The sequence below is a fragment of the Streptomyces sp. NPDC006643 genome, from assembly GCF_042870175.1.
Classification (GTDB): Bacteria; Actinomycetota; Actinomycetes; order Streptomycetales; family Streptomycetaceae; genus Streptomyces.
In genome coordinates this window covers 172,353-227,117 of record NZ_JBIAHA010000019.1, presented here as the reverse complement: position 1 = coordinate 227,117, position 54,765 = coordinate 172,353, and the positions used below count along the sequence as shown (strand labels likewise).

At 71.4% G+C, this 54,765-nt stretch carries 51 protein-coding genes and 1 pseudogene (1 of these 52 cut by a window edge); 18 read left to right on the top strand and 34 right to left on the bottom strand.

Going from position 1 to position 54,765, the window contains the following annotated elements; translation table 11 throughout:
• Positions 1 to 557: 557 nt before the first annotated feature.
• Complete coding sequence (gene trpS / locus ACFYNU_RS25700; protein WP_356588922.1) at positions 558 to 1,556, top strand: tryptophan--tRNA ligase; 999 nt, start codon at positions 558 to 560, stop codon at positions 1,554 to 1,556.
• Here trpS and ACFYNU_RS25695 read toward each other — a convergent pair.
• Complete coding sequence (locus ACFYNU_RS25695) at positions 1,523 to 2,524, bottom strand: helix-turn-helix domain-containing protein (RefSeq protein WP_356588595.1); 1,002 nt, start codon at positions 2,522 to 2,524, stop codon at positions 1,523 to 1,525. The two genes, trpS and ACFYNU_RS25695, sit on opposite strands and share 34 nt — an antisense overlap.
• 75 nt (positions 2,525 to 2,599) lie before the next feature.
• Between ACFYNU_RS25695 and ACFYNU_RS25690 the strand changes: the two genes are divergently transcribed.
• Positions 2,600 to 3,190 carry a cysteine hydrolase family protein gene (locus ACFYNU_RS25690; protein ID WP_356588598.1) on the top strand — a complete coding sequence of 197 codons (591 nt, stop codon included), beginning with the start codon at positions 2,600 to 2,602 and terminating at the stop codon, positions 3,188 to 3,190.
• Positions 3,191 to 3,212: 22 nt separating this feature from the next.
• Here ACFYNU_RS25690 and proC read toward each other — a convergent pair whose 3' ends face one another.
• The 8 genes from proC to ACFYNU_RS25650 all read right to left on the bottom strand — a co-directional run bounded on the left by proC (position 3,213) and on the right by ACFYNU_RS25650 (position 9,826).
• Complete coding sequence (proC, locus tag ACFYNU_RS25685; RefSeq protein ID WP_031230141.1) at positions 3,213 to 4,022, bottom strand: pyrroline-5-carboxylate reductase; 810 nt, start codon at positions 4,020 to 4,022, stop codon at positions 3,213 to 3,215.
• Positions 4,023 to 4,136: 114 nt separating this feature from the next.
• The gene (locus tag ACFYNU_RS25680) at positions 4,137 to 4,898 is read right to left on the bottom strand and encodes an ABC transporter permease (protein WP_356588600.1); all 762 of its coding nucleotides are present in this window, start codon (positions 4,896 to 4,898) and stop codon (positions 4,137 to 4,139) included.
• Positions 4,895 to 5,668: an ABC transporter ATP-binding protein gene (locus ACFYNU_RS25675; protein ID WP_356588602.1), complete on the bottom strand. Its 774-nt coding sequence runs from the start codon at positions 5,666 to 5,668 to the stop codon at positions 4,895 to 4,897. Before ACFYNU_RS25675 ends, ACFYNU_RS25680 begins: the two co-directional genes overlap by 4 nt.
• Before the next feature lie 47 nt (positions 5,669 to 5,715).
• Positions 5,716 to 6,801: an FAD-dependent oxidoreductase gene (locus ACFYNU_RS25670; protein WP_356588604.1), complete on the bottom strand. Its 1,086-nt coding sequence runs from the start codon at positions 6,799 to 6,801 to the stop codon at positions 5,716 to 5,718.
• 144 nt (positions 6,802 to 6,945) lie between these two features.
• Entirely contained in the window at positions 6,946 to 7,818 is an 873-nt protein-coding gene (sigJ, locus tag ACFYNU_RS25665) for an RNA polymerase sigma factor SigJ (RefSeq protein WP_356588605.1), read from the bottom strand.
• A gap of 61 nt (positions 7,819 to 7,879) precedes the next feature.
• Positions 7,880 to 8,638: a class I SAM-dependent methyltransferase gene (locus ACFYNU_RS25660; RefSeq protein WP_356588607.1), complete on the bottom strand. Its 759-nt coding sequence runs from the start codon at positions 8,636 to 8,638 to the stop codon at positions 7,880 to 7,882.
• A gap of 68 nt (positions 8,639 to 8,706) precedes the next feature.
• Positions 8,707 to 9,168, bottom strand: a complete 462-nt coding sequence (locus ACFYNU_RS25655; RefSeq protein WP_356588924.1) for a hypothetical protein — start codon at positions 9,166 to 9,168, stop codon at positions 8,707 to 8,709.
• Between the two features lie 259 nt (positions 9,169 to 9,427).
• Positions 9,428 to 9,826: an SH3 domain-containing protein gene (locus tag ACFYNU_RS25650; protein ID WP_356588609.1), complete on the bottom strand. Its 399-nt coding sequence runs from the start codon at positions 9,824 to 9,826 to the stop codon at positions 9,428 to 9,430.
• A gap of 139 nt (positions 9,827 to 9,965) precedes the next feature.
• On the opposite strand from ACFYNU_RS25650, the gene ACFYNU_RS25645 reads away from it, so the two are divergent.
• A complete protein-coding gene (locus ACFYNU_RS25645) occupies positions 9,966 to 12,248 on the top strand; it encodes a serine/threonine-protein kinase (protein ID WP_356588611.1) in 2,283 nt (760 codons plus the stop codon).
• Between the two features lie 134 nt (positions 12,249 to 12,382).
• On the opposite strand, the gene ilvD is transcribed toward ACFYNU_RS25645, so the two are convergent.
• The 4 genes from ilvD to ACFYNU_RS25625 all read right to left on the bottom strand — a co-directional run bounded on the left by ilvD (position 12,383) and on the right by ACFYNU_RS25625 (position 17,061).
• Positions 12,383 to 14,233 carry a dihydroxy-acid dehydratase gene (ilvD, locus tag ACFYNU_RS25640; protein WP_356588613.1) on the bottom strand — a complete coding sequence of 617 codons (1,851 nt, stop codon included), beginning with the start codon at positions 14,231 to 14,233 and terminating at the stop codon, positions 12,383 to 12,385.
• Between the two features lie 173 nt (positions 14,234 to 14,406).
• Positions 14,407 to 15,018: a TetR family transcriptional regulator gene (locus ACFYNU_RS25635; RefSeq protein ID WP_356588615.1), complete on the bottom strand. Its 612-nt coding sequence runs from the start codon at positions 15,016 to 15,018 to the stop codon at positions 14,407 to 14,409.
• Entirely contained in the window at positions 15,015 to 15,929 is a 915-nt protein-coding gene (locus tag ACFYNU_RS25630) for a sugar phosphate isomerase/epimerase (protein ID WP_356588617.1), read from the bottom strand. The genes ACFYNU_RS25635 and ACFYNU_RS25630 overlap by 4 nt, the downstream gene beginning before the upstream one ends.
• Before the next feature lie 193 nt (positions 15,930 to 16,122).
• Positions 16,123 to 17,061, bottom strand: coding sequence for a Ppx/GppA phosphatase family protein (locus ACFYNU_RS25625; protein WP_356588619.1), 939 nt, complete (start codon positions 17,059 to 17,061; stop codon positions 16,123 to 16,125).
• Between the two features lie 39 nt (positions 17,062 to 17,100).
• On the opposite strand from ACFYNU_RS25625, the gene ACFYNU_RS25620 reads away from it, so the two are divergent.
• Positions 17,101 to 17,928, top strand: coding sequence for a hypothetical protein (locus ACFYNU_RS25620; RefSeq protein WP_356588621.1), 828 nt, complete (start codon positions 17,101 to 17,103; stop codon positions 17,926 to 17,928).
• Positions 17,929 to 18,109: 181 nt separating this feature from the next.
• Here ACFYNU_RS25620 and ACFYNU_RS25615 read toward each other — a convergent pair whose 3' ends face one another.
• On the bottom strand, positions 18,110 to 19,909 hold the full coding sequence (locus ACFYNU_RS25615) for a hypothetical protein (RefSeq protein ID WP_356588623.1): 1,800 nt from the start codon (positions 19,907 to 19,909) through the stop codon (positions 18,110 to 18,112).
• A 168-nt stretch (positions 19,910 to 20,077) separates the two neighbouring features.
• Between ACFYNU_RS25615 and radA the strand changes: the two genes are divergently transcribed.
• Complete coding sequence (gene radA / locus ACFYNU_RS25610; RefSeq protein ID WP_356588625.1) at positions 20,078 to 21,490, top strand: DNA repair protein RadA; 1,413 nt, start codon at positions 20,078 to 20,080, stop codon at positions 21,488 to 21,490.
• 44 nt (positions 21,491 to 21,534) lie between these two features.
• Positions 21,535 to 22,668, top strand: a complete 1,134-nt coding sequence (gene disA, locus ACFYNU_RS25605) for a DNA integrity scanning diadenylate cyclase DisA (RefSeq protein WP_356588627.1) — start codon at positions 21,535 to 21,537, stop codon at positions 22,666 to 22,668.
• Between the two features lie 100 nt (positions 22,669 to 22,768).
• Here disA and ACFYNU_RS25600 read toward each other — a convergent pair whose 3' ends face one another.
• The gene (locus tag ACFYNU_RS25600; protein WP_356588926.1) at positions 22,769 to 23,623 is read right to left on the bottom strand and encodes a hypothetical protein; all 855 of its coding nucleotides are present in this window, start codon (positions 23,621 to 23,623) and stop codon (positions 22,769 to 22,771) included.
• 189 nt (positions 23,624 to 23,812) lie between these two features.
• On the opposite strand from ACFYNU_RS25600, the pseudogene ACFYNU_RS25595 reads away from it, so the two are divergent.
• The 6 genes and pseudogenes from ACFYNU_RS25595 to cseC all read left to right on the top strand — a co-directional run.
• Positions 23,813 to 24,442, top strand: a pseudogene (locus tag ACFYNU_RS25595) (phosphatase PAP2 family protein); the annotation flags it as partial.
• Between the two features lie 750 nt (positions 24,443 to 25,192).
• Positions 25,193 to 26,104, top strand: coding sequence for an A/G-specific adenine glycosylase (locus tag ACFYNU_RS25590; protein WP_356588629.1), 912 nt, complete (start codon positions 25,193 to 25,195; stop codon positions 26,102 to 26,104).
• 379 nt (positions 26,105 to 26,483) lie between these two features.
• Entirely contained in the window at positions 26,484 to 27,104 is a 621-nt protein-coding gene (locus ACFYNU_RS25585; RefSeq protein WP_356588631.1) for a SigE family RNA polymerase sigma factor, read from the top strand.
• Positions 27,105 to 27,334: 230 nt separating this feature from the next.
• Positions 27,335 to 27,991, top strand: a complete 657-nt coding sequence (locus tag ACFYNU_RS25580; RefSeq protein ID WP_356588633.1) for a hypothetical protein — start codon at positions 27,335 to 27,337, stop codon at positions 27,989 to 27,991.
• A gap of 19 nt (positions 27,992 to 28,010) precedes the next feature.
• Positions 28,011 to 28,715 (top strand): two-component system response regulator CseB, encoded by a 705-nt coding sequence (cseB, locus tag ACFYNU_RS25575; RefSeq protein WP_356588635.1) that lies wholly within the window; start codon positions 28,011 to 28,013, stop codon positions 28,713 to 28,715.
• Positions 28,712 to 30,025 carry a two-component system sensor histidine kinase CseC gene (gene cseC / locus ACFYNU_RS25570; protein ID WP_356588637.1) on the top strand — a complete coding sequence of 438 codons (1,314 nt, stop codon included), beginning with the start codon at positions 28,712 to 28,714 and terminating at the stop codon, positions 30,023 to 30,025. The genes cseB and cseC overlap by 4 nt, the downstream gene beginning before the upstream one ends.
• Positions 30,026 to 30,081: 56 nt before the next feature.
• Here cseC and ACFYNU_RS25565 read toward each other — a convergent pair whose 3' ends face one another.
• The 3 genes from ACFYNU_RS25565 to ACFYNU_RS25555 form a co-directional block, all read right to left on the bottom strand.
• On the bottom strand, positions 30,082 to 30,528 hold the full coding sequence (locus ACFYNU_RS25565) for a VOC family protein (protein ID WP_356588928.1): 447 nt from the start codon (positions 30,526 to 30,528) through the stop codon (positions 30,082 to 30,084).
• A gap of 122 nt (positions 30,529 to 30,650) precedes the next feature.
• Positions 30,651 to 31,064, bottom strand: coding sequence for a helix-turn-helix transcriptional regulator (locus ACFYNU_RS25560; protein ID WP_356588930.1), 414 nt, complete (start codon positions 31,062 to 31,064; stop codon positions 30,651 to 30,653).
• Between the two features lie 145 nt (positions 31,065 to 31,209).
• Positions 31,210 to 32,802 (bottom strand): MDR family MFS transporter, encoded by a 1,593-nt coding sequence (locus ACFYNU_RS25555; protein ID WP_356588639.1) that lies wholly within the window; start codon positions 32,800 to 32,802, stop codon positions 31,210 to 31,212.
• Between the two features lie 138 nt (positions 32,803 to 32,940).
• Here ACFYNU_RS25555 and ACFYNU_RS25550 point away from each other — a divergent pair, with 138 nt between their 5' ends.
• On the top strand, positions 32,941 to 33,519 hold the full coding sequence (locus ACFYNU_RS25550) for a TetR/AcrR family transcriptional regulator (RefSeq protein WP_356588641.1): 579 nt from the start codon (positions 32,941 to 32,943) through the stop codon (positions 33,517 to 33,519).
• On the opposite strand, the gene ACFYNU_RS25545 is transcribed toward ACFYNU_RS25550, so the two are convergent.
• A complete protein-coding gene (locus ACFYNU_RS25545; protein ID WP_356588643.1) occupies positions 33,509 to 34,180 on the bottom strand; it encodes a M23 family metallopeptidase in 672 nt (223 codons plus the stop codon). The genes ACFYNU_RS25550 and ACFYNU_RS25545 overlap by 11 nt on opposite strands.
• A gap of 551 nt (positions 34,181 to 34,731) precedes the next feature.
• Positions 34,732 to 37,263 (bottom strand): ATP-dependent Clp protease ATP-binding subunit, encoded by a 2,532-nt coding sequence (locus tag ACFYNU_RS25540; protein WP_356588645.1) that lies wholly within the window; start codon positions 37,261 to 37,263, stop codon positions 34,732 to 34,734.
• A gap of 452 nt (positions 37,264 to 37,715) precedes the next feature.
• On the opposite strand from ACFYNU_RS25540, the gene ACFYNU_RS25535 reads away from it, so the two are divergent.
• Entirely contained in the window at positions 37,716 to 38,378 is a 663-nt protein-coding gene (locus tag ACFYNU_RS25535) for an SCO3374 family protein (RefSeq protein ID WP_356588647.1), read from the top strand.
• Here the strand turns inward: ACFYNU_RS25535 and ACFYNU_RS25530 are convergent.
• The 10 genes from ACFYNU_RS25530 to ACFYNU_RS25485 all read right to left on the bottom strand — a co-directional run bounded on the left by ACFYNU_RS25530 (position 38,357) and on the right by ACFYNU_RS25485 (position 46,587).
• Positions 38,357 to 38,692, bottom strand: coding sequence for an Lsr2 family protein (locus tag ACFYNU_RS25530; protein ID WP_023539576.1), 336 nt, complete (start codon positions 38,690 to 38,692; stop codon positions 38,357 to 38,359). The two genes, ACFYNU_RS25535 and ACFYNU_RS25530, sit on opposite strands and share 22 nt — an antisense overlap.
• 144 nt (positions 38,693 to 38,836) lie before the next feature.
• Positions 38,837 to 39,370: an amino-acid N-acetyltransferase gene (locus ACFYNU_RS25525; RefSeq protein WP_356588649.1), complete on the bottom strand. Its 534-nt coding sequence runs from the start codon at positions 39,368 to 39,370 to the stop codon at positions 38,837 to 38,839.
• Between the two features lie 9 nt (positions 39,371 to 39,379).
• Positions 39,380 to 39,865, bottom strand: coding sequence for a BlaI/MecI/CopY family transcriptional regulator (locus tag ACFYNU_RS25520; RefSeq protein ID WP_388767320.1), 486 nt, complete (start codon positions 39,863 to 39,865; stop codon positions 39,380 to 39,382).
• Positions 39,866 to 40,021: 156 nt separating this feature from the next.
• Positions 40,022 to 40,204: a hypothetical protein gene (locus tag ACFYNU_RS25515; RefSeq protein ID WP_356588653.1), complete on the bottom strand. Its 183-nt coding sequence runs from the start codon at positions 40,202 to 40,204 to the stop codon at positions 40,022 to 40,024.
• 13 nt (positions 40,205 to 40,217) lie between these two features.
• The gene (locus ACFYNU_RS25510) at positions 40,218 to 40,829 is read right to left on the bottom strand and encodes a hypothetical protein (RefSeq protein ID WP_356588932.1); all 612 of its coding nucleotides are present in this window, start codon (positions 40,827 to 40,829) and stop codon (positions 40,218 to 40,220) included.
• Positions 40,830 to 41,002: 173 nt separating this feature from the next.
• Positions 41,003 to 41,800, bottom strand: coding sequence for a type III pantothenate kinase (locus ACFYNU_RS25505; RefSeq protein ID WP_356588655.1), 798 nt, complete (start codon positions 41,798 to 41,800; stop codon positions 41,003 to 41,005).
• Positions 41,800 to 42,822, bottom strand: a complete 1,023-nt coding sequence (gene nadC / locus ACFYNU_RS25500; protein WP_356588657.1) for a carboxylating nicotinate-nucleotide diphosphorylase — start codon at positions 42,820 to 42,822, stop codon at positions 41,800 to 41,802. The genes ACFYNU_RS25505 and nadC overlap by 1 nt, the downstream gene beginning before the upstream one ends.
• Positions 42,819 to 44,597 carry an L-aspartate oxidase gene (locus ACFYNU_RS25495; RefSeq protein ID WP_356588659.1) on the bottom strand — a complete coding sequence of 593 codons (1,779 nt, stop codon included), beginning with the start codon at positions 44,595 to 44,597 and terminating at the stop codon, positions 42,819 to 42,821. Before ACFYNU_RS25495 ends, nadC begins: the two co-directional genes overlap by 4 nt.
• Positions 44,594 to 45,649, bottom strand: a complete 1,056-nt coding sequence (gene panC, locus ACFYNU_RS25490; protein WP_356588661.1) for a pantoate--beta-alanine ligase — start codon at positions 45,647 to 45,649, stop codon at positions 44,594 to 44,596. The genes ACFYNU_RS25495 and panC overlap by 4 nt, the downstream gene beginning before the upstream one ends.
• Positions 45,646 to 46,587, bottom strand: coding sequence for a DUF2520 domain-containing protein (locus tag ACFYNU_RS25485; protein WP_356588663.1), 942 nt, complete (start codon positions 46,585 to 46,587; stop codon positions 45,646 to 45,648). The genes panC and ACFYNU_RS25485 overlap by 4 nt, the downstream gene beginning before the upstream one ends.
• 156 nt (positions 46,588 to 46,743) lie before the next feature.
• On the opposite strand from ACFYNU_RS25485, the gene ACFYNU_RS25480 reads away from it, so the two are divergent.
• Both ACFYNU_RS25480 and ACFYNU_RS25475 read left to right on the top strand, forming a co-directional pair.
• Positions 46,744 to 48,000, top strand: coding sequence for a beta-eliminating lyase-related protein (locus ACFYNU_RS25480; RefSeq protein ID WP_356588665.1), 1,257 nt, complete (start codon positions 46,744 to 46,746; stop codon positions 47,998 to 48,000).
• Between the two features lie 54 nt (positions 48,001 to 48,054).
• Complete coding sequence (locus tag ACFYNU_RS25475) at positions 48,055 to 49,146, top strand: DUF5937 family protein (protein ID WP_356588667.1); 1,092 nt, start codon at positions 48,055 to 48,057, stop codon at positions 49,144 to 49,146.
• A gap of 109 nt (positions 49,147 to 49,255) precedes the next feature.
• Here ACFYNU_RS25475 and ACFYNU_RS25470 read toward each other — a convergent pair whose 3' ends face one another.
• The 3 genes from ACFYNU_RS25470 to ACFYNU_RS25460 all read right to left on the bottom strand — a co-directional run bounded on the left by ACFYNU_RS25470 (position 49,256) and on the right by ACFYNU_RS25460 (position 51,921).
• Complete coding sequence (locus ACFYNU_RS25470; RefSeq protein ID WP_356588669.1) at positions 49,256 to 49,858, bottom strand: AAA family ATPase; 603 nt, start codon at positions 49,856 to 49,858, stop codon at positions 49,256 to 49,258.
• Positions 49,858 to 50,535, bottom strand: coding sequence for a response regulator transcription factor (locus ACFYNU_RS25465; RefSeq protein ID WP_356588671.1), 678 nt, complete (start codon positions 50,533 to 50,535; stop codon positions 49,858 to 49,860). Before ACFYNU_RS25465 ends, ACFYNU_RS25470 begins: the two co-directional genes overlap by 1 nt.
• A 183-nt stretch (positions 50,536 to 50,718) precedes the next feature.
• Entirely contained in the window at positions 50,719 to 51,921 is a 1,203-nt protein-coding gene (locus ACFYNU_RS25460; RefSeq protein ID WP_356588673.1) for a sensor histidine kinase, read from the bottom strand.
• Positions 51,922 to 52,095: 174 nt separating this feature from the next.
• Between ACFYNU_RS25460 and ACFYNU_RS25455 the strand changes: the two genes are divergently transcribed.
• Both ACFYNU_RS25455 and ACFYNU_RS25450 read left to right on the top strand, forming a co-directional pair.
• A complete protein-coding gene (locus tag ACFYNU_RS25455) occupies positions 52,096 to 53,085 on the top strand; it encodes an SAM-dependent methyltransferase (protein WP_356588934.1) in 990 nt (329 codons plus the stop codon).
• Positions 53,082 to 54,233, top strand: coding sequence for an NADH-quinone oxidoreductase subunit D (locus tag ACFYNU_RS25450; protein WP_356588675.1), 1,152 nt, complete (start codon positions 53,082 to 53,084; stop codon positions 54,231 to 54,233). Before ACFYNU_RS25455 ends, ACFYNU_RS25450 begins: the two co-directional genes overlap by 4 nt.
• Positions 54,234 to 54,236: 3 nt before the next feature.
• On the opposite strand, the gene ACFYNU_RS25445 is transcribed toward ACFYNU_RS25450, so the two are convergent.
• Positions 54,237 to 54,765: the final stretch of a hypothetical protein gene (locus ACFYNU_RS25445; protein WP_356588677.1), read on the bottom strand. 659 nt of this gene lie beyond the right edge of the window; 529 of the gene's 1,188 nt are visible here — the last part of the coding sequence; its start codon lies beyond the right edge, outside the window; it ends in the stop codon at positions 54,237 to 54,239.

Below are 54,765 nucleotides of genomic sequence, written 5' to 3'. Positions count from 1 at the left end.
GGTCCCTCCGGGCTTCCCTTCGGTTCTTGCTGTGTTGCTGTCTTGCGTTTCCGACTCTATCAGAACCTTTCGGCGCCTGATTCCCAGTCAGCGGGTTTGTCTTTCCGGCCCTTCGGCCGTTCCGACGAGTGAGACTTTAGCGGAACCGATCCCCCGACGCTAATCGGGGTTCGCGTCCTGCGTTCGAACGCGGATTCCTCATTTCGCAAATGCGCACGCAAATGAGAGCGACCGGATGTCGCACGTTTGCAGTGGTCTTGCGGAATGACCGTCCGGGGATCGACCGGGGTCGATGCTCACGTCGGACAGCCCGGAGAACATTACGTTCACGTCCAGGACGTGTCAACTTCGGGTCGTGGGGGTAGGGGCCGCGTACTCTGTCGCCCATGACCACGCATGCGTGCAACTTCAGCTGGCGGGCCGTCTGACGGCGGCCAGCTGACACGGATGTGACCAACGGCCGCCGCTCTGGCGGCCGTTCGCGTTTCTCCCCCCTGGTGGAGGTCCGGGAGCCCGGCCCCTCGGCGGTGGCTCCGACCAGGAGTGGGATGACAGAGATGACGCGGATCTTCAGTGGGGTCAAGCCGACGGGACATCTGACGTTGGGCAACTACCTCGGGGCCGTACGCAGGTGGGCCGAGGTGGATCAGTACCGGGCGGATGCCCTGTTCAGCATCGTGGATCTGCACGCGCTGACCGTCGAGCACGATCCGGCCCGTGTGCGCAGACTCAGCCGGCAGGCGGCGACGCTGCTGCTGGCGGCCGGGCTGGACCCGGTTCGGTGCACCGTCTTCGTGCAGAGTCATGTCGACGCGCACACCCGGCTCTCCTATCTATTGGAGTGCACGGCCACGGACGGCGAGCTGCGGCGCATGATCCAGTACAAGGAGAAGTCCGTGCGGGCCAAGGCCGCCGGGCAGAGTGTTCGGGCGTCGCTGCTGACGTATCCGGCGCTGATGGCGGCGGACATCCTCGCGTACCGGACCGACGAGGTGCCGGTCGGGGACGACCAGACGCAGCACGTGGAGCTGACGCGGGATCTGGCCGAGCGTTTCAACCTTCGCTACGGGCCGACGTTCACCGTCCCGCGGGCGACGAATCCGGCGGTGGCGGCGCGGGTCATGGATCTACAGGATCCGGGCTCGAAGATGGGGAAGTCGCACGAGTCGGGGGCCGGGATCATCTATCTGCTCGACGAGACGGACGTGCTGCGCAAGAAGGTGATGCGGGCCGTCACGGACAGCGGGCGTGAGGTCGAGTACGACCCGCTCGGCAAGCCGGGCGTGGCGAATCTGCTGGAGATTCTCGCGGCCTGCGGGGGCGGGAACCCAATCGACTTGGCCGGTGTATATGACTCGTACGGCTCACTGAAGCGAGACACCGCCGAGGCCGTCGTCGAGTTGTTGCGGCCGGTCCGGGCGCGGCATGCGGAGCTGGCGGCGGATCCCGGTCAGGTGGATCAGGTTCTGAAGGAGGGGGCGGAGCGGGCCAGGGGGATGGCCCGGCCGGTGGTTGATGCGGCCTATGAGGCGATCGGCTTGTTGCCCGCCGGGTGACGGAAGGCCGCGCGGTAGTCGCGCGGGCTGGTGCCGAGGTGGCCGGCGAAGTGCTGGCGCATGGTCACCTCGCTGCCGAAGCCCGTGCGGCCCGCGACCTCGGCCATCGGGAGGTCGGTGCGTTCGAGGAGCTTCTGGGCCGCCGCGAGGCGCTGGGTGATGAGCCAGCGGAGAGGGGTGGTGCCGGTGGTGGCCTGGAAGTGGCGGGCGAGGGATCGGGGGGACATACCCGCGTGGGCGGCGAGGTCGGTGATGGTCAGCGGCCGGTCGAGGTGGTGCAGGGCGTATTCGCGTACGGAGGCGAGGGCGTCCTCGTCACGGTCGGCGCGCGGGGTGGGTCGCTCGATGAACTGGGCCTGGGTGCCGGTGCGGTAGGGCGCCGTGACCATCGAGCGGGCGATGGTCGCCGCTGTCTCGGCTCCGTGGGTCGTGCGGACGAGATGGAGGCAGAGGTCGATTCCGGCTGCCGTGCCGGCGGAGGTCCAGATGTTGTCGTCATGGAGGAAGAGCGCGTCGGGCACGACGGTGACGCGGGGATGGTGTTCACGGAGGAGGTGGGTGAGGTTCCAGTGGGTGATGGCGCGGCGGCCGTCGAGGAGGCCGGCCTGGGCGAGGGTGAACGCGCCGCCGCAGAGCGCGGCGATGGTCGTGCCTCGGGCGTGGGCGCGGCGGAGGGCGTCGAGTACGGGGGCCGGGGCCGGGGTGAGGTGGTCGTCCAGGCCGGGGACGACGATCAGGTCGGCTCGGTCGAGCCAGGCGAGGGTGCGGTCGGGGGTGAGGGTGAGTCCGCCGCGCAGGGGGATGGGCGCGGGGTCGGCGGCCGGGCGGTGAAGGTCGAAGGCGGGCACGCCTCGGTCGGTGCGATCGACACCCCAGACCTCGGTGATGACCGAGATGTCGAAGGCCCGGATGCCGGGGAAGGCGAGGAGGGCGATGCGTTGGGGGGTGGGTGCGGGGGTGTCGGCCATAGGTGGCAGTAAACCATCGACCGCTGACTTTCGGACCCCTGGAGACGGCCGGTACCGGGCGGCAGCATGGTCGCCATGGAGATAGCTGAGAACGCGGCGCTGGTGGTCATCGATGTGCAGCAGGGATTCGAGGAGGTGGAGTACTGGGGTGTGCGGAACAACCCGGAGGCGGACGGGAACATCGCCGCGCTGATCGACGCGTGGCAGACGAGTGGGCGGCCGGTGGTGTTCACGCGGCACGACTCGACGACGCCGGATTCGCCGCTGCGGCCGGGATATGCGGGGAACGGGTTCAAGGACTATGTCGAGAGGCGGCGGGGGAAGGGCGCGGCCGGGTCGGAGCTGACGGTGGTGAAGAGCGTGAACTCCGCGTTCTACGGCGCGCCGGATCTGGGTGCGTGGCTGACGGCCGCGGGGATCGGGCAGCTGGTGATGGCGGGGATCCAGACCAACATGTGTGTGGAGACGACGACGCGCATGGCCGGGAATCTCGGCTACGAGGTGTTCTTCGCGCTCGACGCGACGTACACCTTCGGCCAGGAGGGGCCGTGGGGCTGGGAGTTGACGGCGCGGGAGTTGGCGCGGGCGACGGCGGTGTCGCTGCACGGGGGTGGTTTCGCGAAGGTGGTGACGACGGAGGAGGTGGTGAAGGCGGCGTCCGTGTGACGGGCCGCCGGGGGCGGGCGGGTCAGCCGTTGCCGGAGGCCAGTTCGCGACTGCGGTCGCGGGCGGCTTCGATCGCGGCGATCAGTGCGGCTCGTACGCCGTGGTTCTCCAGCTCGCGGATGGCGCTGATGGTGGTGCCCGCCGGGGAGGTGACGGCCTCGCGGAGTTTCACGGGGTGTTCGCCACTGTCGCGCAGCATGACCGCGGCGCCGATGGCGGCCTGGACGATGAGGTCGTGGGCCTGGGCGCGGGGCAGGCCGAGGAGGATGCCGGCGTCGGTCATCGCCTCGACCAGGAAGTAGAAGTAGGCCGGGCCCGAGCCGGAGAGGGCGGTCGCGGCGTCCTGCTGGGACTCGGGCACGCGGGCGGTCTTGCCGACGCCGCCGAAGATCTCCTCGGTGTGGTTGAGGTCGGCGGGGGTGGCGTGGCTGCCGCCGGAGATGACGGACATTCCTTCATCGACAAGGACGGGGGTGTTGGGCATGACGCGTACGACGGAGGTGCCGGTGGTGAGGCGTTCCTCGATGAAGGCCGTGGGGATACCCGCGGCGGCGCTGATGACCAGGCGGTCGGCGGGGACGTGGGGGGCGAGTTCGTCGAGGAGCTTGCCCATGTCCTGCGGCTTCACGGCGAGGATGAGCGTGTCGGCGCGTTTGGCGGCCTCGGCGTTGGTGACGGGCTCGACGCCGTAGCGGTCCCGGAGCTGCGCCGCTCGTTCGGCGCGGCGGGTGGTGACCAGGAGGTCGGCGGGGCGCCAGCCGGCGCGGATCATGCCGCTGAGGAGGGCTTCGCCGATCTTGCCGGTACCGAGCACTGCGATGGTCTTGGTCATGCGGTCACCTCGCCGGTGGGGTGGGTCGAGCGGTCGTACGGAACATCCGGGGCCATCCTCGCACCGGCGGCGGGGACGGGCCCGGCATGTCCGAGTGGCGGACCGGCGCGGCGCTTACGCGGTGCGGCGGCGGAGGGTGGCGGCGCCCAGGGCGAGGACCAGGACGGCGCAGCCGGCGACGATCAGGATGTCGCGGACGAAGTCGCCGGTGACGTCGGAGTGGTGCAGGACCTCGTTCATGCCGTCGACGGCGTAGGACATGGGCAGGACGTTGGAGATCCCTTCGAGTACCGGCTGCATGTTGTCGCGTGCGGTGAACAGTCCGCAGAGCAGCAGTTGGGGGAAGATCACCGCCGGCATGAACTGGACGGCCTGGAATTCGGAGGAGGCGAAGGCCGAGACGAAGAGTCCGAGTGCCGTGCCGAGCAGGGCGTCGAGGAGTGCGACCAGCAGGAGCAGCCAGGGGGAGCCGACGACGTCCAGGCCGAGGAACCAGACGGCGAGTCCGGTGGCGAGCAGGGACTGGACGACGGCGAGGGCGCCGAAGGCGAGGGCGTAGCCGGCGATGAGGTCGGCCTTGCCCAGCGGCATGGCGAGGAGGCGTTCGAGGGTGCCGGAGGTGCGTTCGCGGAGGGTGGCGATGGAGGTGACCAGGAACATCGTGATCAGCGGGAAGATGCCGAGCAGTGAGGCGCCGATGGCGTCGAAGGTGCGGGGGTCGGCGTCGAAGACGTAGCGCAGGAGGAAGAGCATCACGCACGGCACGAGGATCATCAGCGCGATGGACCGGGGGTCGTGGCTGAGTTGGCGCAGGACGCGGGCGGCGGTGGCCAGGGTGCGGGCGCCGGAGAAGGCGCGCGGGGGCGGGGTGGTCATCGGCGGGTCTCCTGCGGTGCGTGGGCGTTGGCCTCGTCGACCAGGTGGAGGAAGGCTTCTTCGACGGTTTCGGTGCCGGTGCGGGTGCGCAGTGCGTCGGGGGTGTCGTCGGCGAGGACGTCGCCCTCGCGCATGAGGAGGAGGCGGTGGCAGCGTTCGGCCTCGTCCATCACATGGGAGGAGACGAGGAGGGTGGCCGCGCGGGAGGCGGCGATGCGGTGGAAGAGTTCCCAGAGGTCGCGGCGGAGTACGGGGTCGAGGCCGACGGTCGGCTCGTCGAGTACGAGCAGTTCGGGTGTGCCGAGCAGGGCGACGGCGAGTGAGACGCGGTTGCGCTGGCCGCCGGAGAGCCGGCCCGCGAGGGCGTCGGCGTGGGACGCGAGGTCGACGTCGGTGATGGCGCGCTGGACGGTCTCGTCGCGGGCGTCGCGGTGTGAGCGGCCGGGGTTGAGGATCGCCGCGAAGTAGTCCAGGTTCTGACGGACCGTCAAGTCGTCGTATACGGAGGGCGCTTGGGTGACATAGCCGATTCGGGCGCGGAGCGTGGCGTCGCCGGCCGGGCGGCCGAGGACGTCCAGGGTGCCGGTGACCTTGGCCTGGGTGCCGACGACGGCGCGCATGAGGGTCGACTTGCCGCAGCCCGAGGGGCCGAGGAGGCCGGTGATCCGGCCGGGCGGTACGGCGAAGTCGAGGTCGCGCAGCACGGTGCGTTCGCCTCGTACGACGCGCAGACCGCGGGCGCGGACGGCAGCCGCTGACTTATTCATCATGTGATGAATAATGCTCCCGTCCGCGCCGCAGCGTCAAGGCGGGGGGCTCAGTGGAAGCCGGGGATGTGCGGAATCAGGTCGGGCCTGCGGGACGCCTGCTTCAGGGAGCCGACCGTGGAGCGGACGATCCCCTCCTTCACGTACGCCGCCGGGCGGCCGGTGAGGACGCGTTCGCGCGGTGAGTCGTCGGCGCGTACGGACTGGACCAGCCCGTCACGGCGGCCCAGGCTCAGACACTGGATGACGTACGAGAAACGCATCGGTTTCGGCTCCTCGCCCCGCAGTTCCGCGATGATCGCGGTCGCGGCCTGCGAGCCCCCGGGAAGCGCGGCGGCGCAGCCCATGCGCAGCGAACCGGCGGTCGCGGTGTGTCCGCCGGCCGAGTCACCCACCGCGTACACCTCCGGGTGGGAGACCGATCGCAGCACCGGGTCGACCTCGACGCGTCCACCGGCGTCGGTGGCGATCCCGGCGGCGCGCGCCAGTTCGGTGTTGGGGGTCATCGAGGCGGCCCAGACGACGACGTCCGTGTCGATGTCGTCGGGGCCGGCGGCCGGGCGGCCTTCCTCGACGCGTACGCCATGGGTGGCGAGGACCGTACGGACATGGGCACGGCCCTTCTCCGAGAGCCCCGGTCCCACCGCGTCCTTCGTGCGGAGGCCGACGCGCCAGTGGGGGTGGGTCTCGGCGAGTTCGGTGGCCAGTTCGATGCCGGTGAGACCGCCGCCCACGACCGTCAGGGTGCCGGGGGCGTCCTGGAGGCGCTTGTGCAGTTCGGTGGCGGACTCGACCGTGTACGCCCGGTCCCGGTCGCCGGGGTCGGCGGAGTGGCCGGTGGACCGGGTGCGGCTGCCGAGGGCGTGGACGAGGCGGTCGTACGGAAGGACGCGGCCGTCGTCCGTACGGACCTCGCGTGCCTCGGTGTCGATCGCGGTGGCGCGGGCGGCGACATGGGTGATGCCGGTCGGCCCGAGGAACGAGCCGAGGGCGTGGGTGACGTCGGGGCGTCCGGCCGCGCGTTCGTGCAGCCGGACGCGTTCGGTGAACCGGTCGGCGGGGTCGACGAGGGTGACGTGGGCGTACGGGGCGAGACGCAGGGCGCACATCAGTCCCGCGTAGCCCGCGCCGACCACGACGACCCGGCGCCGTCCGGAGCCGGAGTCCGACCGGGAGTCGGAGGAAGAGGAATCGGAAGGAGAGGAAGAGGAGGAAGGAGTGTGGGTGGGTGTCATACAAGGGGGACGACGTGGCCCGCCCAGGTGTGACGGTGAGCGCGGTCACAGACTCCCGGGGTCGATGTGGCGCAGCTTCTCCGGGTTGACCACGGCGTCGACCTCGGTGATCAGCCCGCCCCGCACGCTGAAGCCGAAGACGACGCACCGTTCGCCGGCGCGATCGACCAGCACCACTCCGGGGGCGCCGTTCACCTCCCGTACGAGGGCGTGCATCGTCTCGGGGTCGAATTCGCGCATGAGGCGCTGCGAGAAGCGCACGACCTTCTCGTCGCCGATGACGGGCAGCCTCGCCGCCGTGACCACTCCGCCGCCGTCCGAGCGCCACACCACCTCGGGATCGAGGATCTCCAGCAGCCCGTCGAAGTCCCCGCCCAGCACCGCCGACAGGAAGGCGTCGACGGCCCGCCGGTGCTCGCCCCGGTCGACGGTGCGGCGGGGCGCCTCGGCCCGTACCCGGCGGCGGGCGCGGGAGGCCAACTGCCGTACGGAGTCGGGCGTACGGCCCACCACGTCCGCGATCTCCTTGAACGGCACGGCGAAGACGTCGTGCAGGATGAACGCGGTGCGCTCCGCCGGGGTCAGCCGCTCCAGCACGGTGAGCATGGCGAGCCCGACGGACTCGTCCAGCGTGACGCGGTCCTCGGGCCCGCTCTCGGTCACCACCGGCTCGGGCAGCCACGGCCCGACATAGGACTCGCGCCGGGCGCGCGCGGAGCCGAGCTGGTCGTAGCAGAGCCGGCTGATGACCGTCGTCAGATAGGACCTGGGGTCGTCGACCTCGCCTTCGGCCAGCCGTTCCCAGCGCAGCCAGGTCTCCTGGACCGCGTCCTCGGCGTCGGCGACGGAGCCGGTGATGCGGTACGCGATGCCCCAGAGCCTCTTTCGTTCCCGCTCGAAATCCGCCAGATCCGCCATGTCTCGGCGCTCCTCTCCCCTGCCGGTGCCACGCCCGACGCCAGGCTTCGGACGACGGGCCTCAGTTACCAGACGACGTGGCGGGGCGAAGTGTGACGACCAGGTCGACCCGGTACGCCTCCTCGACGAAGCCGGCCGGAAAGACCTTGAGCAGTTCGGTGCGTTCCTCGGCGAGGCAGGCGGCCGTGGCGTCCTCGCCGACCAGCCGGAAGAGGGAGTGACTGCCGAGATTGGTGAGGTGGAGATCGAGCGGGACGGTACGTGTCCAGCGCAGCTCGCGGCGTACGCGCGGCAGGTCGTGCGGCAGGCCCTCGACGCGATGGCCGCCGGCGCCGTGCGCTCCCCCGCCGCCGAGCCGGCGCAGCCGTTCGTCCTGGGCGGCGACCCAGGGCACGGAGGCGTCGGAGACGTTCCACCACAGGGCGAGCGCGCCGCCGGGGCGCAGCACGCGCAGGGCTTCGGGGACGGAGCGGGCCGGGTCGGTCCAGTGCCAGGACTGGGCGTATGTCATCAGGTCGACGGACGCGTCCGCGAACGGCAGGGCGTCGCCGAAGCCCCTGACCAGCGGGGTGTCGGGCAGCGTACTGCGCAGTCGCGCAGCCATGCAGGGGCCCGGTTCGACGGCGGTGACGTCGGCGCCGCGCGCCCGCAGCAGCCGGGTGGAGATCCCGGTCCCGGCCCCGACATCCAGGACGCGGGCGCCTCGCAGGGGGCGGCCGGACAGTTCCTCGACGGTGTCGAACAGCGCAGGCGGGTAGCCGGGCCTGCCGGTGTCGTACTGCTCGGCGACGGCGTCGAAGGAGAGTGCGCGATCGGTCATGGGTCCCATCCTGTCGCGCGCCGGTTCACGCGCGGCGGACGGGTCCCGGTCGGCGGACGGGTGCCGGCTCAGCGCTTGGGGCGCTTGGGCCGGTTCGACTTGCGGGCGGCCGGGTTGCCCGTGCGGGTGGTGCGCCGGCGCTCGTACTGCGCGACGGCCGTCTCGTACTCCGTACGCCGCAGCCGCTCCCCCGGCGCCTCGGTGAGCGAGCGCAGGAAGTACGCGACGAGTGAGCCGATGAAGCCGATGCCCTTCAGGCTGCGCAGCTGCTCCTCACGGGCGCGGTCGACGGGGCGCTTGGAGAAGCCCTCCCAGGTCTTGCGGAAGGCGATGGCGCTGCACACAGAGAACATCACGATGACCAGGATGCCGATGAAGGGGCTGGCGTCCGCGATCGTCAAGCCCTGGTAGGCGAAGCGCAGCAGGAGGCACGCGCCGACGGCCGCGGCCAGTGAGCCGACGGCGACGCCGGCGCGGCGCGCCGCGTAACCACCGTCGTGGGCGACCCAGGTCGTGCCGAAGAAGCGCAGCGGCTCGGGGCGGGGGCCGGCGGGGCCGCCGGGGCCGCCACCGTCGTTACCGGCGGACCCGGCGGCGGCCTTGGCGGCTTCGCCGCTTCCGGTCCCGCCCTCCGTCCCGCTCTCCGTCCCGCTCGTGTTCTGGCTGTCGCTCTGGCTCTGGCTCACAGGGCGATTATCCCTGGCGGCGGAAGCCGACGGGAGCCGAGGTCGAGCGCCGGGAACCGGCCGGAGCCCGGCCGCACCTGACGGGCCGGGCTCCGGCCGACGCTCAGGCGCAGCGCGGGGCGACGTACCCGTCACTGCCCGTCTTGACGTACGCGTCCGAGACGAACTCGCCGTTGGCGATGTTGTCCCAGATCTTCGACGTGCCGTACGGCCCCGACACCGACTGACCCGCCTTCTGGCAGTTGATCGGCACGGTGGCGTTGTACTGCAAGGTGCGTACGACGTTGTAGTTCGTGCCCGGACCCGAGCGCACGTTGACGCGGTAGCCCGGCGCGACCGGATATCTGATGCCCGTCGCCGCCAGTGCTCCCGCCTCGGCGTCCAGGTCGGTGCCGGTGCCCAGGTCCGCGCCGGTGCCCGTGTCCGTGTCCGTGCCCGCACCCAGCACCGCGACCTCTTCCGCCTGCGCCTCCGCCACCGCTCCTACCTCTTCAACAGCCATCGCCGTACTCCCCCTTGTTGATCTTGTTGAATGTTCACGCTCTGCGACGCGCAGGCTAGCAACACCCTTCAGCCACAGCCCGCACCATCGACTAGGCTCCGTGAGTCGCGCTCGCAGAAGCGACACGGGGGACTCACACATGGAATACGCCGGGAGTTACCGCCTTGAGGTCTGCCTCGGCTCCGGTGGCATGGGCGTCGTGCATCTCGCGCGCTCCGCGTCGGGGCTGCGCCTCGCCGTGAAGGTGGTGCATCAGCAGTACGCGGCGGACCCGGAGTTCCGGGCCCGCTTCCGTCAGGAGGTCGCCGCCGCGCGACGCGTCAGCGGTGCGTTCACCGCGCCCGTCGTGGACGCCGACCCGGATGCCGAGCGGCCCTGGATGGCCACCTCGTACATCCCGGGCCCGACCCTGGCCGAACAGGTGAAGAGCAACGGGCCCATGTCGCCCGCCCAGTTGCGCCGGCTGACGGCGGGGCTCGCGGAGGCGCTGCGGGACATCCACCGGGCCGGTGTCGTCCACCGCGACCTCAAGCCGGGCAACGTACTGCTCACCGACGACGGCCCCAAGGTCATCGACTTCGGTATCTCGCGGCCGGTCGACAGCGATCTGCGCACCGAGACGGGGAAGCTGATCGGCTCGCCGCCGTACATGGCGCCCGAGCAGTTCCAGCGTCCGCGTGAAGTGGGGCCCGCGGCCGACGTGTTCGCGCTCGGTTCGCTGCTGGTCCACGCGGCGACGGGGCGTGGGCCCTTCGACTCGGACAGTCCGTACATCGTCGCCTACCAGGTGGTTCACGACGAGGCGGACCTGGTCGGCCTGCCCGCCGATCTGGCGCCGCTGGTGGGGCGTTGTCTCGCCAAGGACCCGGCGAAGCGGCCGACGCCGGACGAGATCATGTCGGAGCTGCGCCCGCCGTCGTACGAGGCGGACGCGTTCATACCGGCGCAACGGCGTTCCCTGGAACGGCCGTTGGGGGCGCCGGGCGGGGAGCAGCGCACGCATGTGGGGGCGCACTCGCCGTCCGGGCGTACGCCGGAGCCCGGTTCCGGCGTGCCCACGGGGACGGCGGCAGGCGCGAAGACGGGGACGAGGACAGGGACAAAAGCGGGGACGAGGGCGGGGACAAAGGCGGACGCGAAGACGGGGGCAAAGGCGGGCGCGGCCGAGCCGAGGACCGCCGCCGACCGGCGTCGGCGGGCCAAATGGCCGGCGCTCGCCGTCGGCGCCGCGGTGCTCGTGTACGGCGGCCTCTGGGCCGCGCAGGGATTCGGCGACACCCGGAGCCCTTCGTCGGACCAGCGGGGCTCCGGTGCGGCGAGGACGACCGGCGCGGCCTTCTCACCGTGGCTGGCCCCGGACATCGGTGACACCGCGGAGCGGGGCACCGCGCCGGCGTGTTCGTACACGTCGGGCGCCTCGGGCGTCCCGGCGACGCTGCTCTGCTCCACGCGCGGCGTCGCCGCCGCCCGGCTCGACCCGGCCGACGGGCGGGTGATCTGGTCGCACGGGGCCAAGGCCGGGACCACATCCGTCCCCGTCGTCTCCGGTGGCCTCGTCCACGCCGTACTCACCTCGGCGAAGACCGTCCGGCTCCAGGCGTACGCGAAGGACGACGGCACCCCGGTCTGGAGCACGGACGTCTCCGGCAGCCAGGGCGGCGTCCACCACGCCGGTGACACCGTGCTGGTCGTCAAGCCCGACGGCCGGGTGGAGGCGCTGAACGGCGCGAGTGGCAAACGGCGTTGGGAGCGCCGGCTGCCGGGACACGCCAACCCCGTCCTCGGCGTATACAGCCCCCGGACCGGTCTCTTCTACGCCGCCGAGTCCTCGGACGACAGCGCCACCACGCTGGTCAGCGCGGTGGACCCGGAGACCGGCGAACCGGCCTGGCAGCGGCGGCTCGACGGCAATCTGAAGCCGGTGACCACCGAGGGAGACGCGCTGTTCCTCGCGTCGCTCGACGCGCACTCGATGATGGACGCGGTCGTGCGCTACGCCCCCGGGAGCCGGGACGTACGCCGTGCCCCGCTGCCCTATCTGGTGTCGGGGGCGCAGGTGACCGTGCGCGACGACACCGCGTACCTGCTGGTGTCCGGCGGGACGCTGCTGGCCGTCGACACCACCCGTACGGGCGGGAAGCCCAAGGCGCGCTGGCAGTTGGAGACCGACGTCGCCCGCTCGTCGGGGCCCGTCGTGACGGACGACGACCGGCTCTACTTCTCCGCCGCCGACGGACAGCTGATCACGGTCGACACGACGGACGGCACCCTGATCGGCCGGACGAAACCGCGTCTGGCGTCGGGCAGGCTCGCCGTCATGGCGGATCTGCCCGTCCCCGCGATCGCACCCGGCCGGATCTACGCGGGCGCGCCCGACGGGTCCGTCTTCGCCGTGGACAGCGAGGACCCCGACACCTGGTGACTCGCGCCGGGTGCCGGGGTCGGGGCCGGGGTTGCGGCCCGGGTCGGGGTCGGGGCTCGCATGCCGAGGTGGTCAGCCCGTTCAGCTGCTCGGCTGTTCAGCGGTTCAGCGGTTCAGCGGTTCAGCGGTCCAGCTCAGCCCAGCAGGGAGACGTCCCTGACCGCGCCCTTGTCCGCGCTCGTCGCCATCGCCGCGTACGCGCGCAGCGCCACGGAGACCTTGCGCTCGCGCGAGACCGGCTCGTACACACCGTTGAGCGCGTCCCGCCGGACGGCCAACTCGTCGTCGCCGACGAGCAGTTCGATCGAGCGCCCCGGGATGTCGATCCGGATGCGGTCGCCGTCGCGCACCAGCGCGATCGTCCCGCCTGACGCCGCCTCGGGCGACGCGTGGCCGATCGACAGACCCGACGTACCGCCGGAGAAGCGGCCGTCGGTGACGAGGGCGCACGCCTTGCCGAGGCCGCGGCCCTTCAGATACGAGGTGGGGTAGAGCATCTCCTGCATGCCGGGGCCGCCGCGGGGACCCTCGTAACGGATGACGATCACGTCGCCCTCCGCGATCTCCTTACGGAGGATCTTCTCGACGGCGTCCTCCTGCGACTCGCAGACGACGGCCGGGCCCTCGAAGGTCCAGATCGACTCGTCCACACCTGCGGTCTTCACGACGCAGCCGTCGACGGCCAGATTGCCCTTCAGCACGGCGAGTCCGCCGTCCTTCGAGTACGCGTGCTCCAGCGAGCGGATGCAGCCGCCCTCGGCGTCGAGGTCGAGCGTGTCCCACCGCTCGGACTGGGAGAACGCGGTGGCCGAGCGCTTGCAGCCGGGCGCCGCGTGCCACAGCTCCACGGCCTCCTCGGAGGGTGAACCGCCGCGCACGTCCCAGGTCTTGAGCCACTCGTCCAGCGAGTCGGAGTGCACCGAGTGCACGTCCTCGTTAAGGAGGCCGCCGCGGTACAGCTCGCCGAGGATGGCGGGGATACCGCCGGCCCGGTGGATGTCCTCCATGTAGTACGTGCCGCCGGGGGCCACGTTCGGCGCGACCTTCGACAGGCACGGGACGCGCCGCGAGACCGCGTCGATCTCGTCCAGACCGTAGTCGAGTCCGGCCTCCTGGGCGGCGGCGAGGAGGTGCAGGATCGTGTTCGTGGACCCGCCCATGGCGATGTCGAGCGCCATGGCGTTGTCGAAGGCCGCGCGGGTGGCGATGTTGCGCGGCAGGACGGTCTCGTCACCGCCTTCGTAGTAGCGCTTGGTGATGTCGACGACCGTGGTGCCCGCGTTCTCGTACAGCGCCTTGCGCGCGGTGTGCGTGGCGAGGACCGAGCCGTTGCCGGGCAGGGCGAGACCGATGGCCTCCGCGAGGCAGTTCATCGAGTTGGCGGTGAACATGCCCGAACAGGAGCCGCAGGTCGGGCAGGCGTTCTCCTCGATACGGAGGATGTCCTCGTCCGAGACGGACTCGTTGACGGCGTCCGAGATCGCGTTGATCAGGTCCAGCTTGCGGACCGTGCCGTCGACCAGGGTGGCCTTGCCGGCCTCCATCGGGCCGCCGGAGACGAAGACCGTGGGGATGTTGAGGCGCATCGCGGCCATCAGCATGCCCGGGGTGATCTTGTCGCAGTTGGAGATGCAGATCAGCGCGTCCGCGCAGTGCGCCTCGACCATGTACTCGACGGAGTCGGCGATCAGGTCGCGCGACGGCAGGCTGTAGAGCATGCCTCCGTGGCCCATGGCGATGCCGTCGTCCACGGCGATGGTGTTGAACTCACGCGGGACGGCTCCGGCGGCCTTGATCGCCTCGGAGACGATCCGGCCGACGGGGGCGAGGTGGGTGTGGCCGGGGACGAACTCCGTGAAGGAGTTGGCAACGGCGACGATCGGCTTGCCGATGTCCTCGCTCGCTACGCCCGACGCCCGCATAAGGGCGCGTGCGCCCGCCATGTTCCGGCCGTGGGTGACAGTGCGGGACCTCAGCTCGGGCATCGTCGCTCGCTCCTTCGGCAATCCTTCGGTGGGAATGACTTTTTCGAGCCTACGCCCACCGCTCCAAGATCTGGACGGTCTGTCCGAAATGCGGGACGGCGGCTCACTCCTCGGGCGGTCGGTCTTCGGGCCGTCGGCCTTGGGGCGGTCGGCTCTCGGGCGTCCTCAGGCGGTCAGCCCTCGGTCAGATAGCGCTGGAGCGTGGGCGCCACGAGTCTGACGATCTCCTCGGTCTCCACGGAGGCCAGCGGCTCCGCCTTGATCACATAGCGCAGGAGGGCGATCCCGATCATGTGGGAGGCGGCCAGCTCGGCGCGGAGGGTGGGGTCGGGCACATCGAGTTCGAGCGCGATCCGCTCCAGGAGACGCCGCAGTACGAACTTGCGCAGCATGGCCGCCGCGGTGTCGTTCGTCAGGGCGGACCGGACGATCGCGAGGAGCGGGGCCCGGGACACCGGGTTCTCCCACACGCCGATGAAGTACCGCGCCAGGCGCTCGCCGATGCCGTCCCTGCCGCCGGTGAGCAGCGCGGGGATGACCAGCGCCGGCTCGAAGGAGACCTCGATGGCGGCGCCGAAGACCTCTTCCTTCGTACCGAAGTAGTGATGCACGAGAGCCGCGTCGACCCCGGCCACCTTGGCGATGCCTCGTACGGAGGTCTTGTCGTACCCGCGCTCGGCGAATTCCGTACGGGCCGCTTCCAGGATCCGCTCACGGGCGCCGGGTCCGGTGTCCGCGTCCGAGCGGGCGGGGCGGCCACGGCGGCGCGGGGCCGCGTCGGTCATGGGCGGCGGATCCGGGGACGGCCGTGGGACAGACGGGGCTGCGGGGGCGACGAGGCGGCGGCGGACGCGGAGGCCGAGGCCGGTGCGGAGGTGGAGGCGGACGTGGAGGCGGACGCCAGATGGAGCCGGGTGAAGGCCAGCGCCTCCGCCAGATCCGCCTCGCGCTCGGCCGACGACATCGCGCGCCGCGTGTTGACCTCGATGACGACATGGCCGTCGAAGGAACTCCCCGCCAGCCGTTCGAGCAGTTCCGCGCAGGGCTGGCTGCCGCGTCCCGGCACCAGATGCTCGTCCTTGGCCGAGCCGTTGCCGTCGGCGAGATGGATGTGTCCCAGCCGGTCGCCCATCCGCTCGACCATGGACATCGCGTCGGAGCGGGCGGTGGCTGTGTGCGACAGATCGACGGTGAAGTGCCGGTAGTCGTCCTTCGTCACGTCCCAGTCGGGGGCGTACGCGAGCACCTCACGGTCCCGGTAGCGCCACGGGTACATGTTCTCGACAGCGAAACGCACATCCGTCTCGTCGGCCATCCGCCAGATGCCGGTGACGAAGTCGCGGGCGTACTGGCGCTGCCAGCGGAACGGCGGATGCACGACGACGGTGGAGGCGCCCAGCCGCTCCGCGGCCGACCGCGCCCGCTGGAGCTTGGTCCACGGATCGGTCGACCAGACGCGCTGTGTGATCAGCAGACACGGGGCGTGGATGGCGAGGATCGGCACCCGGTGATAGTCGGAGAGGCGGCGCAGCGCCTCGATGTCCTGGCTGACGGGATCCGTCCAGACCATGACTTCCACGCCGTCGTACCCCAGGCGCCCGGCGATCTCGAAGGCCGTCGCCGTGGACTCCGGATAGACGGAGGCCGTCGACAGTGCGACCTTCGCATCCGGGATGCGCACCACTGGTTCTGCCACGGACACAGGGTACGGGCACCGGCGGGCGGCATCGCGGGCACCGGAGCGGAAAGTGACGTGTGCAACGGCTCGGCCTCCTTGGGAGGCGCGGGGCCGGCGCTCAGACCCCCGCCGCCCGGACCCTCACGTGCTCAGACCCCCGCCGCCCGGACCCTCGCGTGCTCAGACCCCCGCCGCCCGGACCCTCGCGTGCTCAGGCCTCCGTCATCGGCAGCTGGTCGAGCCGCCTCAGGATCACGCCCTCCCGCAGCGCCCACGGACAGATCTCCAGCTCCTCGACACCGAACAGCTCCATCACCGCCTCCGCCACCAGCGCGCCGGCGAGCAGCTGGGGCGCCCGCCCCTCCGACACACCGGGCAGCTCGGCCCGCTGCGCTGCGGGCATCGTCGTCAGCTTGGGGACCCACTCCCCCAGTGCTTTACGGGCCAGACCGCGCTGTACGTACAGCCCGTCGGCGGACCGGGCCGCCCCGGCGATCCGGGCCAGCTGCCGGAAGGTCTTCGAGGTGGCCACGACATGGTCCGGCTCGCCGAAGCGGGTGAACTCGCCGACGGTACGGGCGATCTGGGCCCGCACATGGCGGCGCAGCGCCCGTACGTCCTGCGGGTCGGGCGGGTCGCCGGGCAGCCAGCCGGCGGTGAGGCGGCCGGCGCCGAGGGGCAGGGACACCACGGCGTCCGGTTCCTCGTCGATGCCGTAGGCGATCTCCAGCGAGCCGCCGCCGATGTCCAGGACCAGCAGCTTCCCGGCCGACCAGCCGAACCAGCGGCGCGCGGCGAGGAAGGTCAGCCGGGCCTCCTCGTCGCCGGTGAGGACCTGGAGGTCAACGTCCGTCTCTTCCTTGACCCGGGCGAGTACATGGTCGGCGTTGCTCGCCTCGCGCACGGCCGAGGTGGCGAACGACAGCACCGCCTCACAGCCCTTGTCCTCGGCGGCCACGAGCGCCTCGGCGATCGTGGCGATCAGCCGCTCCACGCCTTCGGGCCCGATCGCACCGTCCGCGTCGAGCAGTTCGGCGAGTCTCAGCTCGGTCTTGTGGGAATGGGCGGGCAGCGGGCGCGCGCCGCGATGGGCGTCGACCGCCAGCAGGTGGACGGTGTTCGAACCGACGTCGAGAACTCCGAGTCTCATGAGCGAACGCTACTGCGACGAGACACATACGCTGGAGCCGTGCCAAAGACGAAAAAGGCGAAGCCGGGCAAAGCCAGCCGCGCCAAGAAGCAGCACGAGCAGATTCCGCCCGACGAGAAGGGGCTGGACTTCGCGCGGTCGTGGGTGGAATTCCCCGATCCGGCGGACGACGAACAGGTCTTCCGCTGCGATCTGACCTGGCTGACCTCGCGCTGGACCTGCATCTTCGGCAGCGGCTGCCAGGGCATCGAGGCGGGCCGCGCCGACGACGGCTGCTGCACGCTGGGGGCGCACTTCTCGGACGAGGACGACGAGAAGCGGGTCGCCGGGCATGTGGAGCGCCTCACGCCGGAGGTGTGGCAGTTCCACGGCGAGGGGCTGGACAACGGCTGGACGGAGACGGACGACGAGGGCGCCCGCAAGACGCGCCGCTGGAACGGCTCCTGCATCTTCCAGAACCGCCCCGGCTTCGCCGGCGGCGCGGGCTGCGCGCTGCACATCCTGGCGCTGCGGGAGGACCGCGAGCCGCTGGAGACGAAGCCCGACGTGTGCTGGCAGCTGCCGGTGCGGCGTACGTACGACTGGATCGAGCGGCCCGACGACACGCGGGTGCTCCAGGTGACGATCGGCGAGTACGACCGCCGGGGCTGGGGCCCCGGCGGCCACGACCTGCACTGGTGGTGCACATCGGCGACCTCGGCGCACGGCGCGGGCGAGCCGGTGTACAAGACGTACGCGCCGGAGCTGACCGAACTGATGGGTAAGGCGGGGTACGACGCGCTGGTCGAACTGTGCGAGGTCCGTCTGGCGAGCGCGCTCCCCCTGCTGGCCCCCCACCCGGCGGACCCGCAGACCCCCACGGCCTGACGGCTCACGGCTCACCGCTCACGGCTCACCGCTCACGGCTCACGGCTCACGGCTCACGGCTCACGGCTCACCGCCAGGCGGATCGTCCGACGGGTCGGTGCGGCCGAGCCACCCGGGTCCCTGCGGACCGCGTGGATCCGCTACGCCCCGATGGCCGCAACCCGCCCCCGCCCCCTCGCCCTCAGCGCGATGTCGGCGGTGTGTCCGAGCCGCCCGGGGTGGTCGGTGGGGCGGTTGGGTCGGCCGACGACGGTGGGGGGTCCGTCGGGGGCGTCGGTTCGCCCGTGACCGGTGGTGGGTCGGTGGGGTCGGTCGGTGTCGGGTCGGTCGGCGCCGGGCCGCCCGTGGCCGGTGGCGGTGAGGACGGCGGGCGGGTCGGATGGGTCGGGCGGCCGGGGCCCGGGTGCGACGAGGACGGCGGCCTGGCACCGTAACCGCTGATCGCGACCACCGAGCCCGTCGGGGTCAGTCCGATACGGGCGCGCCACGGGCCCGACGGCTCGCGCGCGTGGTCCACGTGGACGTGGACGGTGACGGACCTGCCGGGGGCGAGCGTGCCGGAGGTACGGCTCAGCCGCAGCCAGGACGCGCTGGTCCAGGCCGACCAGGCGACGGGCTCGGCGCCGGTCGCGGTGAGCGTGATCCTCGTACGGTCGCCGGTCGCCTCCGCCGTGACGGAGAGCCGTGGCGCTGCGGACGGCGGTTCCGTGCCGTCGCTGATGACCTCGACCGAGACGTCCGGGTCGCGGCCGTCGGTGGCGAAGGGCTCGCCGGGCCGGTTCTCGGCGTTCCCCGCGTTCTCGTAGTTGTCGTAGTTGTCGTACGGATGCGCGCCCTGCGAACCGCGCCGCTCGGCTTCACCGGCGCTGACCGACGTCCCGTCGTGCCCCTCGCCGGTCGGCGGCGCGCCCCGGTACGCCGCCCAGAGGGCGAGCACGGGCGCGGCGACGACGGTCGCCACGACGGTGGTGGTGACGGCCCGCGCGCGCAGCCGTTCGCGACGGGCGGCGCGGTCCTTGGGGTCCATGGGGAAGCCGTCCCGGCCGAAGCGCGGGGTGGTGGCACGGGAGCGCGGAGTGTTCGTCATGGCGCCGTACGCCGCCGCCCGGGGGGCCTCGACCAGTGGCAGGACGGCGGGCGACGCGGCCCAGGACGGCCCGGACGAGGCGGACGAGGTGGACGAGCTGGGCCGGGCGGCGCGCGCGGAGGCGGCCGAGCCGGGCCAGGGGCCGGCCGCCTCGGCGCGTTCGGCGGCGCGCCGGCAGCGCGGGCAGTCGTCCACGTGCCGGACCAGTTCGCGCCGGAGCGCGGACGAGAGCAGCACCTGGTCGTCGCCGGTGAGCTGGGCGACGGCGGGGCAGTTGCCCGTCTCCACGACGGCGAGCGCGGCCCTGGTGCGCTCGACCTCGCAGGCGGCGGAGTTGAGCAGTTCGCGGGCGGGCAGCGGCTCCATGGACAGGACGGCGGCGACGTCACGTGCGCGGAGCCGGTGGCGTACGGCGAGTTCGAGCGCTTCGCGCTGCTCGGGGGTCGTACCGGCGGCCTCGGGCCAGGCCAGCAGGGCGAGTTCACGCCGTCGGCGTGCGGCGACCTCCGGCGGGACATCGGTGCGCGCCCCGGCCCCGGGATCTCCGCCCGGCTCGCGACGGACGGCGTGCGCCCCCGGGCGGCTGCCGCGCCGCTCGCCGAGCCGGCGCAGACAGGCCCACCGGGCGAGTGCGTACAGCCAGGCCCTGCGCTCCCCGTCGCCCGCCGGGCAACGCCCGTACTGGCGCTCGGAGATGGCCAGGACCTCGCCCAGCACCTCGGTGGCCGCGTCGTGGTCGCACAGCACGGAGAGGCAGTAGGTGAACAGCCCGTCCAGATACGGCTCGTACCGCACGGGCGGCCGGTCCGCCCCCTGCTCCGCTCGGGGCGCACGACGGGGCGCACGGTGTGCGCCGGTGGTGTAGGTGGGGGGCTCCAGTCTGCTGCTCGTCACCCGGCGACGGTAGACAGGGGAGCGCACAACTCTCCCCACCCTTGCCTACTTTTAATCCTTACGGGTGAAACGACCGCTTCGGCCGTGCCTTGCCCGTGACTCCCGAAGCGCACCCTTGAAGTGCCCACCGCGGCAAGGACTGTCAGTGGTCGCCTATACGGTGGCGCCATGGCTGTAGCCCGTACCAAATCCGCCAAGGACCGGCCGTCCTACCGCTGCACCGAGTGCGGCTGGACCACCGTCAAGTGGCTCGGCCGCTGCCCCGAGTGCCAGGCCTGGGGCACCGTCGAGGAGTACGGGGCACCCGCCGTACGGACCACGGCGGCCGGCCGGGTCAGCACCCCGGCGCTGCCGATCGGGCAGATCGACGGCCGGACGGCGACGGCGCGCTCGACGGGCGTGGACGAGCTGGACCGGGTCCTCGGCGGCGGCCTCGTGCCGGGAGCCGTCGTGCTGGTGGCCGGTGAGCCGGGCGTCGGCAAGTCCACGCTGCTGCTGGACGTCGCGGCGAAGGCGGCCAGCTCCGAGCACCGCACTCTCTATGTGACGGGCGAGGAGTCGGCGAGCCAGGTGCGGCTGCGCGCGGACCGCATCAAGGCCATCGACGACCATCTCTATCTCGCGGCCGAGACGGACCTGTCCGCCGTCCTCGGGCATCTCGACGCGGTCAAGCCGTCGCTGCTGATCCTGGACTCCGTACAGACGGTGGCGTCGCCGGAGATCGACGGGGCTCCCGGCGGCATGGCCCAGGTCCGGGAGGTCGCCGGCGCGCTCATCCGGACCTCCAAGGAGCGGGGCATGTCGACCCTGCTCGTCGGCCATGTCACCAAGGACGGCGCCATCGCGGGCCCCCGGCTGCTGGAGCACCTGGTGGACGTCGTGCTGTCCTTCGAGGGCGACCGGCACGCGCGGCTGCGGCTGGTGCGCGGGGTGAAGAACAGGTACGGGACGACGGACGAGGTCGGCTGTTTCGAGCTGCACGACGAGGGCATCACCGGTCTCGCCGACCCGTCCGGTCTGTTCCTCACCCGCCGGGACGAGCCGGTCCCCGGCACCTGTCTCACGGTCACGCTCGAAGGCCGCCGCCCGCTCGTCGCCGAGGTGCAGGCGCTGACGGTCGACTCGCAGATCCCCTCGCCCCGGCGCACCACCTCGGGCCTGGAGACCTCCCGGGTCTCGATGATGCTGGCGGTCCTCGAACAGCGCGGCCGGATCAGCGCGCTCGGCAAGCGCGACATCTACAGCGCGACGGTCGGCGGTGTGAAGCTCTCGGAGCCGGCCGCGGACCTGGCCATCGCGCTCGCCCTGGCCTCGGCGGCGAGCGACACCCCGCTGCCGACGAATCTGGTCGCGATCGGCGAGGTGGGCCTCGCGGGCGAGGTCAGACGGGTCACCGGCGTCCAGCGGAGACTGGCCGAGGCGCACCGGCTGGGCTTCACGCACGCCCTCGTCCCGACCGATCCGGGGAGGATCCCCGCCGGTATGAAGGTCACGGAAGTCGCCGACATGGGGGCCGCTCTGAGCGTGCTTCCGCGCCGGGGTCGGGCGGACGCCCCACGGGACGGCAAGGACCGCCGGTAGACTTTGCCCTGGTCTCGCCCATCCGTACGAGCCGGAGGAGTGCAGTGGCAGCCAACGACCGGGCAGCAGCACCCGGAAAGTCCGGTGGTGGCTCCGGTGGATCCGGCACCGAAGCGCTGATGCGCGCCTCACTGAGCGCCGTAGCGCCCGGCATGGCGCTGCGTGACGGCCTGGAGCGGATCCTCCGGGGGAACACCGGCGGTCTCATCGTCCTCGGTATGGACAAGACCGTCGAGACGATGTGCACGGGCGGCTTCGTGCTGGACGTGGAATTCACCGCGACGAGGCTCCGCGAGCTGTGCAAGCTCGATGGCGCGCTCATTCTCGACAAAGACATCACCAAAATTCTGCGGGCCGGTGTCCAGCTCGTCCCCGACGCCTCCATCCCGACCGAGGAGACGGGCACCCGGCACCGCACGGCGGACCGGGTGTCGAAGCAGTGCGGGTTCCCCGTCATCTCCGTGTCGCAGTCGATGCGGCTGATCGCGCTGTACGTGGACGGGGAGCGCCGGGTCCTGGAGGAGTCGGCGGCGATCCTGTCGCGCGCCAATCAGGCGCTGGCGACGCTGGAGCGGTACAAGCTCCGGCTGGACGAGGTCGCCGGCACACTCTCCGCGCTGGAGATCGAGGACCTGGTGACGGTCCGGGACGTGACGGCGGTATCGCAGCGCCTGGAGATGGTGCGCAGGATCGCCACGGAAATCGCCGAGTACGTGGTCGAGTTGGGCACCGACGGGCGGCTTCTCTCCCTCCAGCTCGACGAGTTGATCGCGGGCGTCGACCCCGAGCGCGAGCTGGTCGTACGGGACTATGTGCCCGAGCCGACGGCGAAGCGGTCCCGTACGGTCGCCGAGGCGATGACCGAGCTGGACGCGCTCTCCCACACCGAACTGCTGGAACTGCCCGTCGTGGCCCGCGCGTTGGGCTACAGCGGCTCGCCCGAGACACTGGACTCGGCGGTCTCGCCGCGCGGTTACCGGCTGCTGGCGAAGGTGCCGAGGCTGCCGGGCGCCATCATCGAGCGGCTGGTCGAGCACTTCGGCGGGCTCCAGAAGCTGCTGGCGGCCAGTGTCGACGACCTCCAGACCGTGGACGGGGTCGGCGAGGCGCGGGCGCGCAGCGTGCGCGAGGGTCTGTCGCGGCTGGCGGAGTCGTCCATCCTGGAGCGGTACGTCTGACGCGAGGACCAGGGCCTGTTGTACGGAGAAGGGCCGCGCCACCCTCGTTGAGCGGTGGCGCGGCCCTTCTTCGTACGGAGGTTGTGCGGTGGTGCGTCGCTCAGTCCTTGTCCAGGCGGAACGACGTCTGGCCCTGCTTCACCGTCGCGGCGGGCGCCGCCGCCTCCACCAGATAGGTGCCGGGCTTGGCCTTGCCCGGCGGGGGCGTGGCGCACTGCGGGGCGCTCTGGGTGAGGTCCCAGGAAACGGTCCGCGTGACGGTCCCGCCCGCGGGCACCTTCAACAGAAGCGGACCGATCTTGGGGCAGTCCTTCGAGGACCAGACCTCGTCGCTCTCGGAGTCGGTGACGGTCAGCACGACGGACTTCGGCCCGAGGTCCGCCTTGCAGTCCTTGCTCGACCCGTTGGTGGCCACGATCTTGAACGAGGGCTTCTCGCCCGGCTCGTAGGCGACCTTCCGGCTCTCCAGCTTCAGAGTCAGCGCGCTCGCCACGCAGTTGGGGAGGCTCGATCCGACCGGCACCTGTTCGCCCGTGCTGCTGCCGCCCGCGCCGTCGCCACCGCTGCCGCCGCTCGCCGAGCCACCCGAGCCGGCGGAACCGGCGGAACCGGCCGAACCTTCCGTACCGCCACCGCCGGTGTCGCCACCGCCGCCGTCGGCGCCCGCGTCCGTACCGCCCTGGTCGCCGCCGTCGCCACCGCCGCCGGTCTCGTCCGACTCGTCGCGCCCGCCCGGCTGTTCACTGATGGCGGGTCCGGATCCGGACGGTCCGGGGGTGATCGAGGGGGCGGGCGTATCACCGTTCGCGCCGTCGTCACGCTTCTTTCCGCCGTCACCACCACCGGATGTGACGACCCATACGACGAGCAACGCGAGCAGCGCGATCAGAGTCGCCGCTACTGCCCTCCGTCGCCAGTAGATGGAGGAGGGAAGCGGCCCGACCGGATTGCGCATAGATCCCACGGCGCAACTCTACGAGAGTTCACGGCCAACTCCCGCCCCATATGCCGCTCGTCTCGCAAGTTTTGCGGATCATCATCACGCGACGTCCGCCGGAGTGACCCCACTTACCACTTTCGTCAGGGGTTCGGCCGCCGATGGCAAGGTGCGTGAGCGGGAGCGAGGAAGGTACGGTCCGTGACCATGGACCCCTCCGTCACCAGCGGCCTTTACCGCGACATTACTGATCTCGCCCACGACTCGCCTTCCTGGGTACGGCACTTCGTCGAGATAGGAACGGAGGCCGTGATCGTGATCCTCGGGGTTCTCTTCCTCGCCAGTTGGTGGCGGAGGCGGACCGCGGACTCACGAGCCATGGCCGTGGCGGTAGTTGGGCCGCTGGCCACCGCCGTCGCGTATGTGGGCAGCGAGTTGTTCAAGAGCGCCGTGCAGGAGGAACGGCCGTGCCGCGCGGTCGCGGGCGCCGCGGCGTCCCTTGCGACCTGCCCGCCGGTCGGCGACTGGTCGTTCCCGAGCAACCACTCGACCATCGCCGCGGCGGCGGCCGTCGCCCTCGCCCTCGCCTGGCGGGCGATCGCGTTCCTGACGATCCCGCTGGCGCTCTTCGCGGCCTTCTCGCGGGTCTTCGTCGGCGTGCACTATCCGCACGACGTCGCGGTGGGCCTGCTGTTCGGCGGACTGGTCGCGACGCTCGTAGTACTGGCACTGACGCGCCCCGCGCGGGCACTGATCGAGACGATGCGGACGAGCCGTACGGGCGTGGTGGTCTGGTTCGCGGGCCGCGGGCCGACACCCCAGCCGGCCTGGGCACCGGCCACCGCGCAGGCGGCGGGCGGGGGCCAGGCGCAGGGGTCGGGGTACGGGGCGGGGTATGGGTCCGCTGACGGGGCGGGGTACGGGTCGGGGTACGGGTCTGCTGACGGATCCGGGTACGGGTCGGGGTACGGGTCTGCCGACGGATCCGGATACGGGTCGGGGCACGGGCCCGCGCAGGGACCGGGGTACGGACCGGGGCACGCGTCCGCCGACGGACCGGGGCACGGGTCCCCGCACGGATCCGGATACGGGACGGGGTACGGGTCCGCTGACGGATCGGGATATGGGACGGGCCACGGGCCCGCCGACGGATCCGGATACGGGTCGGGGCACGGGCCCGCGCAGGGACCGGGGTACGGACCGGGCCACGGGGCCGCGCACGGATCGGATCACGGCTCCGACTACGGCGCCGGGCCCGGCTCGGAGCCGGATCAGCAGGCGCAGCAGCAGAACGGGCCGGCCACGGGGCCCGGCCGGCGGCGCCAGTAGCGGGACCGCAGCCAATCGCGCCACCCGGGCACGACCGACCACGGGGGATCCGCTGCCTAGCCACGCACGCGCCACGCGCACGCCAGGTGTGGGCCACGCACGATTCACGCGTGGTTCACGCCCGGTTCCCCTCGGCCGGCCGGTGCCGCACGGCTCCCGACGCGCCCCCTTCGCGCCCCCGTCACCCCCTGCGACGCCCGGCGCACAGCGGCCGGCTGCACCACCCCCACCCCGGAACGTGCCAGGATCGGTGCTGCCATGACTGCGACTTCTGCGACTACGGCGCCGGCTACCGACCCGGCCGCCCTTCACGACCCCGTCATCGCGTGGTTCGACGCGCACGCCCGCGACCTGCCCTGGCGCCGCCCCGACACGGGCGCCTGGGGCGTGATGGTCAGCGAGTTCATGCTCCAGCAGACCCCGGTCGCCCGGGTGCTCCCGGTGTACGAACAGTGGCTCGCGCGCTGGCCGCGCCCCGCCGACCTGGCCGCCGAGGCACCCGGCGAAGCGGTACGCGCCTGGGGCAGACTCGGCTATCCGCGCCGAGCGCTACGGCTGCACGGGGCGGCCCTGGCGATAACGGAGCGGTTCGGCGGCGACGTACCCCGGGAGCACGGGCAGCTGCTCGCGCTGCCCGGGATCGGCGAGTACACGGCGGCGGCCGTGGCCTCGTTCGCGTACGGACAACGGCACGCCGTCCTCGACACGAACGTGCGCCGTGTCTTCGCGCGCGCCGCCGCCGGTATCCAGTACCCGCCCAACGCGACCACCGCCGCCGAACGGAAACTGGCCCGCGCGCTGCTGCCCGTGGACGAGCCGACGGCGGCCCGCTGGGCCGCCGCCTCCATGGAACTCGGCGCGCTCGTGTGCACCTCGAAGAACGAGGACTGCGGGCGCTGCCCGATCGCCACGAAGTGCGCCTGGCGGCTGGCCGGCAAGCCGGCGCACCAGGGTCCGGCCCGCCGTGGCCAGACGTACGCGGGCACGGACCGCCAGGTGCGGGGCAAGCTCCTCGCAGTACTGCGCGAGGCGGTGGCCCCCGTACCGCTCGCGGTGCTCGACGCCGTGTGGGAGGAACCGGTGCAGCGGGCCAGGGCACTGGACGGGCTGGTGGCCGACGGGCTGGTCGAGCCGATGGCCGACGACCTGTACCGGCTGCCGCTCAGCTGACCGCACCGCACCACACCGCACCACCCGGCCCGGCCCACACCGACCCGTCTGACCTCGTACGACTTGGTCCGTACGAGCCGCACCACCGCTCCACGTGACCTCCATGTCACCGCTCCACCTCACCGCTTCACTTCACCGCTCCGCCTCGGCCGGCCCCACCGGGCCGGCCGTTCGTTCTCCGGTCGCCCCGCCCGTCACACGCGCCCCTCGCGCATTCGTCCGTTCCGTCCCCGCCGTTACACAACCGATGGATGTCCGTGCGCCCGCCGACGGCTGGCGCGCACGGCCTCGTGACAACGCCTCCGTAACTTCTGGGACGTAAGCGAAGACCACAGAAGCGCGGTACACGGTGCAGTTCACGGGGTGGGAGGCGGTTGGCATGGCGCACGGCGAGGTGCTCGAATTCGAGGAGTACGTCCGCACTCGACAGGAGGCTCTCCTGCGTAGTGCCCGGCGTCTGGTCCCTGACCCCGTCGACGCCCAGGACCTGCTCCAGACCGCCCTGGCCCGTACGTACGGCCGCTGGGACGGCATCGCCGACAAGTCGCTCGCCGACGCCTATCTGCGCCGCGTCATGATCAACACCCGTACGGAGTGGTGGCGGGCGCGCAAGCTCGAAGAGGTACCGACCGAGCAGCTACCCGAGCCCTGCGTCGAGGACGGCGCCGAGCAGCGTGCCGACCGCGCCCTGCTCATCGACATCCTCGGGGTCCTGGCCCCGAAGCAGCGCAGCGTCGTCGTGCTGCGGCACTGGGAGCAGATGAGTACGGAGGAGACGGCGGCGGCGCTCGGAATGTCTACCGGTACGGTGAAGAGCACGCTGCACCGGGCGCTCGCCAAACTCCGCGAGGAGCTGGAGGCCCGGGAGCTGGAGCGCCGCGACACCGAGCGCCGGGCGCCGGGGAACCGGCAGGCCGAGCACCACGCACCGCGCGCCCTGGCGCCGAAGCGTGCTGGTTATCGTCGCGACGGACGGGGGCAGGAGCGGTGCGCGGCCTGAAGCGCGACAGAGACGGCACGCCCGCGCCGAGAAGAGCCGGCCGTCGGACACCGACGGCCGGCGGCACGGACGACCCACCGGCGAACCACCCACGGGTGAACCACCCACCGGTGAACCACCCACCGGCACACGGCCGACCGACGAACGCCCAACCGGCGATCAGGCAGCCGGAGCACGAACAGCCCGAGGCCGACGGCTCCACACCGGGCCGGTGGCTGAACGGGAAGAGGATGACGCTGTCAGCGACCACCGCCACCGGCGGTGTGGCGCTGGCCGCGCTCCTCGCCTTCGGCGTGTTCGCCATCGGCTGCTCCACGAGCACGACGGGCACGAGAGACGAGGGCGCGGCGGTCGTCGCCACCGCCGAACCCGTCTCGCCGCCGACCTCGGAGTCGTCGGCCGCACCGGCCAAGGACATCGACCCGGTGGCCCTGCTCCAGCGGGACCCCAAGGTGAGCGAACAGGTCAAGGCCGACCTCAAGCCGTGCTCCGCGGACGCCTACCCGGTGGACACCTCGTACGGGAATCTGACCGGCGGCAGCGCGCCCGACGTGGTGGTCAACGTGATGACCTGCGACGACGCCGTGGGCCTTGGCACATACGTCTACCGTGAGTCCGACCAGGACCACCGCTACGAGAACGTCTTCGTCGCCGAGGAACCCGCCGTGTACGCCACGATCGACCGTGGTGAGCTGGTGGTGACCCGCCAGGTGTACGCGAAGGGCGACCCCGTGGCGTATCCGTCCGGCGAGGACGTCGTGACCTACAGCTGGGCCGACACGAGATTCACCGAGCGCTACCGGGTGCGCAACAACTACAGCGGCGCGGTCGGCAGCGGTCCCGTGGACTCCTTGCCGGCGCCGTCCGCCGCACCGACCGACGACTGAGAGAGCTGAGAACCGCCGGATGGCCGAGACCCATGTCCTGTTCGTCGAGGACGACGACGTGATCCGCGAGGCCACCCAGCTCGCGCTGGAACGCGACGGCTTCACGGTGACCGCCATGCCGGACGGCCTCTCCGGTCTGGAGGCGTTCCGGGCCGACCGGCCGGACATCGCGCTGCTCGACGTGATGGTGCCGGGCCTCGACGGTGTCAGCCTCTGCCGCCGGATCAGGGACGAGTCGACCGTCCCCGTGATCATGCTGTCGGCGCGCGCCGACTCGATCGATGTGGTGCTGGGCCTGGAGGCGGGGGCCGACGACTACGTGACCAAGCCCTTCGACGGCGCGGTGCTGGTCGCCCGGATCCGCGCCGTGCTGCGCCGCTTCGGGCATGCGGGCGGTCCCGCCGGTGAGCTGGCCGGGCAGGACCGGGCGGACGAGCACGGCGCGCGGTCCTTCGGCGATCTGGAGATCGACACGGAGGGCATGGAGGTACGCAAAGGGGGTGAGCCGGTGGCGCTGACGCCGACCGAGATGCGGCTGCTGATCGAGTTCTCGGCCGCGCCCGGCACCGTCCTGTCCCGTGACAAGCTGCTCGAACGCGTCTGGGACTACGGCTGGGGCGGTGACACGCGCGTGGTGGATGTCCATGTGCAGCGGCTGCGCACGAAGATCGGACAGGACCGGATCGAGACGGTCCGCGGCTTCGGCTACAAGCTCAAGGCATGAAACGGTTCGCCCTGCGCACCGGCGTCCGGTGGAAGATCAGCATCGCGATCGCGGCGGTCGGCGCCCTCACCGCGATGGCGCTGAGCCTTGTCGTGCACAACGCGGCTCAGCTCTCGATGCTGGACAACGCCCGTGAGGTACAGCTGGAGCGGCTGCTGTTCGCCCAGCGTATGTACGACTCGACGCACGAGCTGAAGTTCGGCACGAAGCTGAACGACCCCGCGCTCCCCGACGACCTGCGGAAAAAGGTGCAGCAGGGCAGGCGCGCGACCTTTGTGCGTGACTCCGCGGACGGGACGCCCGACGTCTGGGCGGCCGTACCGGTGGAGAGCGGTGTGCTCTCCCTGAACAGCAAGTTCGCCGACCGCTCGGCGACGATCATGAAGGATCTCGACCGGGCCCTGCTGATCGGCTCGGTCTGTGTGGTGGTCGGCGGCTGTGCGCTGGGCGTGCTGATCGGCGGGCAGCTCTCGCGCCGGCTGCGCAAGGCCGCCGCGGCAGCGGGCAAGGTCGCCCAGGGCAATACGGACGTGCGGGTACGGGAGGCGGTCGGCGGAGTCGTACGGGACGAGACCGACGAGCTGGCCCGCGCGGTGGACGCCCTGACGGACGCGCTGAACGAGCGCATCGAGGCGGAGCGCCGGGTCACCGCCGACATCGCGCACGAGCTGCGGACGCCCGTGACGGGCCTGCTGACGGCGGCCGAGCTGCTGCCGCCCGGCCGCCCCACCGAGCTGGTGCGGGACCGCGCACAGGCCATGCGGACGCTGGTCGAGGACGTCCTCGAAGTCGCACGTCTCGACAGCGCCTCGGAACGCGCCGAGCTACAGGAGATCGCGCTCGGCGAGTTCGTCAGCAGGCGGGTGGCCCTGCTCGATCCCGACGTACGGATCCAGGTCGTGCACGACTCGTGGGTGAGCACCGATCCGCGCCGACTGGAGCGCATCCTCGGCAATCTCCTGGCCAACGCGGCCAAGCACGGCGGCACACCGGTCGAGGTGACCGTCGAGGGCCGGGTGGTGCGCGTACGCGACCACGGTCCCGGCTTCCCCGACGCCCTGCTGCGCGACGGGCCGAGCCGGTTCCGTACGGGCGCGAGCGACCGCGCCGGGCACGGCCACGGTCTCGGGCTGACCATCGCCGCCGGTCAGGCGCGCGTCCTCGGGGCGAGGCTGACCTTCCGCAACGCGTCGCCGGAGAGCGTGACCGCCGGCCAGGACGAGTCGGGCGGCGCCATCGCGGTCCTCTGGCTCCCCGAGCACGCCCCAACGACGACGGGCAGCTTCCCGATGATCGAATTCCCGGACTGACGGCCCAAGGACGGGCGAGCGAGGGTGTCAGACGCCGCTCCCGCTCCTGACCCCGGTCACGAGGACCATTCCTTCTCCAGGTCGAGGTCCCCCTCCTTGGCCTGGGTGAACGAGAACCAGTTCCCCGAGTCGTCGCGGAAGATCGCCTCCGTGCCGTACGGCCGCTCCTGCGGCTCCTGGAGGAACTCCACGCCCTTGGCCTTCAGCTTCTCGTAGTCCCCGTGGATGTCGTCCGTGGCGAGCACCCCCGCGCCGAGCATGCCCTTGCTGACCAGCGTCCTGATCGCGGCGGCGGACTCCTCGTCCGCCGCGGGCCCGCCCGGCAGCATCAAGGTCAGCACCACATCGGGCTGGTCCTTGGCACCGACCGTCAGCCAGCGCATCCCTCCCTCGCCGAGGGTCATGTCCGTGCGGACCTCCAGGCCGAGCTTGTCGACGTAGAACTCCTTGGCCCGGTCCTGGTCGAGCACCCAGACGGTGGAGATGGCGAGACCCTTGATCATGTCGTGCTCCTCGGAGAGATGTGCCGTACGCGGCGATGTGCCGTACGCGGCGAGATGTGCCGTGCGCGGCCCGCTCGCGGGGGCGGGCCGTGCTTCCTCATTCACCGTAGACAGGAGCGGCGTCACGGGGCTTCTCCAGAATTGCGGTCCTCACCTGGCCGGTCGGAGGCCGCTGGGCCGGCGTCCCGGGACGGGAAGCCACCGGCCCACAGCAGCGCGTAACACCCCGGTATGAGAGCGGCCCCCCGGCCCGCGTGCTTGGCGCGGTACGCACTCGGGGTGCTGCCGGTCTGCTCCTTGAAGCGCTTCGAGAACGTGCCGAGGCTGCTGAAGCCGACGAGTGTGCAGATCTCGGTGACGCTGAGATTCGCCGAGCGCAGCAGCTCCTCGGCGCGCTCTATGCGCCTGCGGGAGAGATAACGGCCGGGCGTCTGCCCGTACACCGCCTTGAAGGCGCGCACGAAGTGATAACGCGAATACCCGGCGTGGGCGGCCACCGCGTCCAGGTCAAGGGGGTCGGCCCAGTCGCGGTCCATGGCGTCCTTGGCCAGACGCAGCTGCCGCAGGTGCGTGAGGGGCACCTGCGGCGGCCGGCCTGCTTGTGTACTGTCCACGTCTTCGATGCTGGCACGCCGCACCGACATCGGCTCCCCGCTGTCCACAGGGCGCCCGGTAAAGCGTTTAAGCGGACTGCGCCGCCGTGTTCTCGGTGGCCGGTGCCCCGCCCTTGCCGCCCGCGCCCGCCTTCTCGGGACCCGCGCCCCGCAGCGGGACCTCCTTGACGAAGAACGCCGCGAGGAAGCCGATCACCGCGACCGCACCGGCCAGCACGAAGGCCACGTGCGTACCGGACGACACCGCGATCTGGTACGCCTCACGCGCCGCGTCCGGCAGCTTCTCCAGGCTCGCCGCGTCGAGCTGCGCGGACTTCTGCGTCACCGCGTCACCGCCGCGCGCCGCCATCTCCTCCTGCACCTTGCTGGTGAACAGCGCGCCCATGATGGCGACGCCGAAGGAGCTTCCGAGCGTACGGAAGAGGGTGGTGGAGGACGAGGCGACGCCCATGTCCCGGGGCTCGGCGCTGTTCTGCGCCACGAGCATCGTGATCTGCATCAGGAAGCCCATACCGGCGCCGAGGACGGCCATGTAGACGCCGGAGGTGAGCCGGGAGGTGTCGATGTCCATCTGCGCGAGCAGGAAGAGGCCGACGACCATCAGGGCGCTGCCGATGATGGGGAAGATCTTGTACCTGCCGGTGTTGGTGGTGACCCGGCCCGCGATCAGCGAGACGACCATCATCGACAGGAGCATCGGCAGGAGCAGCAGACCGGAGTTGGTCGCCGAGGCGCCCTGCACGGACTGCTGGTAGAGCGGCAGGAAGAGGACGGCTCCGAACATGACGAAGCCGGTCAGGAAGCCGATCACCTGCATCAGGCTGAAGTTGCGGTTGCGGAATATGTGCAGCGGCAGGATCGGCTCGGGCGCCTTGGTCTGCACGTACACGAACGCGACGAGCGTGACGACGCCGATGGCGATCAGCTCCATGATCACCGCGGAGCTCCACGCGTACTCCGTACCGCCCCAGGTGGTGACCAGCACGATCGAGGTGATGCCGACCGTCAGGAGGGCCGCGCCGAGATAGTCGACCTTGCTCTTGGTCCGCTCCACGGCGGGCAGGTGCAGCACGGTCACGATCATCGCGAGGGCGACGGCACCGAGCGGGAGGTTGATGTAGAAGCTCCAGCGCCAGCCGAGGTGGTCGGTGATGGTGCCGCCGACCAGCGGTCCGCCGATCATGGCGAGGGCCATGACGCCGGCCATCATGCCCTGGTACTTACCGCGCTCCCGGGGCGGGATGAGGTCACCGATGATCGCCATGACACCGACCATGAGCCCGCCGGCGCCCAGGCCCTGGATGGCACGGAAGCCGATGAGCTGGCCCATGTCCTGGGCCATGCCGCTGAGCGCGGAGCCGATGAGGAAGATGACGATCGAGAGCAGGAAGATCTTCTTCCGCCCGTACATGTCGCCGATCTTGCCCCAGATCGGGGTCGACGCGGCGGTGGCGAGGGTGTACGCGGTGACCACCCAGGACAGGTGCTCCAGTCCGCCCAGCTCGCCGACGATGGTCGGCATCGCGGTGCCGACGATCATGTTGTCCAGCATGGCGAGCAGCATCGCGATCATGAGCGCGAGCAGCACCACACGCACGCTTCGCGGTTGCGGCTCCGCCTTCTTCTTGGGTTCCGACCCCACTGCCGTGTCGAGCGACATGGCCCCCACTCCCCTGATTTCTGGTCTGTTTCCTGGTTCTGTACCGCTACTTACTTGCCGACCGGCAAGTAAGTACACTGGGGAAAGTAGACCTGCCACTAGCCGGTCGTCAAGTAAGTAAGCTCGGGGAGAGCAGTCATGGGCAGCACAGGGCAGCCGCGTCGGAGCGACACCCGCCAGCGCATCCAGGACGTCGCGCTGGAACTCTTCGCCGAACAGGGGTACGAGAAGACCTCGCTACGAGAGATCGCCGAGCACCTGGATGTCACCAAGGCAGCGCTCTACTACCACTTCAAGACCAAGGAAGACATCGTGGTCGGTCTCTTCCAGGACCTGGCCCGGCCGATCGACGAGCTGATCGCCTGGGGCGAGACCCAGCCGCCGACGCTGGAGGTCAAGAAGGAGATCCTGCACCGCTACCACGACGCCCTCGGCAACGCCGCGCCCCTGTTCCGCTTCATCCAGGAGAACCAGGCGACGATGCGCGACCTGAGCGTGGGAGACACCTTCAAGGAACGCACACTGCGCCTGACCGAGCTGCTTCAGCAGCCCGACGGCACGCTGGCCGACCACGTGCGCTGCTTCAGCGCGCTCTTCACGATGCACGCCGGCATGCGCGCGCTGAGGGACGTCGAAGGCGACCCCGAGGAGAAGCGTGAAGCCATCCTCGAGGTCGCCACCGAGCTGCTGGTACGGGCTCAGGGGGTCACAGAGTGACGCCCGCGTCGCGCAGGAAGTTCACCGGGTTGAGCGCGCTGCCGTAGTTCGGGGTCGTACGGATCTCGAAGTGCAGGTGCGGGCCGCTCGAATTACCGGTGTTGCCGGAGAGCGCGATGCTCTGGCCCTTGTCGACCTTCTGGCCGATGTGCACCTTCACCTTGGACAGGTGGGCGTACTGCGAGTACTTCGCGGACGAGCCGGTGCCGTGCTTGACGACTATCGCGTTGCCGTACGCGGGACCGTCACCGGCGCCGTTCGGGCCGGCCTTGACGACGGTGCCCGTGTGGACGGCCTTCACGTTCGTACCGACGTTGACGGCGAAGTCCTGGCCCGAGTGCTTGCTGGCCCACATACCGCCGCCGGTGCCGTAGGTGGCGCTCAGCGTGTACTTGGAGACCGGCTTGGCCCAGGTGGGATTCCGCTTGGTCTTGCTGTCCTTCTTGTCCTTCGCCTTGTCTGCGGCCTTGGCGGCGCTCGCCTTCTCCGAGCTGCCGGCCTGCTTGGCTGCGGCGGCCGACGCCGGGGCGCCCGCGTCGCCGCTGCTGTTCGCGGCGAACGCGACCCCCGCGCCGAGCGCCGTCGTCACTCCGAGTCCGGCGGCCAGGATGGCGGCACGGGTACGGAGCGTGGACTGGCGGGGCGTGGTGCGCTGCGACATTGAGTAACCTCCGGGCATCAATGGACCCGGCACTCGGAGCACCGGGCGGTGGCTTGCCACACCTTGGTAACCCGACCGCCCATCACACCCCAAACCGCCCATCTACGACATGTCGTCGTAGCCGCCCCACCGGCAACTCGACCCCTTGACGACCTGAAGCATCTCTTTCACTCGATCCGAAATGTCCGAATTAAATACCGTTTCGCCGCACGTCAGGAGGGCGCCCGCCCGGCGCCCGCCCCCGCCACCCCGGCCTTCTGGCCCCTCAGGACCAAGGTCCCGATGCCGACCTTTCCGAAGGTCCTACCGGAATCAGCCGCTTCACCACTATTCCTGGTCGTAGGCCGGAAAACGGGTGTGCGGCTTGTCACGGCGGAGGCCTTCTCGGGGGTATCCCGGGGCCGTATCGAGGGGCACGATCCGCGTCCACGAAAGGCCGGATCGAGGGCCGTCGCAGGGCATGACAGAGGGGTGGCCCGGGACCAGTTACGGTCCCGGGCCACCCCTCTTGGCTGGGCTCAGTCTCGGCTCAGCCCTGGCTCAGCGTCGGCTCACGCTTCCTTCGTCAGATTCGGACCGGCACCAGCGCCGCCGGCCGCCTGCTCGATCGGCGGGACGTCGGGCAGCGCCGACTTCTCCTCGCCACGGAAGCTGAACTTCTTCTCCTCGCCCTCACCCTCGGTGTCCACGACCACGATGTGACCGGGGCGCAGCTCACCGAAGAGGATCTTCTCGGAGAGGATGTCCTCGATCTCGCGCTGGATCGTCCGACGCAGCGGCCGGGCGCCCAGAACGGGGTCGTAGCCCTTCTTGGCGAGCAGCGCCTTGGCGTTCGGGCTGAGCTCAAGGCCCATGTCCCGGTCCTTCAGGCGCTCGTCCACCTTGTGCACCATGAGGTCGACGATCTGAATGATGTCTTCCTCGGTGAGCTGGTGGAAGACGACGGTGTCGTCCACACGGTTGAGGAACTCGGGCCGGAAGTGCTGCTTCAGCTCTTCGTTGACCTTGTTCTTCATCCGCTCGTAGTTGGACTTGGTGTCGCCCTGGGCGGCGAAGCCCAGGTTGAAGCCCTTGGAGATGTCCCTGGTCCCGAGGTTGGTCGTCATGATGATGACCGTGTTCTTGAAGTCCACGACCCGGCCCTGGGAGTCGGTCAGCCGACCGTCCTCCAGGATCTGGAGAAGGGAATTGAAGATATCGGGGTGGGCCTTCTCGACCTCGTCGAAGAGGACGACGGAGAACGGCTTCCGGCGCACCTTCTCGGTGAGCTGGCCGCCCTCTTCGTACCCCACGTATCCGGGGGGAGAACCGAAGAGACGCGAAACCGTGTGCTTCTCGCTGAACTCCGACATGTCGAGGGAGATCAGCGCGTCCTCGTCGCCGAAGAGGAATTCGGCGAGCGTCTTGGACAGCTCCGTCTTACCGACTCCGGAGGGGCCGGCGAAGATGAACGAGCCACCGGGACGCTTCGGGTCCTTCAGACCCGCCCGCGTACGCCGGATGGCCTGGGAGAGCGCCTTGATGGCGTCCTTCTGGCCGATGACGCGCTTGTGGAGCTCGTCCTCCATACGGAGCAGTCGCGAGGACTCCTCCTCGGTGAGCTTGAAGACCGGGATGCCCGTGGCGGTCGCCAGGACCTCGGCGATCAGCTCCTCGTCCACCTCGGCGACGACGTCCATGTCGCCGGCCTTCCACTCCTTCTCCCGCTTGGTCTTCGCGGCCAGCAGCTGCTTCTCCTTGTCGCGGAGCGAAGCTGCCTTCTCGAAGTCCTGGGAGTCGATGGCCGACTCCTTGTCGCGGCGGACGTTCGCGATCTTCTCGTCGAACTCGCGGAGGTCCGGCGGAGCGGTCATCCGGCGGATGCGCATCCGTGAGCCGGCCTCGTCGATCAGGTCGATCGCCTTGTCCGGCAGGAAGCGGTCCGAGATGTAGCGGTCGGCGAGCGTCGCGGCGGCCACGAGCGCGGAGTCCGTGATGGACACGCGGTGGTGCGCCTCGTAACGGTCCCGCAGGCCCTTGAGGATCTCGATGGTGTGCGGGAGCGACGGCTCGGCCACCTGGATGGGCTGGAAGCGGCGCTCCAGCGCGGCGTCCTTCTCCAGGTGCTTGCGGTACTCGTCGAGCGTCGTCGCACCGATGGTCTGGAGCTCTCCACGGGCGAGCATGGGCTTCAGGATCGAAGCCGCGTCGATCGCGCCCTCGGCGGCGCCCGCACCCACCAGGGTGTGGAGCTCGTCGATGAACAGGATGATGTCGCCGCGGGTGCGGATCTCCTTGAGGACCTTCTTCAGGCGCTCCTCGAAGTCACCTCGGTAGCGGGAGCCCGCGACCAGGGCGCCGAGGTCCAGGGTGTAGAGGTGCTTGTCCTTGAGGGTCTCGGGCACCTCGCCCTTGACGATGGCCTGCGCCAGTCCCTCGACGACCGCCGTCTTGCCGACGCCGGGCTCGCCGATGAGAACCGGGTTGTTCTTCGTACGGCGGGACAGCACCTGCATGACCCGCTCGATCTCCTTCTCGCGCCCGATGACCGGGTCGAGCTTGGATTCGCGGGCCGCCTGGGTGAGATTCCTGCCGAACTGGTCCAGGACGAGGGAGGTCGAGGGGGTGCCCTCGGCCGGGCCGCCGGCGGTGGCGGCCTCCTTGCCCTGGTAGCCGGAGAGCAGCTGGATGACCTGCTGCCGCACCCGGTTGAGATCGGCGCCCAGCTTCACGAGGACCTGGGCGGCGACGCCCTCGCCCTCGCGGATCAGGCCGAGCAGGATGTGCTCGGTGCCGATGTAGTTGTGGCCGAGCTGAAGGGCCTCGCGGAGCGACAGCTCCAGGACCTTCTTGGCACGGGGCGTGAAGGGGATGTGGCCGGACGGAGCCTGCTGGCCCTGCCCGATGATCTCCTCCACCTGCTGGCGGACCGCCTCGAGCGAAATCCCGAGGCTCTCCAGGGCCTTAGCGGCGACACCCTCACCCTCGTGGATAAGGCCCAGGAGGATGTGCTCGGTGCCGATGTAGTTGTGGTTGAGCATCCGGGCTTCTTCCTGAGCCAGGACGACAACCCGCCGCGCGCGGTCGGTGAACCTCTCGAACATCGTTAATCGCTCCTCAGAGCGGTCAGGCAGTAAAGGGGTCGGTCCCCTCCCTGTCCTTCCGCAGCTTAGTCCCGCAAGCGGGGACCGCTCATTCCAACTGCCGACATCCGCCGTGATCACCCCGCCGTCGGCGGCGAACTTTCCTCACGAACAGCCGACACCTGCTCCAACCTGATGGTGCGAGACGATGTTCCCGCAGGCCAGACAGATACCCCCGCTATCGGTACGCCGATGGCGAACGTGAGACGTCCCGGACCGCGTGTCGCCCCTCCCCACTAGGAATGTCTTACCCGTAAGCACTGACAGTCCATGCGGCGCACCCGGGTTCGCTCCGCTACGGGCGAACACCCTTGCACTCCCGAATGCTTCCGCACGCCCCCACCGCGAACACATAGAGCGAGGGCGAATCAACACTGCGTAACCCAAAGCCCGGACGGGGAGTTGGTCCGTGCATGGCTCTTCCCGTCCCGCTCCCCCGTGCGCCGCTGCCGTCCGAAGGCGGCAGCGCCTTCTGGTACGAGCACGAGCTGGGCTGGGCCACGGCGGCGGGACCACCCGTCGCGCTGCTGACCGGGCTCCGCTTCGACGTACTGGAACTGCCGGCCGACGCGGGCGCCGCGGTGCTGCGGCGGATCGACGCGGCCGGGACGGGTCCGGTGGCCCTGGTGGCGGGCCGGATGCGGCTGCTGGTGGCCGCGGGCGGCGCGGACGAACTGCCGGGGCTGCTCGACTGGCTGGAGTGGGGCGGCGTCGCGCTCGATCTGACCGCTGTGGGCACCGGCGGCCGGATGACCGCTCCGGAGCCACCGGGAAGGCCGCGAGGGCCGACCGGGGCTCCGCCGCGAGGCGGAACGGGCGGCGGGCGCCCGGGGGCGGAGCAGGGGGCCGCCATGTGGCTGCGGCCCCCCGAGCCGGGACGCGAGGTGGAACCGACGTTGCCGGCTCTCACTCATTTCGGACACGGACCCGGAGGCAGTGCCGGACTCGGGGACAGGGGTGGGGGTGTCCCCGATCTCGTTCGACTCGTGGACACGGCGGCGACGGAGTGCCACCGGGCCCGATTGCTTCGTGGAGAATCGACGGGTACGAAATCTCAGCCGTTGGCCTTCTCGTAGGCTTCGCGGATCTCGGCCGGAACGCGACCGCGATCGTTGACGCTGTAGCCGTTCTCCTTGGCCCACTTGCGAATTTCCGCGGTGTCCTTGTTCCCACCCGCGGCGGCGCGGCCCTTGCCACGGCCACCGGCGGCGCGGCCACCGGTGCGACGGCCACTCTTGGTGTACGGGTCGAGCAGCCCACGGAGCTTGTCGGCATTCGCGTTCGTGAGGTCGATCTCGTAGGTCTTGCCGTCCAGCGCGAACGTGACGGTCTCGTCGGCCTCGCCACCGTCGAGGTCGTCAACAAGAAGGACCTGAACCTTCTGTGCCACCGGTTTTCCTTTCATCGAAAATGCAGTACGCCGAAAGGAAACCGCTTTTCTCAGGAAAACACAAACCCTCGGGAGAGGTTCTGTAGCACAAGAACACGGGAAACGTGCGCGATTCGGACATAGGGTTCCGGGTTCTTCAGCCGCTCACAGGTGCAGAAGCATCCGGCTGTTACCCAAGGTGTTCGGCTTCACCCGTTCGAGACCGAGGAACTCGGCGACACCCTCGTCATAGGAACGCAGCAGCTCGCTGTAGACATCTCCGTCGACAGGAGTCTCACCGATCTCCACGAAGCCGTGCTTGATGAAGAAGTCGACTTCGAAGGTCAGACAGAATACGCGCCGCACACCGAGCCACCGGGCGGTCTGCAACAACTTGTCGAGCACATGGCGTCCGACACCGTCGCCCCGGAACCGGGGATCCACCGCGAGTGTGCGCACTTCGGCGAGGTCTTCCCACATCACATGGAGTGCGCCGCAGCCGATGACGGTCGCGTCGTCGTCGCGTTCGGCGACCCAGAACTCCTGGATGTCCTCGTAAAGAGTCACCGTCGCTTTGTCGAGCAGGATGCCTTCGCTCACGTACGGGTCGACGAGACGGCGGACCGCGGACACATCGCTCGTCCTGGCCCGCCGGACGGTGATGGCATTTGCCGCGGCTTTCGGATCCCCAGAGGACATGACTGGACGCTATCGCCCCGCCGGATGCTCTCGGTCGGCGCCCTCGGACGGGACTTCGCCCGGCACTTCGGGCGGCACTTCGGGGGCGGCTTCCCGGGTGGCTTCCGATGCCGACTCCGATGCCGACTCCGGGGTGGTCTCGGGCGCGGCCTCGGGGATCACTTCCGGCCGGTCGCGGCGCACCATACGGACGGCGTCCTCCAGGGCGTCGCGCTGTGTCGGCGACATCATCCCGAAGAAGGCGACAAGGGCAGCCGCCGGGTTGTCGCTCTTCGACCAGGCTTCGTTCATCAGCGCGGCGGCGTAGGCGGCGCGGGTGGAGACCGCCGTATATCGATAGGCGCGGCCGTCGACTTCCCTGCGCACCCAGCCCTTCTGATGGAGATTGTCCATTACGGTCATCACGGTCGTGTAGGCGATGGACCGTTCCCGCTGAAGGTCTTCGAGGACTTCCCGGACGGTGACCGGACGGTTCCATTGCCAGACGCGACTCATGACGGCGTCTTCCAGGTCTCCCAATTGGCGGGGCACATCGTCACCATAGTGCGCGATGTCCGAATGGCCGGTTATTGACGTTACAAAAAGGACGTACGACGTGGCGGAAGTCGTACGTCCTGATCTACGGCAACCCGGCCGGCGGCGCCGGGAGCGTCAGGCGCCGGAGGGGCTGCCGCCCTGCTGCTCCACGGCCTCGGCGCGGGCGATCGCCGCGTCCACGGCCGCGTCCTCCTTGGCCTTGTTGTCCCCGCCCTGGCTCTTGACGATCGTCACGACCAGACCGATGAAGAAAGCGGCCATCACCACGGGCGGCACGAGAGCGGATACGTAGTCCATGGCCCAAGAGTAGCTAGCCGGCGGCCCGCCGCTCCGGCGGGGGCGCGGGCTTGCGGCGCGGCGGGAAGACCTCGGACGGCTTGGGCATCGGGCGCTCGGTGGCGGGCCGCCCGGGGGCCGAGGGGCGGCGCGGCGGCGCGGGCTGCTTCCCCGGCGCCTTCCCGGGCTCCTCCTTGGGAGGCTCCGGGTCGGCCGCGGCGCGCCCTCCCTGGAGCGCGAGCAGCCGGGTACGGGGCGCGGGGGCGGCGGGTGACCGGCCGGCGAGCCGGGCGCGTACGGAGTTCTCGGCGGTCCGCTGGCAGCGCTCCAGCAGCGCGGCGGCGACGGGTCGGGCGCGCAGGGTGCGCAGTGCCATGAGGTCCTCCGGGCGGGGGTCGTACCCGGCGGCCAGGGCGTCCTGGAGAAGCTCCAGATAGCCGGCGGCCGAGCCGGGAAGCGCGGCGCGGTAGCGGGCGAGGTCGGCGAGGAGGAACGCGCGCAGCCGACCGGCCTCGCGGACCGCCTCGTCCACGGATTCGGCGAGGCGCAGACACGCCTGGACGTCCTCGTCGGGGAGGGGAGCGGGGTGGAGGGCGACGGCGAGGGCGCCTCGGAGCACACGCAACTCGTCTGCGCCGAACGCCATGCCGCCGCGGGATCCGTAGGGCGTGGGCATGAGGTGACGATACTCACGAACCGCACAAAATCGTCTAAACGCGACAGCTGCGGCGCGGCGGCATGTCGGGCGCCACCTGGGCGTACCCGGGCACCTCCGGTCGCCGGACCGTGGCCGGCGACCGAGGGTTTCCCGGGGCTCGGCTACATACGCGAGACGTTGCGCTCGTACACCAGTCGGAGCCCGATCAGCGTCAGCCAGGGCTCGTGCTCGTCGATCACCGACGACTCGCCGAGGATGATCGGCGCCAGGCCGCCCGTCGCGATCACGGTGACCTCGCCCGGGTCCTCGGCCAGCTCGCGCGCCATCCGGGTCACGACCCCGTCGACCTGGCCCGCGAATCCGTAGACGATGCCCGACTGCATCGCCTCGACCGTGTTCTTGCCGATGACGCTGCGCGGGCGCGCCAGTTCGATCTTGCGCAGCTGGGCGCCCTTGATGCCGAGCGCCTCCACGGAGATCTCGATGCCGGGGGCGATGACCCCGCCGGTGTACTCGCCGCGCGCGCTGACGGCGTCGAACGTGGTGGCCGTGCCGAAGTCCACGACGACCGCCGGACCGCCGTACAGCTCGACGGCGGCGACGGAGTTGATGATCCGGTCGGCGCCGACCTCCTTCGGGTTGTCCACCAGGATCGGGACGCCGGTCTTGATGCCGGGCTCGACCAGGACGGCGGGGACGTCTCCGTAGTAGCGGCGGGTCACCTCGCGCAGTTCGTGCAGGACGGAGGGCACGGTGGAACAGATCGCGATGCCCTCGATGCCGTCCCCCAGCTCGTCGCCGAGCAGCGGGTGCATCCCCATGAGTCCCTGAAGGAGGACGGCGAGTTCGTCGGCCGTACGGCGCGCGTCGGTGGACACGCGCCAGTGCTCGACGATCTCCTCGCCGTCGAAGAGACCGAGCACGGTGTGGGTGTTGCCGACGTCGATGGTGAGCAGCATCAGACACCCGCCTCGCGCAGATCGAGGCCGATGTCGAGGATCGGGGCGGAGTGCGTGAGGGCACCGACGGCGAGATAGTCGACGCCGGTCTCGGCGTAGGCGCGGGCGTTCTCCAGGGACAGCGTGCCGGACGACTCCAGCACGGCCCGGCCGGCGACGAGCGCGACGGCCTCCGCGGTCTGCGCCGGGGTGAAGTTGTCCAGCAGGATCAGGTCGGCGCCCGCGTCGAGCACCTCGCGGACCTGCTGGAGGGTGTCGGTCTCCACCTCGATCGCCAGGTCGGGGAACTGGTCCCGTACGGCCTTGAACGCCTCCGCGACCCCGCCGGCGGCCACCACGTGGTTGTCCTTGACGAGCGCCGCGTCGGAGAGCGACATCCGGTGGTTGACGCCGCCGCCGCAGCGCACCGCGTACTTCTCCAGCGCGCGCAGGCCGGGCGTCGTCTTACGGGTGTCGCGGACCTTCGCGCCGGTGCCTTCGAGCGCGTCCGCCCACGCGCGCGTGGCGGTCGCGATGCCCGACAGCCTGCACAGGAGGTTGAGCGCGCTGCGCTCGCCGGTGAGCAGGTCACGGGTGCGGGTGGTGACGCTGAGGAGCTTCTGGCCGGCCTCGACGCGGTCGCCGTCCTCGACGTGCCGCTCGACCTCGAAGTCCTCCGTACAGACGAGGGACAGGACGGCCTCGGCGACCCGCAGCCCGGCGACCGTGCCGCTCCTGCGGGCCGTGAAGTCGCCGGTGGCGACGGCGTCGGCGGGGACGGTCGCCACGCTCGTGACGTCCACGCCGTGGGCCAGGTCCTCGCCGATGGCGACGTGGGCGATGTCCTCGACCTGGACGGGGTCGAGTCCGGCCTCGGCCAGCAGCGCGGCGAGCGCGGGGTCGAGACCGCACTCCAGGGTGTCCTCGCCGTCGGAACAGCCGCAGCCGTCGCCGCAGCCCCCGGCGGCGGACGCCGGGGCGCCGATCTGGATGAGCGGTACGTCCACGGCCTCGGGGCGCGGACTGTCTTCGGGCGTGCTCACGGTGAGGGCTCCCTGGGGACTGGGGGATCTACGGGATGTACGGCGGGAAAAGCGGGGGTCTCGGTCCGGCTCAGCTCCAGGGCGCGGCCCGTACCGAGGCGTACGACGAGATGGCGGCGCCAGTCGGTTTCGTTCCGCTCGGGGAAGTCCTCGCGCCAGTGGCAGCCACGGGTCTCCTCGCGCTCCAGGGCGGCGGCCACCAGGACACGGGCGACGCACAGGAGGTTGGAGGTCTCCCACGACTCGACGCCCGGCTGCGCGGGCTTTCCCGGGTCCGCGGGACCGGCCGGACGCAGCGCCTCCTGGAACACGGCTTCCAGGGCCTCGGCGGCCATGCCCAGGGTCGCGGCGGACCTGAGGACGCCCGCCCCCTCGGACATGATCCGCTGGATCGTGAGGCGCGCCTCGGGGGCGATGAGCGGCAGGAGCGCCGGGGAGCCGGCCCGCGCGGTCGTGGGCGGCCCGGCGGGCGGCGCGGGGCGGGGGGCCGCCGCTACCGCGGCGATGTCCGCCGCGATGCGCTCGGCGAACACCAGCCCTTCCAGGAGGGAGTTGGACGCCAGCCGGTTGGCGCCGTGCACGCCCGTGCAGGCCACCTCGCCGCACGCGTACAGGCCCGGCACGGTCGTACGGCCGCGCAGGTCGGTGCGGACGCCGCCGGACGCGTAGTGCGCGGCGGGCGCGACCGGGATCGGCTCGGTCACCGGGTCGATGCCGTGGGCCCGGCAGGCGGCGAGGATCGTGGGGAAGCGGGTGGCCCACATGTCGGCACCGAAGTGCCTGGCGTCGAGATACATGTGATCGGCGCCCTGCTCCCGCATACGGCGCATGATGCCCTTGGCGACGATGTCGCGGGGGGCCAGCTCGGCGAGTTCGTGCTGGTCGAGCATGAAGCGGACGCCGTCGGCGTCCACGAGATGGGCACCCTCGCCCCGTACCGCCTCGGACACCAGCGGCTGCTGGCCCTCCGATCCGGCACCGAGGAAGAGCACCGTCGGGTGGAACTGCACGAATTCGAGGTCGGAGACCTCCGCCCCGGCGCGGAGCGCGAGGGCCACGCCGTCGCCGGTGGAGACGGCCGGGTTGGTCGTCGCCGAGAAGACCTGACCCATGCCGCCGGTGGCCAGGACGACGGCGGGGGCGCGGACGGCGCCGACGCCGTCGTGCTGGCCCTCGCCCATCACATGGAGGGTGACACCGGAGGTGTTGCCGTACTCATCCGTAAGGAGGTCGAGGACCAACGCGTTCTCGACCGTACGGAGGGCGGCGTCGCGGACCGCGTCCACCAGGGCGCGGGAGATCTCCGCGCCGGTCGCGTCGCCTCCCGCGTGGGCGATACGGCGGCGGTGGTGGCCGCCCTCGCGCGTCAGCTGGAGATCACCCGTCGGGGAGGTGTCGAACCGCGCGCCGGTCCCTATCAGCCGGCGGACGGCGTCGGGGCCCTCGGTGACCAGCGTGCGTACGGCCTCCTCGTCACAGAGGCCCACGCCCGCCACGAGGGTGTCGCTCAGGTGCTGCTCGGGGGTGTCGCCCTCACCGAGGGCGGCGGCGATGCCGCCCTGCGCCCAGCGGGTGGAGCCGTCGTCGAGGCGGGCCTTGGTGACGACGACGGTCCTGAGCCCGGCCGCCGTGCAGCGCAGCGCCGCGGTGAGTCCGGCGACCCCGGAGCCGACGACGACCACGTCGGCGTCGAGGGTCCAGCCGGGCACGGGCGCGGTGAGCTGGATGCCGGCCGGCCGGCCGGGGCCCGGCTCCCATGCGGACTCGGCGGTCACAGGGCGGCTCCGAAGGTCAGGGGGATGTTGTCGATCAGCCGCGTCGTGCCGACGCGCGCGGCCACGGCGAGGATCGCCTCGCCGGTGTGGTCGTCCGCGACCTCGGTGAAGTCGGCGGGGTCCACGAGCGCGAGGTAGTCGAGCGTGAAGGCCGGGCTGTCCCTGACCGCCTGGTCGAGGACGACGCGGGCGGCGGACCGTACGGCTTGCGCGCCGCAGCCGGGCGGCTGAGCCGCGCCTGACGCCGCCTGGGCGACCGCGTGGGTGTCGGCGGCGGCCCGCGCCTCGCCGAGCGCGGAGAGGGCCGCCGCACGGGCCGTGGACGTGGGCGCGGACTCGGCGCGGGCGCGCAGGGCGTGCTGGGCGCCGAGGCGGTCGCGCGCGGCGAACAGCGCGCGGGAGAGCGTGAGCGCGGTCCGGCGTTCGGCGGTGGACAGGAAACGGTTGCGGCTGGACAGGGCGAGACCGTCGTCCTCCCGGACCGTCGGCACCCCGACGATCTCGACGGGGAAGTTCAGGTCGCGGGCCATCCGCCGGATCAGCGCGAGTTGCTGGGCGTCCTTGTGTCCGTAGAAGGCCACGTCGGGACGGGTGAGGTGCAGCAGCTTCGCGACGACGGTGAGCATGCCGTCGAAGTGGCCCGGCCGTGCGGCGCCTTCGAGGCGCTCCCCCATGGGCCCCGCGGAGATCCGTACCTGCGGCGCGCCGCCGGGGTAGACCTCGTCGGCGGACGGCGCGAACACGGCGTCGGCGCCCGCCGACTCGGCCGTCTTGAGGTCGCGTTCAAGGGTTCGCGGGTAGCGGTCGAGGTCTTCGCCCGCGCCGAACTGGAGCGGGTTGACGAAGACGGTGACGACGACGAAGCCGGCCGGGCCGACGTGGGCGCGGGCGGCGCGTACGAGCGCGGCGTGGCCGTCGTGGAGGGCGCCCATCGTCATGACGACGGCGGTGCGGGCGGCGGGCGTCTTCTCCCGTCCGGCTGTCCGGGCGTCGCCGTGCCGGGCGAGCAGCCCGTCCAGCTCCGCGCGCGTGGAGGCCAGTTCGAGGCTCATCGGTCGTCGCTCCCCCGGTGGTGGTCGCCGTCGGCGAGGACGTCCAGCAGGTCCTCCGCCAGGGCGGGCTTGAGCAGGCCGTGGGCGAGCGCCCGGTCGGCCGTCGTACGGGCCATCGCCAGATAGCCGGGCACCGCCGCGGGCGCGTGCTCGCGCAGCTCGGCGATGTGGGCGGCTACCGTGCCCGCGTCGCCGCGCGCTACGGGGCCGGTGAGCGCGGCGTCGCCGGAGCGCAGCGCGTTGTCGAGGGCGGCGCCGAGGAGCGGGCCGAGCATCCTGTCCGGGGCGGTGACCCCCGCCTTGCCCAGCAGCTCCATGGACTGGGCGACGAGTGTGACCAGATGGTTCGCGCCGAGCGCCAGGGCCGCGTGGTAGAGCGGGCGGGCGTCCTCCTCGATCCACTCGGGCTCGCCGCCCATCTCGATGACCAACGCCTCGGCGGCCAGGCGCAGTTCGTCGGGCGCCGTGACGCCGAAGGAGCAGCCCGCCAGCCGCTGGACGTCCACGGAGGTGCCGGTGAACGTCATCGCGGGGTGCAGCGCGAGGGGCAGCGCGCCCGCGTGCAGGGCGGGCGCCAGCACGTTCGTGCCGTACCGCCCCGACGTGTGGACCAGCAGCTGTCCCGGGCGGACGGCTCCCGTCTCGGCCAGCCCCTCGACCAGGCCGGGCAGCGCGTCGTCCGGGACGGTCAGCAGCACCAGTTCGGCACGGGCGAGCACGTCCGCGGGGGTTACGAGGGGCACGTCGGGGAGGAGGACGGCCGCTCTCCGTACGGAGGCGTCGGAGACGCCCGACGCGGCGACCGGGCGGTGACCGGCGAGCTGGAGAGCGGCGGCCAGCACGGGTCCGACGCGGCCGGATCCGACGACTCCGACCGTCAGCCGGGCGGGCCTGTCCCGTGGGTCACGAGGATCGGTGGGAGCTGATGATGCGTTCACGCGGTGGGGCCTTCCGTTCCAGTCCGCGACGGGTACCGGACGATTTCTCGCCATGCTACGCCAGCGTTTCGTGGCATTCCGCGACTGTCCACAGGCTGTGGGCGACCCCGGGGAAACCGCTCGTCGCACCCGCTCGCCGTGGGTGATGATCCCCCCATGGGAGACACGAACGAACAGGACGAACGACGACGGCGGCTGGCCGCCTGGCATGCCTCCGGACGGACACTGTGGCGGAACTCCGCCGACCGGCCCCTCGGTGAGCGGCTGGCCACGCTGGCGGCCGACGCGTCGTCGGTCTACGACCTGGACGAATGGACCGACGTGTACGGGGGCGGGGTCGTGGCCGACCTGGAGAGCCGGGTGGCGTCCCTGCTCGGCTTCCCCGCCGCCGCGTTCTTCCCGACCGGCACCATGGCGCAGCAGGTGGCGCTGCGGTGCTGGGCGGGGCGTACCGGGAACGCGACCGTGGCGCTGCATCCGCTGGCGCACCCTGAGGTGCACGAGGGCGGCGCCCTGTCGGTCGTCAGCGGGCTCCGTACGATCCACCCGACGTCCGAGCCCCGGCTGCCGACGGCCGAGGAGATCCACGCGGCGGACGAGCCGTTCGGCACGCTGATGCTGGAACTGCCGCTGCGGGACGCCGGGTTCGTGCTGCCCACGTGGGACGAGCTCGTCGCCGTGGTGGCGGCGGCGCGGGAGCGCGACGCGGTGGTGCACTTCGACGGCGCGCGGCTGTGGGAGTGCGAGACGCACTTCGGCCGGCCGCTGGCGGAGATCGCGGGGCTCGCGGACAGCGTGTACGTGTCGTTCTACAAGTCGCTGGACGGGATGTCCGGGGCGATGCTCGTGGGGCCGTCGGCGGTGGTCGAGGAGGCGCGGGTGTGGCGCCATCGGTACGGAGGGCAGGTCTTCCAGCAGTATCCGGCCGCGCTGTCCGCGCTGCTGGGGCTGGAACGGGAGCTGCCGCGGCTGCCGTCGTACGTCGCCCACGCGCGCGTGGTCGCGGCGGCGCTGGCGGAGGGGTTCGCCGAGTCGGCGGCGGGCGCCGGGGCCGAAGTGGCGTCGGCGCCGTGGTTCCGGGTGCACCCGAGGCGGCCCCACACCCACCAGTTCCAGGTATGGCTTCCGTACGACGCGCGCGTGCTGAGCGAGGCGGCGGTGCGGCAGGCCGAGGAGACCGGTGTGACGCTGTTCCGCCGCTGGTTCGACTCGGGCTCGGGCCCGCCGGGAGTGGCGGTGACCGAGGTGACGGTCGGGTCGGCGGGGCTGGAGTGGACGGCGGACGACGTCCGGCAGGCCGTACGGGAGTTCCTGGCGCGCGCGGAGACGGAGCGGACCCGCGCCGACGGGCCGGTCGGGTCCGACGGGTCCGACGGGCCGGACGCCGGCTCCGACGGCGGGCCCGCCGATTGACCGAGGGCGTCAATCGTCCGGCGCGCTGTCAGTGGCGGCGTGCAGCATGGGTGCATGAGCGTGACCATCGACATCACCGGGCTGCCCCACGAGCGGATCGTCTTCGAACCGTCCCCGCTCGCCGAGCTGGGCGCCGCCCTGCACGCGCTCTCCGAGCCCGGCCATCACGCACGGCTCCACGGCTGGGCCACCGCCACCTCCGCCGGTCTGAAGCCCGAGCTGGCCGACCGGCTGCACGAGGCGGACTTCCTGTGGCGCTCCACCCGCTCCGACATCCTGCTGCCCGCCCGCCCCCGCGAGACGCTGGCCGAGGAGCTGGACGACCTCGACACCATGCCGGACGAGAGTTACGTGGCGGCGGCGCTGGAGATCTCCTGCGCCAGTCAGTACGACGCGGGCGCGCCGTCCCCGCTGGTCGACGCCGGGACGCGCGAGCGGGTGCTGGAGCTGGCCGCGGCACGCGGACCGCGCCAGTCCGCCTTCATACGGCGCATGCTGGCCGACCCGCCCGCCGTCCGGGCCTGGATACGGCGGCTGCTGGAGGAGTGCGACGAGGCGTTCTTCGCCGACACCTGGCGGCGCGTCCGGGTCCAACTGGCCGCCGACGCCCGGCACAAGACCGAGCTGCTGCGGCGCAAGGGCCTCGCGGAGGCCGTCGCCGCCGTCTCGTCCGCCGTGAGCGTCCAGGAGACGGGACCGGTCACCGCCGTCGTCGTGGACAAGCTCTCGTCGGGCCGCACGAGCGCCGCCGGATCGGGTCTGACGTTCCTGCCGACCGCCTTCGGCTGGCCGCATCTGCTGGCGCTGCACGCGCCCGGCTGGCAGCCGGTCGTGCAGTACCCGGTGGGCAGCCCGGAGCCGTCGGGCGGCGCGCCCTCCGTGGAGGTGGTCACGCTGCGCCTGGAGGCGGTCGCGCATCCGATGCGGATGAGGCTCTGCCGGAGTCTCGCGCGGGGCTCGTACACGACGGGCGAGCTGGCCGACACGTACGGGATCTCGGCCCCGGAGGTGTCCCGGCATCTGTCCGTGATGCGCAAGGCCGGGCTGCTGACGACCCGCCGCCGGGGCCGCTATGTGCTGCATCAGTTGGACGTGACCATCGTGGCCAGGCTCGGCAGCGACTTCCTGGAGGGCGTGCTGCGTTGAGGTCCGGAGAGGAGAACCGTCGCGGAGTCGGCCAGGTCAGACGGGCCGGATCGACCGGACGGACAGAGCTGCCGAACCGACCGGAAGATCGACCGTCCGCAGCGGCGGATCAGTCGAAGCGGATGTGCCTGACGCCGACCCAGGCGCGCCGCAGTCGGTGGCGGAGCGCGCTGTCGGTGTTCGGGGCGAGCCGCAGCCCCGCCGACGCGGCGATGATGTCGGCGACCTGGGGGACCGTCACCGCGTCGGTACGGATGTGCTCGCCGAACTCCGGCCGGGACAGCCGTTCCAGACAGTGGTCCAGTTTGCCGACGGCGAAGCTCTCCCTCTTGAGTCCCCTCCCCAACCCGCGTTCGGTGAGCCTCTTCAGGACGGTCTCGCGCCCGGCGAGCAGCGCGAAGTGGCGTACGTCGTGGCCCTCTTCGCGCAACCGGCCGACGATCTCCTTGAAGTAGCCGTCGTCCACGAGTGTCATGGGGGCGATCACCGTGCCCTCGTGCTCGCGCAGCGCCAGGTCGAGCACGTCGTGCACCCCCTGCCGCCAGACGGGCAGGTCCTGGAAGTCCCCCCGGAGCCCCGCGGGCATCATGCGGTGCAGCCCGAACCCGACCAGCTCCGGATCGCAGATCACACTGCCCGGCAGCCGCCGCGCGATCTCGTGCGCGGTCTGCGTCTTCCCGCCGCCGAAGGGCCCGTTGATCCACAGCAGCATCAGAGGGCCCCGCCCCCGGCGCGCACCAGCCCCGACTCGTACGCGAGCACCACGACCTGCACCCGGTCGCGCAGGGCGAGCTTGGTGAGGATCCGGCCGACGTGCGTCTTCACGGTCGCCTCCGAGAGCACCAGCCGGGCGGCGATCTCGCCGTTCGACAGGCCCTGGGCGACCAGCAGCATGACCTCGCGTTCGCGGCCCGTCAGCCGCTCCAGCGCGCCGCTGGCCGCCTTGCTCTCCTTGCCGCTCGGCAGCATGGCCGAGAAGCGGTCGAGCAGCCGCCGCGTCGTGGACGGCGCGACGACCGCGTCCCCGCTGTGCACGGCGCGGATCGCGGTCAGCAGCTCGGACGGCGGCACGTCCTTGAGCATGAAGCCGCTGGCGCCCGCCTTGAGCCCCGAGAAGGCGTACTCGTCGAGGTCGAACGTCGTCAGGATGAGCACCTTGGGCGCTCCGGGCTCGGCGCAGATGCGCCGGGTGGCCTCCACGCCGTCCAGCCGGGGCATGCGTACGTCCATGAGGACGACGTCCACGGCCGTGGTGCGCAGATTCTCGATCGCCTCCGCGCCGTCACCCGCCTCCGCGACGACCTCCATGTCCGGCTGTGCGGCCAGCACCATGCGAAAACCGGTGCGCAGCAGCACCTGGTCGTCGACGAGCATCACACGGATCGACATCGGCGGGTTCCTTGTCCGTTGGGTCCGGCAGTCGGGGGTCCGGCAGTCGTGGTCGGGTGGCGGTGCGGCACGTGGCCAGGCACGTGCCGGGCACGTGATCAGGTAGGAGATCAGGTAGGAGATCAGGCAGATGATCAGGCACGTGATCAGGCAGCCGGCCCGACCGGTGGCCCGTCGCGGGACTCAATGCGCGGGCTTCAGGGGAAGCAGCGCGCTGATCCTGAAGCCGCCCCCCGGCCTCGGCCCCGCGTCGAGCGTGCCGCCGACCATGCCGACCCGCTCCCGCATCCCGATGAGCCCGTGTCCCCGGCCGTCCGCGCCACCGTCCACGTACAGCTCGTGGCCCGCGCCGCGCCCGTCGTCCTCCACCAGAAGTCCGAGCCCGTCGTCGAAGTAGACCAGACGCACGCTGGCCCCCACATCGGGTCCCCCGTGCTTGCGGCTGTTCGTCAGGGCTTCCTGCACGATCCGGTACGCGGTCAGCTCCACACCGCTCGGCAGCGACCGGGGGGTGCCCTCGACCTTGAAGTCGACGGTGAGCCCCGCCGACCGCACCTGCTCGACCAGGTCCTCTATCTGCCGGACGTCGGGCTGCGGCACGTACTCGCCGCTCTCCTTGACGTCCCCGGTCCGCAGCACACCGAGCAGCCGGCGCATCTCGGCCAGCGCCTGCCGTCCGGTGCCGGAGATGGTCTCCAGCGCCTGCCTGGCCTGCTCGGGCGCGGTGTCCAGGACATAGGCCGCGCCGTCGGCCTGCACGACCATCACGGACACGTTGTGCGCGACGACGTCGTGCAGCTCGCGGGCGATCCGCGCGCGCTCCGCCGCGACGGCCACCTTGGCCTGCGCCTCGCGCTCCTTCTCCAGCCGGGAGGCGCGCTCCTCCAGCTGGGCGAAGTAGGCGCGGCGGGTACGGACGGAGTCGCCGAGCACCCAGGCGAGCGCGAAGGGAACGGCCAGCACGACGGTCAGGAAGAGCTGGCCGGCGAAGCTGGTCTCCGTCGTGGGCCAGCGCAGCTGCGCCAGCGGCGCCGCCGCCAGACCGCCGATCAGCCCCAGCTGGGTGGCCCAGCGGGGGCCGCCCCGCGCCGAGACCGTGTAGATGAGCGCCAGCATGGCGAAGTCGCTCGGATTGGCCGGCACGTCCACCAGGAGCTGCACCACTCCCAGCACGGCCACGGCCAGCAGCATCCGCTCGGGGGCCCGTCGGCGCAGCACGACGGTGAGCGACACCAGCAGGACGACCACCGCGGAGACGGTGGCGTGCCGTGCGTTCTGCTCCGCCTCCACCCCGACCCACAGCACGGAAAACCCGATGAGGACCACAGCCCAGAAGCTGTCGACGCCCGTCGGGTGTCTGCGGAGAAAATCGTAGAGGCGCTGCACGTAACCCAGCGTAGGGAAGCCGAAGAGGTGGAAGGGTCAACCGGAGGGTCGATCCGGTCGGTGAGAACGTACTCCCCAAGGTGGAGACTTGGCACTGTGACGGATGAGACGTGTCAGCGCGACGAGGCTCACGGGGCTGCGAGCGCCGTGGAGCCGCGCGGCTGGGCCGTGGCCATGGAGAGTGCCCTGTACGGCCCCGAGGGCTTCTACCGGCGCCCTGAGGGCCCTGCGGGGCACTTCCGCACCTCCGTCCACGCCTCCCCGCTCTTCGCCTCGGCCGTCGCGGGGCTGCTGGTGGCGACGGCGGAGGCCCTGGACACCGACGAGATCGCCCTGGTCGACGTCGGCGCGGGGCGCGGGGAGCTGCTGACGGGGGTGCTCGCCGCCGTACCGGACGGGCTGTCCGTACAGCCGTACGCCGTCGAACGGGCCGCGCGCCCGCCGGGGCTCGATCCGCGCGTCGAGTGGACCGACAGGCCCCCGCCCGGTGTACGGGGGCTGCTCTTCGCCAACGAGTGGCTGGACAACGTGCCGGTGGACGTCGCCGAGACCGGACCCGACGGGACGGTGCGGTACGTGCTGGTGGGCCCCGACGGTACGGAGCACCCCGGCGCCCCGGTCGACGGCCCGGACGCCGACTGGCTGGCGCGCTGGTGGCCGCTGACGGAGCCGGGGACGCGGGCGGAGATCGGCCGCGCGCGTGACGAGGCGTGGGCCGCCGCCGTGGCGACGCTGGACCGGGGGCTGGCGGTGGCGGTCGACTACGCGCATGTAAGGGGCGACCGGCCGCCGTTCGGGACGCTGACCGGGTTCCGGGACGGCCGCGAGGTGCGGCCGGTGCCGGACGGCGGCTGCGACATCACCGCCCATGTGGCGCTCGACGCGTGCGCGGCGGCCGGCGACGTCCATGACGGCGCCGTCGGCGCGGACTCCTTCGTACTGAACGCGGGCTCCTTCGTACTGAAGCAGCGCGAGGCCCTGCACCGTCTCGGCGTCAGCGGTGAGCGCCCGCCACTGGCCCTCGCCATGACCGACCCCGCCTCCTACGTACGCGCGCTCGCCACCGCCGGCGAGGCCGCCGAACTGACCGCGCGCGGCGGCCTCGGGGACTTCGGCTGGCTGCTGCGTCCCGTGCGTACGGCTCTGAGAGACTGGGCCGCATGACGGAGACCACCCGCACGACGGTCGGCATCGGCGGCGCCGCCGAGAGCACGGACATGGTGCTCAACATCGGGCCGCAGCACCCCTCCACGCACGGTGTGCTCCGACTGCGTCTGGTGCTCGACGGCGAGGTGATCCGGCAGGCCGAGCCGGTCATCGGCTATATGCACCGCGGCGCGGAGAAGCTGTTCGAGGCGCGCGACTACCGCCAGATCATCATGCTCGCCAACCGCCACGACTGGCTGTCGGCGTTCTCCAACGAGCTGGGTGTGGTGATGGCCGTCGAGCGCATGCTCGGCATGGAGGTGCCGGAGCGCGCCGTCTGGACCCGGACGCTGCTCGCCGAGCTGAACCGGATGCTGAACCATCTGATGTTCCTCGGCTCGTACCCCCTCGAACTGGGCGGCATCACCCCGGTGTTCCACGCCTTCCGGGAGCGCGAGGAGTTGCAGGCCGTCATGGAGGAGATCTCCGGCGGCCGGATGCACTTCATGTTCAACCGCGTCGGCGGTCTCAAGGAGGACCTGCCCGCGGGCTGGCTGGGCCGCGCCAGGCACGCGGTCGCCGAGGTCCGTTCGCGGATGGACGTGTACGACAGGCTGGTCCTCGGCAACGAGATCTTCCGGGGCCGGACCCGGGGCGTGGGCGTCCTCTCCGCGAACGCCGCCCACGCGTACGGGGTTTCGGGGCCGATCGCGCGGGCCTCGGGCGTCGACTTCGACCTGCGCCGCGACGAGCCCTATCTCGCGTACGGCGAACTCCAGGACACCCTCAAGGTCGTCACCCGCGAGGACGGCGACTGTCTGGCCCGCTTCGAGTGCCTGCTGGGCCAGACCCACAACTCGCTGGATCTCGCAGACGCGTGCCTGGACCGGATCGCCGGCCTGGCGCCCGGTCCCATCAACCAGCGGCTGCCCAAGGTCCTCAAGGCGCCCGAGGGGCACACGTACGCCTGGACCGAGAATCCGCTCGGCATCAACGGCTACTACCTGGTGTCGAAGGGCGAGAAGACGCCCTACCGGCTGAAGCTGCGCTCCGCGTCCTTCAACAACATCCAGGCCCTCACCGAGCTGCTGCCGGGCACGCTGGTCGCCGACATGGTCGCGATCCTCGGATCGCTGTTCTTCGTCGTCGGCGACATCGACAAGTAGCGTTCAGGAGCCGATCGCGCTGCGCAGCTGGCCCAGCGGCAGCGGCTCGGTCTCGTCGTGCTCGGTCAGATCGATGACCTGGCCCACCGCCCGGTCCTCGGCCCTGTGCTGCACGGCCAGGGCCTCCTCGCCGACCACGTCGGCGAGGTCCTCGCGCTGTGCCCGTTCCAACTGCGCGGGCTCGGGCCTGACCGCGGCCCGGGTGTCCGCGGACGGACGGTCGGCGGGGCCGTCCTCCGTCGTGTCGGCGGCGGGCGTCTCGCCCGTCTCGGGGCCGCCCTTCTGCGTACCGAAGAAGTCGAAACCTCCCTCGGGTCCCCGTTGCAGCCGGTGCCGCCGGTTGTACGGGACGATCGCCGACGCACCGGAGTGCGGACGCGTCGCGGGCAGGGACGACGCCGGGCGGGACTTCGAAGGAAGGGCGGACGACGAGCGTGTGTGCTCGTCGGCCGCCTTCCGCTGCTGTGCCTGCTCGGTCCGCGTCTTCGCGGCCCGCTCGGCGCGGGCCTTCTCAGCGGCCTTCGCGGCCCGC

Bases quoted from the DNA above. Each gene is read 5' to 3' on its own strand.
- trpS (WP_356588922.1), top strand. From the start codon at position 558: ATGACGCGGATCTTCAGTGGGGTCAAGCCGACGGGACATCTGACGTTG.
- ACFYNU_RS25695 (WP_356588595.1), bottom strand. From the start codon at position 2,524: ATGGCCGACACCCCCGCACCCACCCCCCAACGCATCGCCCTCCTCGCC.
- ACFYNU_RS25690 (WP_356588598.1), top strand. From the start codon at position 2,600: ATGGAGATAGCTGAGAACGCGGCGCTGGTGGTCATCGATGTGCAGCAG.
- proC (WP_031230141.1), bottom strand. From the start codon at position 4,022: ATGACCAAGACCATCGCAGTGCTCGGTACCGGCAAGATCGGCGAAGCC.
- ACFYNU_RS25680 (WP_356588600.1), bottom strand. From the start codon at position 4,898: ATGACCACCCCGCCCCCGCGCGCCTTCTCCGGCGCCCGCACCCTGGCC.
- ACFYNU_RS25675 (WP_356588602.1), bottom strand. From the start codon at position 5,668: ATGATGAATAAGTCAGCGGCTGCCGTCCGCGCCCGCGGTCTGCGCGTC.
- sigJ (WP_356588605.1), bottom strand. From the start codon at position 7,818: ATGGCGGATCTGGCGGATTTCGAGCGGGAACGAAAGAGGCTCTGGGGC.
- ACFYNU_RS25660 (WP_356588607.1), bottom strand. From the start codon at position 8,638: ATGACCGATCGCGCACTCTCCTTCGACGCCGTCGCCGAGCAGTACGAC.
- ACFYNU_RS25650 (WP_356588609.1), bottom strand. From the start codon at position 9,826: ATGGCTGTTGAAGAGGTAGGAGCGGTGGCGGAGGCGCAGGCGGAAGAG.
- ACFYNU_RS25645 (WP_356588611.1), top strand. From the start codon at position 9,966: ATGGAATACGCCGGGAGTTACCGCCTTGAGGTCTGCCTCGGCTCCGGT.
- ilvD (WP_356588613.1), bottom strand. From the start codon at position 14,233: ATGCCCGAGCTGAGGTCCCGCACTGTCACCCACGGCCGGAACATGGCG.
- ACFYNU_RS25635 (WP_356588615.1), bottom strand. From the start codon at position 15,018: ATGACCGACGCGGCCCCGCGCCGCCGTGGCCGCCCCGCCCGCTCGGAC.
- ACFYNU_RS25625 (WP_356588619.1), bottom strand. From the start codon at position 17,061: ATGAGACTCGGAGTTCTCGACGTCGGTTCGAACACCGTCCACCTGCTG.
- radA (WP_356588625.1), top strand. From the start codon at position 20,078: ATGGCTGTAGCCCGTACCAAATCCGCCAAGGACCGGCCGTCCTACCGC.
- ACFYNU_RS25600 (WP_356588926.1), bottom strand. From the start codon at position 23,623: ATGCGCAATCCGGTCGGGCCGCTTCCCTCCTCCATCTACTGGCGACGG.
- ACFYNU_RS25590 (WP_356588629.1), top strand. From the start codon at position 25,193: ATGACTGCGACTTCTGCGACTACGGCGCCGGCTACCGACCCGGCCGCC.
- ACFYNU_RS25585 (WP_356588631.1), top strand. From the start codon at position 26,484: ATGGCGCACGGCGAGGTGCTCGAATTCGAGGAGTACGTCCGCACTCGA.
- ACFYNU_RS25580 (WP_356588633.1), top strand. From the start codon at position 27,335: ATGACGCTGTCAGCGACCACCGCCACCGGCGGTGTGGCGCTGGCCGCG.
- cseB (WP_356588635.1), top strand. From the start codon at position 28,011: ATGGCCGAGACCCATGTCCTGTTCGTCGAGGACGACGACGTGATCCGC.
- cseC (WP_356588637.1), top strand. From the start codon at position 28,712: ATGAAACGGTTCGCCCTGCGCACCGGCGTCCGGTGGAAGATCAGCATC.
- ACFYNU_RS25565 (WP_356588928.1), bottom strand. From the start codon at position 30,528: ATGATCAAGGGTCTCGCCATCTCCACCGTCTGGGTGCTCGACCAGGAC.
- ACFYNU_RS25560 (WP_356588930.1), bottom strand. From the start codon at position 31,064: ATGGACCGCGACTGGGCCGACCCCCTTGACCTGGACGCGGTGGCCGCC.
- ACFYNU_RS25555 (WP_356588639.1), bottom strand. From the start codon at position 32,802: ATGTCGCTCGACACGGCAGTGGGGTCGGAACCCAAGAAGAAGGCGGAG.
- ACFYNU_RS25550 (WP_356588641.1), top strand. From the start codon at position 32,941: ATGGGCAGCACAGGGCAGCCGCGTCGGAGCGACACCCGCCAGCGCATC.
- ACFYNU_RS25545 (WP_356588643.1), bottom strand. From the start codon at position 34,180: ATGTCGCAGCGCACCACGCCCCGCCAGTCCACGCTCCGTACCCGTGCC.
- ACFYNU_RS25540 (WP_356588645.1), bottom strand. From the start codon at position 37,263: ATGTTCGAGAGGTTCACCGACCGCGCGCGGCGGGTTGTCGTCCTGGCT.
- ACFYNU_RS25535 (WP_356588647.1), top strand. From the start codon at position 37,716: ATGGCTCTTCCCGTCCCGCTCCCCCGTGCGCCGCTGCCGTCCGAAGGC.
- ACFYNU_RS25525 (WP_356588649.1), bottom strand. From the start codon at position 39,370: ATGTCCTCTGGGGATCCGAAAGCCGCGGCAAATGCCATCACCGTCCGG.
- ACFYNU_RS25520 (WP_388767320.1), bottom strand. From the start codon at position 39,865: ATGAGTCGCGTCTGGCAATGGAACCGTCCGGTCACCGTCCGGGAAGTC.
- ACFYNU_RS25515 (WP_356588653.1), bottom strand. From the start codon at position 40,204: ATGGACTACGTATCCGCTCTCGTGCCGCCCGTGGTGATGGCCGCTTTC.
- ACFYNU_RS25510 (WP_356588932.1), bottom strand. From the start codon at position 40,829: ATGGCGTTCGGCGCAGACGAGTTGCGTGTGCTCCGAGGCGCCCTCGCC.
- ACFYNU_RS25505 (WP_356588655.1), bottom strand. From the start codon at position 41,800: ATGCTGCTCACCATCGACGTCGGCAACACCCACACCGTGCTCGGTCTC.
- panC (WP_356588661.1), bottom strand. From the start codon at position 45,649: ATGAGCCTCGAACTGGCCTCCACGCGCGCGGAGCTGGACGGGCTGCTC.
- ACFYNU_RS25480 (WP_356588665.1), top strand. From the start codon at position 46,744: ATGGGAGACACGAACGAACAGGACGAACGACGACGGCGGCTGGCCGCC.
- ACFYNU_RS25475 (WP_356588667.1), top strand. From the start codon at position 48,055: ATGAGCGTGACCATCGACATCACCGGGCTGCCCCACGAGCGGATCGTC.
- ACFYNU_RS25470 (WP_356588669.1), bottom strand. From the start codon at position 49,858: ATGCTGCTGTGGATCAACGGGCCCTTCGGCGGCGGGAAGACGCAGACC.
- ACFYNU_RS25465 (WP_356588671.1), bottom strand. From the start codon at position 50,535: ATGTCGATCCGTGTGATGCTCGTCGACGACCAGGTGCTGCTGCGCACC.
- ACFYNU_RS25455 (WP_356588934.1), top strand. From the start codon at position 52,096: ATGGAGAGTGCCCTGTACGGCCCCGAGGGCTTCTACCGGCGCCCTGAG.
- ACFYNU_RS25450 (WP_356588675.1), top strand. From the start codon at position 53,082: ATGACGGAGACCACCCGCACGACGGTCGGCATCGGCGGCGCCGCCGAG.